We start from the raw sequence: 47160 nt of genomic DNA on the forward strand, positions 1-47160 counted from the left end.
TAGCGTGAGCAGACTGCTCCGCCCATTGTCAGATAATCCGAGCAGAAAATCGCTCCGTTTGCGAGCACACGCCGCTACGATTGCAAGCGCCTACATGTATCCATAATCGCTCCCGCGACCGGCACGATGCTGCCGCCAAATCGTTGATGGCCTGACGGAAATTCGAGGGAGAACATCGAATGCGTAGCCTGGTTGCTGTGTTCACGGTCGGGATATTCGCGATCGCGACCCCTGCCGGCGCGCAGGACATGCCCGGCGCAGTCGATCTGGGCGCGCAAGCGCGCACCCAGGTTCAGTCAGCGACTGCTCGTGGCTATGCCGAACGGGGCGGGGCGGCGACCGCGCGAGGTCCGAACGGGGTGCCACTGTCCGCTCGCGCGAAAAGCTATTGCGACAGCTATTCCGCACGGTTGCGCCAGTACGGCGCGAAGGATGGGCGAGTGATGAAGCTGGCAGCGGCCTGCCGGCAGGCAGGCTATCGCTATTGATCTCACCGCGCGATCGGCACCTGATCGATCCGCGTGGTCCAGGACGGGCTCTTGAAAGCACGCTTGGTGTCGTAGCTCTTCTGGCCAAAGCCCTCGGAGGCAAGCCGCATCGTGTTGCGGCCGAACCGCCCGTTGAGCCCGTCGATCGCGGCGAGCAGGGCAGGGGATCGCGGATCGGGCACCGCGAACAGGTCGGCCTGGTGCGCGGTCATCGGCTCCAGCCCCTCGAGCATGACGCCGCACTTGGTGTAGACGCCGCCAGTTTCGTACATGACATCCGCCATGCGGCCCGCCATACCGCCGATCACGCGCGGATCATTGGTCGCCGGCGACAGCCGCGCTATGCGCGAGGCGGACGGCGCGTTGGGCTTGAACCGGCTTCCGTGGGCAAAGGCGATCAGGCGGGTGGCAGCGAGATCCTGCGCGCGGATCTTCTCGGCCGCGCGGACCGCGCGGCGCACCATCGCCTCGCGCAGCGCCGCGACCTCGCGCACCGGCTCACCGAAGCAGCGGGTCACCGCGGTCGCCTTGGACGGGGGCGGCTCCGGCTCGAAATCGGTGCATTCGACGCCGTTCAGCTCGCGCACGAGCCGCTCCAGCACCACCGTCCCCACGTCGCGCGCGACCTCCGGGGGGAGGGCGGCAAGATCGGCCGTCGTCCTGACGCCGAGCGGTCGCAGCCGCTCGGTCATCGCTCGCGCGATGCCCCAGACCTCCTCGACCGGCCATTGCGCGAACAGGCGCCGCCGCAGCTCGATGTCGTGCAGGTCGACCACGCCCTTCCAGACCTTCTCCGACGCCTTAGCGAGGGCGTTGGCAACCTTGCTCAGCGTCCGGGTCGGGCCAAGCCCGATGCGGATCGGCAGGCCCGTCGCACGCTTGACGGCCGCGATCACGCGGTGCGCGGCCGCCACGTCGCCCAGGCCGTTCGGGAGCACCGGCAGGCGAAAGAACGATTCGTCGATCGAGTACACCTCGACCGTGCAACTGTGCTCGGCGAGGACCTGATTGAAGCGACGATTCATGTCGGCATACAATTCGTAGGAACTGCTGCGGTATTGGATGCCATGCTCGCGGACGATATCACGAATCTTGAACATCGGCGCACCCATCTTGATGTGCAGCGCCTTGGCCTTGATGTTACGTGGAATAGAAGAAGGACGGATCAGCCGTACCCTGCTATCGTAACAGCGCGGGGGTTAGACCATGCCAAAACCGATAGCGCAGGACGCGCAAGGCCAGGTCCAGGCCTGGATCATACTCCAGCGCGACTTGGAGAAGGCGCCCAACACCGTCGCAGCCTACGCCAGGGGCATCACGGACTTCACGAGCTTCTGCCGCGAGAGAGGAATCGACCCGCTCGACGTCAGCAAGAGTACAATCGCCGCATATCTAGGTGACCTTCGCGCCCGCCCCCCGGGGGGCGGGCGCGAAGGTCGGGCCGATGATGAGAGTTCCCCGTCCACCTCACCATCGAACGCCTCGCTGCGCCACCGCCTGACGATCGTCCGGCTCTTCTACGACCACCTTGTAGAGGAGGGGCTGCGGACGACGAACCCCGTGCCTCGGGGGCGCCGCGGCGTCGCGCGCCATCGCGGCGAGCGCGGTCTCGTGCCGGTTCATCGCCCGCTTCCCTGGATCCCGTCCGAGGCACAGTGGCGGGCAGTCCTCGACGCGGCGCGGACCGACCCCGTCCGCAACCGCCTCATGCTCGCGCTCGCCTACGACTGCGCGTTGCGCCGCGAGGAACTCTGCGCGCTGGAGGCGTCAGACATCGACCCAGCCCACCGTCTTGTGACGATTCGGGCCGAGACGACCAAGACCAAGGTCGGGCGCGTCGTCCCCTACTCCGCCGTCACCGGCGATCTGCTCGCCGCCTACCTGCGCGAGCGTCGGGCGCTCGGCCGCGCCAGGGGACGGCTGTTCCTGTCGACTTCGCCGCGCAACCGCGGCCGGCCGATCGGCAAGTGGACGTGGTCGAAGGTGGTGCGTGCCCTGGGCCACCGGGCCGATGCGCCAAGGCTCGGCACCCACACGATGCGGCACCTGTGCCTGACCGATCTCGCGCGGGTCGGCTGGGACATTCACGAGATCGCCCAGTTCGCCGGCCACCGGAGCGTGCAGTCCACCCTGCTCTACATCCATCTAAGCGCGCGGGATTTGTCGGCGAAGTTCGCGGCCACCGCCGCGGAACTGCACAAGGCGCGCCTCGCCGTCATCGCGGGGGTGGCCCGATGAGTATGCGCTCCGACGAACTGGCGCCGTCGAGTTCCGCATCCTGGAAGGTCGAGCCACCGACTGACCGGACGCCGGAACTGCTGGAGCATGAGCATCTCGCGTTGGACGTCCTTGCGGGGTTGTTCGCGCAGCGCCGCCGTCAGCGACCGAGGGCGGTGCGCGCCGACCTCGAACGGCTCCTGTCGCCGGTTGAAGCCGCCCTCGACCGCATGGGTTCGGCACCCGCCCCGCGCAACTCGGCCATCCGCGTCATGACACAGGAGCTGCTCGCAAGGCGGTGCCCATGGTGGGCGTGGTCGCAAGAGGATTGGCTGGATATTCTGTGCCCGACGGAGGGAGCCTTCCAGGCGCGCAACGGCTGCCATGGCAAATGCCGTCAATACGTCGTTGCCCTCGCTTATCGCTTGGGCGGCTTCGATCGCCTGGAGGAGATCGGCACGTTCTTCCAGTATCGACTGGCGCTGAAGGTGTTCGGCCGAGACGCGGTCGACGCCACGGGCCGACGCGTGCGCGAGGAGATGCGCTCCGTGGGCTTCTCCGCCGCTGTCCCGCGCGGCCTGATGCAGGCGCTCCACGCCGCCATGCTTTACCAGCGGTCGGACCGCCTGGAAGACGTCACCGTCGAGACCCTGCGGCGCGTGGCCGCCAGCGGGCCGGAGCACATGCGCACCGGCGCCGCAGCCCTCTCGCGCGCCCTAGCGCGTCTGGGGACGATCGAGGAGGGCTTCAGCCTTCATGGGGAGCAGCAGCGTCGTCCGCTCGGCGAGCGTAAGGCTACGGACGACGTGCCCCCGACGTGGTTGGACTGGTGCGACCGCTGGCGGGCCGCCGCGACCGTCGCCCCGTCCTCAATCATGAGCATCTACTACGGCCTTCTCAAATGCGGGCGCTGGTTGGGGGACCGGCATCCCGACATCCGCTCGCCCGCGCAGTGGGACCGCGGGCTTGCGCTGGAGTACGCCGCAGCCGTCATGAGGATGCGGATCGGGGACTGGGCAGGGCCCGTCGGGGCCGCAGCCGCTCGAACGGGCGAGCCGATGAAGCCCGGCGCGATCGCGTCGCACCTACGCTGTGTGCGCGCCTTCTTCAACGACCTGCAGGATTGGGAGTGGATTGCGCCGCGCTTCGCTCCGGCCCAGACGCTCGTACCGTCGCGGGCGGTTCGGGCGAAGATCGGGCCCGCGCCGCGGGTCATCGCCGACGATGTCTGGGCCAAGCTGATCTGGGCGGGACTGAACCTAACCAAGGACGATCTGCGGGACCGCACAAGACGTGAGGGCTGGGCCGATCAGCCGCCTCGCTATCCGCTCGCGCTCGTCCGGGCGCTGGGGATCCTGTGGCTGTTCGGCGGCCTGCGTCGCGACGAGATCCACCGCATGCGCGTCGGCGCGATCCGGTGGTCGCCCGCCCCGGAAGGGGAGGACGCATCACCGACATGCCTGCTCGACGTGCCGGTCAATAAGACCGGGCGTGCGTTCACCAAACCGGTCGATCCGATCGTCGGGACGATGATCGAGACATGGGAGGCCGAACGCCTGCCCCACCCCAGGCGCATCGATGTCAAAACCGGGGAGCGGGTCGACTGGCTCTTCGTCCACCGAGGGCGGCGGGTGGCGGCGGACTACATCAACCGCTCGCTCATCCCGATTCTGTGTGCCAAGGGCGGCGTGCCCAAGGCGGACGCCCGGGGTCGGATCACCAGCCACCGCGCCCGCGCCACGATTGCTACGCAGCTCTTCAATGCCAAGGAGCCGCTGTCTTTGTTCGAGCTGCAAGCCTGGCTCGGCCACGCCTCGCCGCAGGCGACGCAGCACTACGCAGCGGTGACGCCCACGAAGCTCGCACGCTCCTTCGACCGTGCGGGCTACTTCGAGCGCAACGTGCGCACGATCGAGGTTCTGGTGGACGGAGCGGCACGGCGGAGCCGCAGCGACGGGCCGGACGCTTCGTGGCAATACTACGACCTCGGGCACGGTTACTGCACCTACGACTTTTTCGACCAGTGCGCACACCGCATGGCGTGCGCCAGGTGCTCGTTCTACGAGCCGAAGGACTCCGCGCGCATGCAGGCGCTGGAGGCCGGCGGGAACCTCAAGCGGATGCTGCAGGAGATCCCGCTGACCGACACGGAACGCGAGGCCATCGAGGAGGGCGCGACGCTGATGGATGGGCTCGTCGCCGGCCTCGCGCAGGTACCGACGCCGGACGGCCGCACGCGCAAGGAGATCGAGGCGAAATGCTGCGACGCCACTAAAGGAAGCGACGGATAGCAACAGCGTTGCTGGCGCAAGCACTTCAGATCTTTCCTTACCGGCCTAGACCCGCGCCATGGAACGTTCCAGAAAGCGAAACTTAGCCCATCGGCAACTTCAATGCTTTCATACGGGGCGGTCCCGACAGCCTGCGGCCCATCGAACCCTAGACGAGCCCGACGAACACCTGGACACCCACATCAACGTGGTTGCTGACGAGAGTGGCGTCTGACATGAGGCACCTCGTCGGATGGCATAGCATGGGCAGGCGGTGCCGGCAACCGGTCACCGGTTCGGCACGGACGCGCCGGCATAGGGATCGTAGGCGGCTGTCGGCGCGGGTTGCGGTGCCGGCACGGGGACGGGCGGCAGCGCGTCGACCTGCGTTTCTGTGTAAGGCGCGGGTTGTCCATCGAACACCGCAAGGCGGTACAGGGCGCCAGCGATGACGGGCGCCCCGAACAGGATGAAGCATCCGAGCACGACCGTGGCGCCGCGGCGCAGGTCGACGCGGCCGGTCAACAGCAGATAGCCCAGCCCCGCGACCGCGATGATCGCGACCAGCGTCGCGGTGGTGCCGAGCAGAACACCCTCGATCCAGCGCGCGGCGAGCTCCAGCGAGGAGTTCTCACCACCGATGGATGAGCCTGACACCGTGCTCATTTCCACTGGCGCACCTCGGCGACGTAGCGCCGCCCGCCGCGACGCGCGAGCTGGACGTAGAGACCGATGGTGGCCCGGACATAGTCGCGGATATCCTGCCGGCCGAGGCGGGTGCCACCCTGGAGGATGAGGAGCGCGAGCTGCTCGACGGCGCCTTCGGTGCTGTCGGCATGGATGGTGGTCATCGAGCCGGGATGCCCGGTGTTGACCGCACGCAGAAAGGCATAGGCCTCGGGGCCGCGCAATTCGCCAAGGATGATGCGGTCGGGACGCATGCGCAGCGAGGCGGAAACGAGGTCGTCGGCGCTGACCTGGGCTTCGCCCAGCGCCCCGCGTACGGCGAGGAGCCGGACGGCATTGGCATGGCGGACCTGAAGCTCGGGGGTGTCCTCGATAGTGATGAGCCGCTCGTCGGAGGGGATCTCTCGAAGGAGCGCGCTGAGGAACGTGGTCTTGCCGGTCGAGGTGCCGCCCGAGACGAGGATGTTGCGACGTCCAAGTACTGCCTGACGCAGCGCGGCCGCGGTAGCGCCGCGCGCAAGGAAATCCGCGATCGTGTCGTCCTCGTCCGACCGGCTGCCGGCGTCGTCGACACTCGTGGTAGCGAACGCGCCGTTCGCCGCATAATCGTCAAGCGACAGGTCCGCGGCAAGGTGCCGCCGGATCGCCACCGCCCAGTGGCGCGCGCTCGCGGGCGGCGCTACGATCTGTACGCGCGCGCCGTCGGGGAGCGCGGCGGACAGGAGCGGATGTTCGCGGTTGATGCCCTGGTGCGACCAGGCGGCGATCTGGCGGGCGAGGCGCTCGAGGATGGGTTCGTCGATCGCGGGAAGGTCATGGCGCTCGATCCTGCCGCCCAATGTCTCGGCCCAGACCTCGCCGGGACGATTGATGTAGAGGTCGGTCACGTCGTCGCGCGACAGGAGCGGACCGAGCGGTGCCAGATAGCGGTGGAGATACCGCCAGCCATCGGGCTGGCTCATGGTTCGCGCGACGTGCTGAAATCGAGGTCGCGCGCGACGAACACGCTGACGCTGGTCCCGGGCCGCACGCTCAGCGTCGGGCGCACGACATTGGGCTGGACGAACCGGCCGGTCAGCGCCTGGCTGCCGCCCGGCAGTACGACCACCGAGCCGTTGCCCGCGCGCGAGGCGAGGTTGACGCCGACGTCGAGCGAGGATTGCAGGATCGCGCTGCCGAAGCGTTCCCAGAAGTGCGAGTTGACCTTTGCGCGCACCCCGCCGCGCCCGACCGTGTCCGCGGCTGGTGAGCCGATCTCGATCGTCATGCCGTCGGGCCGGATCAGGCGCGACCAGACGATGCCGGCGCGGTTCTGCCCCGGCGCGGTGTCCGCGCCATATTCGCCGACGAGGCGGCTGCCGCGCGGGATCAGTACCTGGCTACCGTCGAACCCCCGGATGTCGCGCTGGACGAGCGCGCGGGCGTAGCCGGGGCGGGTACTGTCGTAGCCGGTCTCGAGCACCGCCGGGATGAGCGTCCCTTGCGGGACCGTCGTCGCGCGATTGGCGAACATGCCTGCGCGCGCACGTTCGGTCGTGGTCCCCGACTGGCTGGGCAGTCCCAACGGATTGAAGCCCGGGCGGGGGCCCGCGCCCGGCTCCGTCGGCGTCGCGGCCTGCGTCGTATCGACGACCAGTGTCGGACCGCCGGCATTGCGCTGGACGGGCGCGGACGGTGCGATCTGAACCGGGGGTGGAACCGGCGGCGCGTAGGAGGGCTGCGGTTGCCGGGTCATGAGCGGGACTGGTGGGACAGGGCTTGGCCGGACCTGCGGCGCGGGCGCGGCGATCGGTGCAGGCACGGGTTCCGGGATCGGAGGCGGGAGATAGAGCGGCAGGGCCGCGACGGATACGGGAATGTCCGCTGCCTGCGGGCTGGTGGCGGGCGCGCTCAACGCCTGGCGGCGGGCATTGAGCGCCAGGAACAGGAGGATCCCGGCAAGGACGGCCGCCACAATGACGACGGCGAGCGGCACGCCGCGCGACGGCGTGGCGACGACCGGGCGGCTGTCGCGCGGCGCCGGTTGCGCGGTGTCGGGCGGGATCATCGCTCCTCGTCCGGCAAGGGCGGCAGGCGCCGCGCGCGCGCGGCCGCGCGGTCGATCCGGAACACCAGGCGCTCGGCGACGCTGTCGATGACGTAGATGCCGCCCTGCATGTTGCCGTTGGCCAGGGTCTCGCGGCCCGCGCCGTCGACGGTGTAGGCGGCGGGAAGCGGGGCGTCGGCTGCCCATTCGATATAGGTGTGGACGCCGTCATCGTGCATCGCGACGGGTCGCAACGATCGCTCGCCGCCCAGACGATAGCGGCGCTCCGTCGAGGGGGTGGGAGGCGGCGGTGCCGGCGTCGCCCCCGGCGCGGCATAGCGGAACCGGATCGTATAGGGCGGCGTGCCGCCCGCCGATGCCGTGAGGTCGAACGCATAGGAGCGGACATCGGTGAAGACGGTGAGGTTGGTCGCGGCGCCTGCCTGCACCGGCTTCACGAACAGACGGTTGCCGGCCTTGTTGGCGGTGACCTGCCAGTTCGCGCTGTCGCCCACCGCGGCGCTTTGCACGACCTCGTCGGGGGCGAGCTCGATCGTCACCTGATAGCCGGGTGCGCCCTCGACCAGCACGACCTGATCGGGTTGCCAGTCGACGACCTGGATCCGCGGATCGCCGGGTCCGGGGACGGGACGCACCTGCGCGCTCACCATGACCGGCAGGAGCAGGGCGACAAGGCCCGAAGCGCGCAATGCGATCACGGGGCGCTGCCCCCGCTGACCGGTCCGCCGACCGTCCTGTTGTCCGGCATGGATCCGGGCATCACCAAGGGGCGTCCGGCGGACACTCCGGGCGCGGAAGCGGGCGAGCCGGGCTGCGCAGCCGGTATGGCGGAGGACGGGGCCGGCAGCACTTCGGGGTTGCGGCGATAGCCCGTCACGCGGAACCCGAGCGGATTGATCATCCGATCGGCGACGCTCATGGCGTCGCCCGAGTAGGTGTAGCGCACGACCGCGACCCAGGAACCGAGCGGGCGCGCCGACCCGCCGGCATCCTGCCGGGTCGTATCGAAGCGGACCAGCGATGATCCCCTTCCCAAAGGCGAGACGCTCTTCACCTCGACGTCGATCACGCTCGAGCGGGGAAGCCGTGCGAGCGGCGAAGCCGGGTTCGAGGCCTGCATCGAGGTGAGGTAGTCGGCACGTGCCTGCCCGCCCGACCAGAGCGCGACCTTGCGATAGTCGCTCTGCACCGTCTGGTAGGCGAAGCCCTCGCGCGCGATCACATACTGGACGAGGAACGATTGGGTGAGCGCCGCATCGCTCGTCGTCAGCTGCGCGTCGACCGGCCTCAGCGCCTGCACGAATCCCGTCTGGCGGTCGACCATCAGCGTATAGGGCTCGACGGTCTTGAGCGGCGTCAGCGCGACGAGCGCGATCGCCTCGCACACCGCGACGAAACAGGCCGCTCCCGCCACGATCCACGCCACCTTGCGCGATCGGCGCAGCATATCGCCGCGGTCATGCGCCCAACTGTCGCCTTCGGCGAAATACATCTCGAGCGCGGATTTGTCCTTCTTCATGCCCGTCGATCCCGAACCCGGCTGCTCGCCGATATGCGCGTCGCGGTCCGCCGGCGAAAGCGCTGCCCGATCGGCGCGGCTCCGCTCGATAGGGACGCGGACGAGCCGGGGGCTGAAGACGCGGAGCGCTCCGCCATGCCCGCCGCGGCGGTCCGCACCGTCGATGCCGCCTCCTCGCGGCGCTGCATGACGGTGATCGCATCCGCCACGCCCGCCGCACGCGACCGGCTGCCCGGCGCCTGTGTTCCTTCGGCAAGAGCGGCCGGCAACATGGACGGAGAACGTGCGGGCAGGGAGGGTTCGCGCCCCGGAGCGCGGTTCTGCGACACGGCTCCATGCGGCAGGCGCAGTCCCGCCCCGACCCTTGCGGCGACGAAGAGAAGCCCGGCGAGCATTGCGGCGAACACGAGCGTGGCGGCGAGCAGCGTGGCGGGGACGCCGGTGATCGCCTCGTTCCCGGCGCGCCGGACGACGAGGTTGGCGAGCCACGGCTCGAGGAGCGCGAGCTCGACCGACAGCGCGATCGTGGCGACGAGCGCGCCCAGCGCGGCGCCGATCAGCGCGCGCAGCCAGCCTTCGAACAGGCCGCGCGTACCGGCGAAAAGGAGGAAGGCGATGAACAGGGGGCCGAGCGCGAGAAGGAAGCCGGCGGCCAGCCGCGCCAATCCGAAGCTGGCCGCGGCAGCGGCGATGAACACGATCCGCGACGCGCCGAGCGCGAACGTATCGAACCCCGCCCACAGCTGCGGCTCGACCGGCGAGAGGCCCCCGACGTTCGGATCGGTGACGGGCACGCCCACCCCGTAGATCGAGAGCGTCCGGAAACCCTGGTCGACGGCGTCGAGCCGCGCCGCCAGATCGCCCGTCGTCCCCGGCAGCCCGCTCGCCCCGCCGATCCCTGCGGCCAGTTCGCCGGGCGCGCGCAGCGCCACATCGTAGATGAGAACCTGGTAGGCGGGCCAGCTCGTCGCGAGCGCGAGCACGGTCCCGATCTTCACGAACGCGAGCACGCCCTCGCGCAGCGTCGGGGTGTCGCCGAGCAGCATGCGATAGCCCGTGAGCGCGATGAAGATCGTGAGCAGCGCGAGAAGCAGGACCGAAACGGGCGAGCCGGGCGTCGCAAGCGCGCCATATCCCTGCGCCCCGAGCGTTGCCGCCTGACAATCGAGATAGGCGAAGAGCCCGCTGGCGAAACGCTCGGACGCGGGCACGTATTGGCAGGCCATCACAGCCGCTCCATGAGGACCGGCATCCATGCCGCCGGATCATCGCCGGTTTCCACGCGCACCTCGTCGAGGAGGCGTACGGTCCGCTCGCGGCCGGAGAGGATGGTCAGCAGCTCATGGTCGCCGGCAAGGTTGAGCCGTGCGACGACGCTCTCGTTGCCGTGCTTGACGAGGAAGCAGCGCGCGGTGTCGGGGAGCGAGCGCACCAGCTCATATTCGTGGGCCGTCAGCCCGAACCCCTCGATATAGTCCGACGCCTGCGCCTTTGGGTTGGCCATGAAGATCTGCGTGGCGGCCTGCTCGATGATCGCGCTTGCAATCCGGCTTTCGAGCGCATCGGCCGCGCTCTGCGTCGCGAACCCGACGATACCGTTACGCTTGCGGATCGTCTTCTCCCAGTCCTTGATCCGGCGCACGAACACCTCGTCGTCGAGCGCCTTCCAGCCCTCGTCGACGACGATGATCGCGGGAGTGCCGTCGAGCCGCTCCTCCACCCGGTGAAAGAGGTACATCATCGCCGGCGTGCGCACCGCGGGATCGTCGAGGATCTGGGTCATGTCGAACCCGATCGCGCGAATGTCGAGGTCGGTCCTGTCCTCGGCCGCATCGAACAGCCAGGCGCGTTCGCCATCCCCCCACCACGGCCGCAGCCGTGACCACAGATCGCCCGCGACGGGCCGGCGGTCGCCGCGGAACAGCTCGACCAGATGCCGCAGGCGGCGCATGTCGGGCGCCTCCGCGTAGTTCGCCGCGATCGCGTCGCTGATCCGGCCCACCTCCTCTAGGTCCGCGCCGCCCGCCAGCTGCACGACCCAGTCGATGAGGAACTGGCGGTTGGCGGCCGTATCCGGAAGTCGGAGCGGGTTGAGCCCGGAAGAGACGCCGGGGCGCAGCACGTCATACCGCCCCCCGATCGCCCGGAGGAAGAGTTCGGCGCCGCGGTCCTTGTCGAAGAAGACGATCCGCGGGTCGAACCGGCGCGCCTGCGCAAGCAGGAAGTTGAGCACCACTGTCTTGCCCGAGCCCGAGGGGCCGATGACGGTGAAATTGCCGAGATCGCCCTGGTGGAAGTTGAAATGATAGGGACCGGCAGCCGTGGTCTCGAGCAGCGTCACCGCATCGCCCCAGTGGTTGCCGTGCGCGCTTCCCAGCGCGAAATTGTGACCGCTGGCGAGCCCGGCGTAATTGGCGGTGGAGACGAGCCCGCGTCGGGCGATATATTTGAAGTTCCCCGGAAACTGCGCCCAGAAGGCGGGCTCGAGCGCGATATCCTCGCGCGCCGCGATGACGCCGAGATCGGCGAGTGTGGCCTGTACTTCGGCGATGCCTGCATCGACCGCGTCGGGCGTGTCACCGCGTACCGCGATCGTCATGTGGTGCTCGCCGAACCCGGCGCGGCCCGCCGCGACCTCGTCCTTGGCAGTGCCGAGGCTGGCGCGCAGGCTCACCGCCTCGTCCTCGGCCGACCGCATACGCCGTAGCGCAAGGTTCATCCGACCGAGCGCCGCCTGCCGCTCGACGAAGCCGAACGACTGCGTGACAACAATCTCGAACGGCAGCCGCAGCAGCTCGTCGAACATCCCCGCGCTGGTATGGCCCGGGTAATCCTTGATCGACAGCATCCCGAGGAAGTCGCGGCCGCGCTGTCCGACCGGCGACAGCTCGATCGTCTCCTGCCCGAAGCTGATGCGGCGCGCCGGCAGATAAGCGCCGATATCCTGCGTCGGCAGCAGGACGGGATGCATCTCGCCGTTGACGAGCTGCGACAGGAACTCCAGCACCTCGGACGCCGGGCCTTCGCTCGTCTCGTAGATGCCGAGCAGCCGCGGCTCGTAGCTGCCGAGCGCCGCGAGCAGCGCCTCGCGCGCCGTGTCGAGCTGGCGCAGCTCCTGCGTATTGTCGTCCCTGTCGGGCCGGCTGAACAGGTCGCGGATGCCGTCGAGCAGGCCGACACGGCCCTGCAGCGGGCGGCGGACGAGCGTGAGGTAGAGATCGTTGACATACAGGCGGCGCTCGCCGAGCCGCGCCTGCCACGTGGCATCCAGCCGCTGCGAGAAATCGTCCGGGAAGTCGCCTTCGAGCGCCACGTCGACGCGTCGGCGGACGATATGATGGTAGAGCGCGAACCGCGAGGTCCCGATCGCGCGCAGCATCGCGTCGCGCAGCCGCTTGCGATAGTCGAGCTCGTCGCTGTCGGCGGTCTCGAACAGCAGCCCGCGCAGGTGGATCGTCTGAAAGAGAAGGCCGTCGCGGGTTTCGACGGTGTTGGCATCGACGTGGCGCGCGTAAGGAAGATGCCGCCCCGCCGGAGCCTCCCGGGCAACCACCTTCGGGTCGCGGGTCAGGGCCGGTAGGAGTTGCATCGCCAGATCGCGTGGTTGCGCACGCGCGGGCAGCGGCCGACCTTCGTCAGCCACAGATCGAAGAAGCGCGGCTCGCGCACGCACAGCACCACGCCGACGAGATGGATGACGAGCGCCGCGGCGATGACCCACGGGGTCCGGAAAATCAGGAACAGTTCGGTCGCGATGACCGCATTGGCGGTGAAATAGCTGTAGGTGACGCCGGCGAACATCTGCGGGCGCGTCAGCGCCACGAACAACTGGTCGCGCTCGATCTCGCTCACGGGCTGCCCAGCTGAGCGGTCGACTGGATGCCCGCAACGATGCTCGCCGCACCGAACAGGATGAAGCAGCCGATGATCACTGTGGCACCATAACGCCAGTTGATCCGACCCGTCAGCATCATCAACCCGACTACTGCCACGGCAATGACCGCGACGACGGTAGCGACAGTGCCGAGTAAAGTTCCTTGGAGCCAATTCACGGCACTGACTATGACGCCAGAACCGGCAGGATCTGCTCCGAAATCTTGAGCCTTCAGCATTGATGGGTAGCAAATACCCATAAGCCACAAGGCAGGGCAAATCCTTCTTGTCAACGCGACAAAGCTACGCACCTCGACCACCTTCTTTGCATTGCTTCATGCTTTAGAAGCATTTTTGTTCTTATAAACCAAGTAAGCCGATACTAAAAATGCATATATTATCCCGTTTGCTATCGCAACGTATTCCTCTCGCGAAAACAACCAGGAGCTTGGAACAAGAATCTTGTAGAATATCAGGCCGGCCTTTGAGGAAAGCATTATGAAAATAATAGAAGTGAAGAACGGCATCAGCCCACCGACTAACCCGGCGCAAGCCGCAATCTGAAGAATTTGAGCGCGCATTTTCACCGATCCCATCGGCAGGCATTTGAGGGCATGGGCATATTCTTAAAATATGTTCGGATCTGAGCGCCAGCCGGCCCCTGTCCCTTTGCGGCGTCGCAAAGGCGTTGATTGCAGATCTGCAGCATCCTTTTCTTTGTTAATGAAAAGTTCGAGAAAATAGACAATTTGTTATCTGTGTAGCATATGTCATGAGCCCGGCAAGCTCGATCTAGGGCGTCCTTAGGAATTCCAGACCCGCCTGCCCCGCAATAGTTGCCATATGTCCAGGGGCCGTGAACCGGTGTTGCGGCAGCAGCGGCGATCGGTGCTGCGATAGACAAGCCAGGATCGAGAATAGTACTCGGGCTTAGTCGCCGACCATTAACAATAATGTCCTGAGAATCGGAGGTGCCCAAGGAGCGGTTTGCCTGCTCATTCCTGACCATCTGCTGATCCTGGCGCAGCTTAATCTCGGCCTTGCTTGGGCCGCCGCCAAAGATGCCGCCGAAGAGGCTGTTCACCAGGCCTCCGACACCCCCAAGGATAACAGGCAGCGCCTGCGTAAAGGTAAATTTGGCTACGAGCGGTGCCGTTACGACAATATCAGCATACTCTCCCGTTGGGTCGGTTGCGTTGATCGGATCGTTGCCGACATAGGCGTACATGTTGAGCCCGTCGCCGTAGCCGATCGGATCGGCCTGCATGAAGCGGCCGAGCGTCGGCGAATAAGCGCGGGCCTTGTAGTGATACATGCCCATCGCGGGCAGCCAAGCCTGTCCGGTATACTGGAACCGACCCATGTTGGTAGACGCCGGGATGCCGAACTCGTCATAGCGGTTAATCCCGACCGCGTTGCCCGCGCCGTCGGTCACCGCGACGATGCTGCCGCGCTCGTCGCCGATCAACCAGCGGCGGTCGTTGATGCCGGAACCTTCATACCACAGGATCGGCTCATCGTCGTTGGGGCCAAAGACATAGCGACGCAGGATCGTCCCGCCGGTATTCTGCTCGGAGATGAGGTCGGCACCGTCATATTGCAGAACGATCTGCCCGTTCTCGTTCAGGAGCCGGCCGACCGGATCGTAATCGAGTGACGCGTTCGGGCCCGACACAAGCCGGTTCTCGGCGGTATAGCCGTAAGTGGAGCCCCCGGAGCTTGTCAGGTTTCCGCGGCCGTCGTAGCCGAAGCCGACGGCACCGGCCTGGGTGTACTGGTTCAGTCCGTTGACGCTGTACGCGCGGTCCACGCTTGTCGGGCTGACCCAGGTGTAGCTGTTGTTGGACGCCGTGCGGCTGCTGATCTGACCTGCCGCATTGTAGCCGAGCGTCACGGTGAGGTCCGCAGCCGTCCCGGCCAGATCGTTCGTCAGGCTGGTAAGCTGCGATCCCACATTGTAGCCATAGCTGGTCGTCGTGCCGTTACCGCGCGTGATCGACGTCCGTCTGCCGAGATTGTCGTAGGTGAAGCTTGCGAGGACGAACCCCCCGTTCTCGCGAATGGCGGAAAGTTCGCCGGTAACGAGATATTCATAGGTGACGAAGAAGCCGTCCGACCAGGTCAGCCGCGTCCGGCGCCCCGCGGCGTCATAGCTGTACGAGCGTCCGAGCACGCTCGTCGTCTCGCCGGTCCTGCGCCCCAAGGCATCGTAGCTGAGGTTGATGTTCTTGCCAGAGAGGTCGAAGGCGCGCGTCATGTTGCCTGAAGCGTCGTAGGAATAGCCACGGCTCGCGTCCGTCGAGATCGGCGGCACGCTGACGCCCGTGAGCCGGTTGCCGCTGTCGTAACTGTACGCAAGAGCATTATTGTCGCGCAGCCAGCGCTGGGTGACGTTGCCGCTCGCATCATATTGCAGGGTTTCGGCACTTCCTCCCGGATAGGTCGTCGTCCTGAGCCGGTCGAGGCCGTCATAACCGTAGGAGGTGACGTTGCCGTTGGCGTCCGTCACCGAGGCCGTCTGTCCGTTCGGCGTGTAAGCGGTACCCTCGGTCGCCGTTGTCCCCGTGCCATAACCCGCCGTTACCTGCGTTGTCCGGCCCACGGCGTCATAGCTGAACTTCGAGATACGATCCGGGCCGGAAGCGCCTTCGGCCTGCGCGGTGCATGCCGATGCCGGCAGCGTTCCCCACGCGGCGTTGTTGAGGCGCAAGGCCGAGCAATCGAGCCGCTGGCCGATATAGCTGTTCTGCGTGACGGAATACACGGTTCCCGACGCGCTCGTCGTCTCGGACAGCAACCGGTCGAGGCCGTCGAAGCGACGCTCGACCTGCTGCAGCGGGATAAAGCCGTTCCATCCGTTGTCGGACGGATCAGCGACCGTCCCCTGCTCGACCCTGGTCACGCGTCCGCGCACATCGAACGACGTGCGCGTCGCGCGCCGCGTCAGCGGCCCGGCGCCGTCGGGATCCGGCGTGATCCGCCCGACCTGCTGCCGAGCGCCATCGTAACGGAAGTAGCTCGTATCGTCGCTGCCCGGTAACGGCCCGTCGACCGAAACCGCGTTGCCGAACACGTCATATGTCGTCGAGACCGTTGACGCCAGGGTGCCGTCGCCCGCCTGCTCGGTCACCGTCGCGGGCAGACCGTTCACGTCATAGGCGATGGTCGTGACCCGCTCGCCGGCGGTGCCGGGGCAACTGGTGGCCGTCCGACAGGTCGCGGTGCGCACCAGGCGCTGGGCGCCGTTGACGGCGCCATAGCCGAAACTGGTGGTCGCCCTTATACCGTTGGCATCCGCGGGCGCGACGACAGACAGGACGTTCCCGGTCGTCGGATCGTAATTATAGTCGGTCTGGTTGCCGCGCGCATCGCGTGTCGATTGCGGCTTGTCGCAGGTTGCGGCGCTCGCGCAAGGAAACGATGCCGTGCTGACCGCGTCCGCGATCCCCGATCCCGACTTTGCGATCGCGCGCGTCTCGATGAGGTTGCCGCGCCCGTCATAGCTGTATTGGGTCGCGTTCCCCTCGGGCGCCGTCACCCGCGTGGTTCGTCCGAAACCGTCATACTGGAAACCCGTCGTCTGTCCCAGCGCATTGGCGGACGACAGCATCTTCTGGGTCGTGATGTTGAAGGTGTAGACCGATACGCCGCCATGAGGATCCGTGACCCTGGTGGTGCGGACATTTCCGCTGTCGGTATAGGTATAGGCGGTCGGCCCCGACGCATCGCTGACCGACGAGATGCGGCCGATCGAGTTATAGACGATCGTCACGTCCGCGGCGCTGCTGCCCGGATAGGTGATCGCGGTGATCCGGCCGTCCGCGTTGATCGCGTAACCGGTCGATCGTCCGGCCATGTCCGACACGGTCATCGTCCGCGCGCCGGTATAGGTCGACTGGCTGTAGCTCGAGGTGGCGAGGACGCCGGTACCCCGCGCGACGTTCGAGACCGAAACGCCGGTCCTCGTCAGCCATATTTTCGCGGACTGGGCGTCGGACGCCGAGTTCGCGGCATAGTTGAACGTGATCCGGTAGCCGCCGCTGCTCTGGACATAGGCCAGGCGGCTCATGTCCATCATCTCGGTGTGATTGAGGATCCAGTAGGTCCCGGTCTGGTAACTGAACGACAATGTCTCGCCGTTCGGTCGACGGACCTGTGTCGCCCGATAGCCGTCGCGGTAATCCGCGTCGGCGAACGTGGTGACCGTGCCGTCCTTCGACGTGTGAACGTAGGTATAATTCTGAAAGACGAGCGACGCTCCGTCGCCCTGATCGGGAGAATAGGTCGCTCCACTTTTGGTGAACGTCTCGGATGCACCGCCGACACTGACCGTGACCTTGTTGTTGCCCTCGACGAGGGTGACGTCATACTGGTCCCGCCACTGGTTGACGCCGACCCAGTGCCGTTTGTGCGTCAGTCCGCTCGACGCATCTCCGACCGACATGTCGGTGACCGAAAGGTTGAGTGCGCCAGTCGCCAGATCGACGCCGTAGCTGTCAGGAGAGGATTGTACCGGCGCGACCGGTGTGCCGCCCGATGCCTGCCCGAGCGCGGGCATGGCCATGCCGGAGCAAAGCGCGGTGCTGAGCCCCAGCATAACCCGCCGTGACACTCTTAAATCCCGCCGCCCCTGAACACCGAAATGCATCGTAAACCCCCGTTTGCAATACAAAGAGCATCATACGCTCCGCCATGACCGCATGCCGATCACGCTGTTACGGACACTGTTGGCCAGGTCTGGGCCGCGGGCCTGCGGGTCCCCTCACCCGGATCGTTGCGGTGCCGCTGGCGCTCTGTCCGCCGGTCGTGTTCTGGACCGTGTACGGGGCCGAAAACTGCTGCGTTTCGGCCGGTTCGCACATCCCAGGCGTCGGGATGACCGGCGCTGTATAATTCACCGACTGACCGTCTCCCGCCACGCTTGCGGTTCCACCGCCGGCGGACACGGAAAAGGCAGTGATGCGTGCCGGGGAGCTCGACGACGCCAGCGTCGAGAGACCGATCGAGTAGCTGCCCCCGGAATTGTAGTTCAGTGTCGGGTTGAGCGCGGTCGGCCCCGAGGCGGGCGGCGTCGGTGTCGGGGTAGGCGTCGACCCGGCGGTGAGTTTGTAGGATGTACGGTTACCGGCAGGATCATAGCGTATCGTGGTGGTTGTGGCGCCACTCGGTCCGCCGTTCGCCGATGTGACCACAAGGCGCCCGAGGGGGTCGTAAGCGTAGGTACTGGTTGTCTGGGCTGTGGCAGTTGCCCCAACCAACCCGAGCCAGGCCGCTCCGATTAGATACCGGCTTTTCATTACGTCCCCCCGGATTTGCTGCAAGGTTCTTTTTGCAGAGGCTATGCCTGTTCCCAACCGTTGTACAGCCGCGATTGGCGTGCCGGACCGTTACCGCGACAGGATCCGAGCATCGTCCAAAGCAGACGGTTCGTACGTCGACGGGGCAGCTTGGACCTCTCCCTCCGAGAGAAGGTCGCTTGGGGTTGGCAAAAAGCGGTAGACGGTGCCTCGCGAAATACCGAGTTCGCGCGCGATGTGCGCCGGCCGCATGCCGTCTGCCGCCAGTTTACGGACCGCCTCGGGATCGATGCGCGGCTTGCCGCCCTTGTAGACGCCCCTGGCCTTTGCTGCCGCGATGCCTTCGGCCTGCCGCTCCCGGCGCAGGTTCGTCTCGAACTCGGCGAAGACGCCGAGCATGTCGAGGAACGCCTTGCCCGCCGCGGTGCCGGTGTCGATCGGCTGCTCGGTCGACCTGAGCGCGACCCCCTTGCCTTTTAGTTCGTGGACGATGTCCTGCAGATCCTTCATCGACCGGGCCAAACGATCGATCCGCGTTACCACCAGCGTGTCGCCGTCGCGAAGGAAGTCGAGCAGGGTCTGCAACTCGGTCCGTGCGCTGCGATCGCTGCCCGACTTCTTCTCGGATCGTATCGTCTGGCACCCCGCGGCGCGCAACGCCGCTTCCTGGATACCGACGTCCTGGTCGGTCGTCGATACGCGGGCGTAACCGAAAAGCGCCATTGAAGCCTCATTCTGTTCGATCAGCTTCTAGACCGCGGCGCGCAGCTGTTCAATATGGCTGCGATCGACCCGAATGAGACACTTTTCGTGTCCAAGGGTGAGTGGACAATCACGGTCTACCCATTTGGACATATGGATTATGCCGGTTTTGTAGCTCTGTCATTCGGTCATCTTGTGTCCATCTGCCGTAAATGGCATTGTGGTTGGAAGTGATGGATGAAGGTAGCCGGACCGATGGCAACACGAACCATGGATATACGGGTGAGCGGCAATGGCCGCATGATTCTCCCCGCGTCGGTGCGCAAGGCCATGGGCCTGCATGGCGATGCGAAGGTCATCCTGACGCTGGAGGATGACCAGGTACGCCTGTCTCCGATCGGACATGGTGTCTCGCGCGCGCAGGCGCTCTATCGTGAACATGCCAGGCAGACGCGGACAACCGACGAATTCCTCAATGATCGCAAGGATGAGACTGCCGCTGACCTTGGCGAAACCGAGGGTGGCAATCGGGGAGGGTACGCGCCATGACGTCAGCCGTCCTCGATGCCTCCGCCGTCCTCGCGCTGGTTCGTGACGAACCCGGAGCCGACAAAGTCGCGGCACATATCGGGCATGCCGCGATCTCGGCGGTCAATCTTCAGGAGGTCGTCAAGGAGTTGCTGCTCAGCGGGCTGGACGATGCTACTTCCCGGGAACTTCTGGACGAACTTCGCCTCGACATCCGCGCCCACGACACCGATGCAGCTTACGCGGCCGCGGCGCTTCATGCCCAGACACGCCAATACGGCCGCGGCCTTGGTGATCGCTCCTGCCTTGCGCTGGCCATCCAGCTCGGCGTCCCCGCACTCACCGCCGACCGTGAGTGGAAGAAGGTCAAGGCCAACGGTTTGCGCGTCGAGCAGGTCCGATAGCGGCCGAAGCGCCGCTTCGGAACATCCACCGTCTACAGGCCGCATAAACACGCCTACTTGCAATTCCACATAATCCTCGGAGCGCGCGATGGCGCAGCCGTCCCCGTTACTCAGCACGATGAGCGGTTTATCGCGCAGCGACGGGTCGAATACCCTCTCCGACGAGCAATAGAAGTTGGAGACGTCAGCGATCGCCCACATGGCGGTCAGCCCTGCAGGTTGCGCACGGAGGCGCGGACGACGCCCCACACTTCGACACTCTCATCCGCGATCACCGCGTCGTAGCGCATCCGCGCGTTGCGGGCCTCGAGGACCGGCTTGCCGTCGCGCCAGACCAACTGGCGGATCACGAAGCCCCCGTCGACCACGGCGATGACGATGCGGCCGCTAACCGGCGTGGCGTCGCGATCGACCACCACCACGTCGTCATCATAGATTCCAGCGTCGATCATGGACTGTCCGCTGACCCGGAACACGAAGCTGGCGGCGCGGTCGAGGCGCAGCAGCGCCACGAGATCGATCGCGGTTTCCTCCCAGTCCTGGGCAGGCGAGGGGAAGCCAGCGCCGGCCGCGCTCACCACCCTCAGGCGAAACGCTGGCGGCAGATCGGCGATCGGCATCGGTTGGGACAGGGGAATCACACACGCGGACATGCGCGCATGATATGCTGGATAAGAACATGAAGGGAACGAGATTTTCCTTTTGTTCTCATTTCGCATGACTCATAGAGTCATGGATGCCGATCCGCCCCGAAAACCGCTGGCTGTACCCGATCGACTGGCCGCTGCTGTCGGACCAGATCCGGTTCGTGCGGGCAGGAGGGCGCTGCGAACGCTGCCGGCGACCGCATCTTCGGCACGTCGCGCATCTGGGCGATGGGCGCTGGTGGGATAGCGAAGCGCGATGCTGGCGATCGGGAGAGGGGCGACGGGTGAAGGTCGGCGACCTCTTCGCGCTCGACGTCGTGCGGATCACCTATGTCGTGCTGGCCTGCGCGCATCTGGATCATGATCCTGGCAATAGCGCGCCGCGCAATCTCGCCGCGCTATGCCAGCGATGTCACATGCTCCACGATGCCGAGGAGCATCGCTGGCAACGCTGGTGGAATGCGTTTCGGCTGCGCGCGCTGCAGGATCTTTACGAAGATCCGCGACACGCTCGCGCGCGAGAACGACGGCGCGGCTAACTCGCGACTGACTGGCAAGCCTTAGCTGCGAAAAAGCCACGTCAGTCTCTGCAAGAACGATGCCGGAAATCTGCTAAGCCATTGATTTAACATAAGATATATTATCGAACAAAACAGGAACGTGGCTTGTGCCGGCTTGGCAACAGCGGCTTAACCAGCGGCCGAACTCTTAACTTGGCTCAATAGTCGAGGTTGCGTTTTTCCATCTGTGCGGCCGCGAGGTCCGCGACCGGACCAGCGCCTTCGGCCAGCTCGTAGATCGCTATCACAGCCCTGTCGTCGAGACGCTCGACCATTGCCTGGACCGCTGACCAGTTAGCCACGTCGAGCGCGACCGTCGTGCTTTCGTTACCGGACACGGCGATCGGCCGCATCAGCCATCTTCGACCAGCGATCGGCCGAATGCAGCATACGGTCCCTAGCATGGGGCAGAACGAGCTGCTGGGCCTCGGCAAGGTCGGCCGCTGCCCTCGCGCGGTAGTCGGCTGCGGTATCGGCCATGAAGTCCCCTCAGTTTAGGCCAGCGTTCTAAAACCCTGGCCCGTTTATCACTTGCCGTTCATCCGATCGCGGACCGCCTTCGCCGGCGCGAACGTCAGCTTGCGTGACGCCGCGATCGTGATCGCCTCGCCCGTCGATGGGTTGCGCCCCTGACGCTCGGGGGTGTCCTTCAGCTTGAACTTGCCGAACCCGTTGAGGCTGACTTCCTCGCCGGTCGCGACGGCCGCGGTGATGTTCGCAAGGATCGCATCGATGACTTTCCTGGCGTCGGCCTTTGCGAGGCCATGGGTGTTGGAGATCTGCTCGGCCAGATCGGATGTAGTCGTCATGAACACGTCCCGGTGGTGAATGATTGTACCGGCCTAGCCCGGTTCATGCCGAACCGCCATCGGGAGTTGCCTCCTGCGCGCTCATCTCACCCTCGTAGGGGCGGACGAGCTTCAGGGCATCTTCATGGCTCCCGTCGAGCCATGTCGTAAAATCGCGGGGGTGGAGGATCGCCGGCATCGCCTTGGGATGCCAGGGCGCGACGGCGGGGTTGGGAGAGGTGGTGCAGAAGGCATAGGCATCGCCGCGCTCGGTCGGCCGCCACAGACCGGCGAAGAAGGCGATGGGCTGGTCAGGCAGCGAGAACCACATCTGGCGGGGTTTGCCGTCATCGCCCTTCCCGCCCTCGGGATGTGGTTCGGCGAAATGCGTGAACGGGACCAGGCAGCGGCGATCGGGACTGGCGATCGACGGCTTCCACATCGACGATGAGAGATTCCGCGCATTGGTGACGAACTTGTCCAGCTTGACCGCCGGGTCGCGCTTGCTCGCTACCTTGGTCGGGAAGCCCCATTCCATCGCGATCGGCTCAAGCGGGCGGTTACGCTCCCCTGCCCGCCTGACGACCAAGCCATAGCGCGCGGTCTTCTTGCCGGTCGGGAAGATCTCGCGCGGCACCGGGTAGGTCTCGTCCTCGGGATACGGCGGCTCGAACCCGACCGACCGCATCACCGCGGCCTGTTTGGCGCTCAGGCGATATCGGTTGCAGATCGGTCCACTCCTTTAATCTGTTTGGCTCAGAAGAACTCCCGGCCACCACGATACTCGCGCCAGGCATTATCCCATTTCGTGCCGACGTCGCCACTCACCGGCCGCGCCCCGAGGTCGTACCCGGCCATCACGTCGTCGATATGCGGTGCCGGCGTCGGGGTGTTGAAAGGCGCGATCCTACGCGCCTTCAGGTGCCAAACATAGGCGAGCTCGTGATCGGTTACCGGCGGGGCCTTGCCCCACGCCACGTCCTGAAACTGGCGCTGCGCCGCGCTCCTCGGCCGGCGCTCGCGCAGACGCAGCGCATCGTAGAACAGCAGATGCTCGCGCAGCAGCGCCTCGTAGCGTTCGATCGTGCGCGGGTTTTCGCCGCTCTGCTCCGTCATGCTTCACTCCGTCAGTGCGGGTGAAAATCCTCGTCAGACTCAATCCGATATGCTAGGCTTTGCAAGCCTAATTCTGACCAGCTCGGTCAGCTACGGATTAAGGAAGGAGCGGCCATGTTGAACCACGAAACTGGCCAAATGGACTGGGATCGGTATCCGATCGGTGGGTCCCCTCCCTCGCCTTCGTCCTATTACATCAATCCGCAGAACATGTATGATATGTCCACTCCTTACGGCCGAGAGCTGATGGATGAGGCTTATCCGTCAAACTCGGCTGTGGTTGAGGGTCACGGGAATTCGAAGTGGACCGCGATGGCAATTATTGCCGTAATCCTCATCGTTTTCTTTTTTCCTTTCCATTAGTTTCTCAACTGCCACCGCCTCGGATCGACCGGAGCGCCATCCCTCCATAATTCATAATGAAGGTGCGACCCGGTCGATTTCCCTGTGCTGCCAACGCGGCCAATCACAGCCCCGGCCTCGACCGTACTTCCTACCTGGAAGCCAGACCGGTCCTGCATATGGAAGTATTTGCTCTGTGAGCCGTCGCCGTGTTGCAGGACCACATAATTCCCGGCACCGTTGGCTTGGAAGTCGTTCCGAATGACCTGACCCGATGCAGGCGCGCGGATCTCCGTCCCGGCTGGCGCTGCAATATCCACCCCTCGGTGATGCCGTCCAGGCTCGCCCGTGACCGGATCGATCCGACCACCCATTCCCGAACTCAGCCGCCCCGAAATCGGCAGCATCGTTCGCTCACCGCGAGGGACTTCGTAAACATGGCTGGTGCCAGCACCTATGCCCAGATTGTCACGGACCCAGTTGCGCGCGCCCTCAACACCCGGAAGTGTCGTCGTGATCCACGCGTCATTGCGCTCTTGGACATGGTCAACTAGCTGACCCGCCGTCCCTCTCGCCTCGTCGACACCATTGCCGACCTCGAATGCGCCACGCGTGATGCGCGCTGACGCGTTCGGAATCGCGTCAGCGACGTTGCCGGCCAGGTCAAGGTCGCGCGAACTCTCGCGGATCGAAACATCTGGCCCTTGCGCCCTGACACCCGCTGCCCGCTGATTGCCCCATTGTTGTACCGCACCCGGCGTCGCCGATGCAGGGCCATGCAATTGCCCGGAAAGGCGCTCAGGCACGCTTACACCCAGTTCGTCGCGAACCAAAGCGACGCGGCGCTCCATGAACTCGCCCAGCAGGATATCGCGCACCTGTTCCTGTTGCGGCGTGCGCGGCATGACCATGCCCGGCGTCCACCCGAACTGCGACAGCGTGTCGTCGCCGAGAAGCCGCTCCTGGGCATACACGACAAACTCCTGGCTCTCGTTCCGGTTGAGGGACCAGCCCCGCGCCGAGGACTCCCTCACATCATTGCTGACCCGCTGGAACGTCTCTTCGGCTCGAGTTGCTTCCAACGACGCCGACCGCGACTCCCCGACGCTGACGCCGAGCTTCTGCGACAGCGACCGAACCTCGCTATCTCCGCTCGTGCTCGATTCACGCATGAATTCGTCGCGTGCTGCCCGGGCCTGCGTCGAATTCGTCTCCTTAGTAAGATAATCCGAGAGCTCAGAATACGCCTGTTCGCCCGAAATGCGTCTGTCCGTATTCTCGCTGGCGATTGATGCGATCTTGGCTGCCAAGCCTGCTTTTGTATCGACCTTCCACAACTTCGCCGCAATCGAAAGGCCTGCATCCGCACTTCCCGTCATTTGGGTCGCTCGTGCTATACTCTGACTGTCGGACTCACTAAGCCCAAAGCGACTGGTCAGCCCGGTGGAAAGGCTCCGAGATGCCTCCGTCATTCTGGTGATGCTGTTATTGAACCCCGACCCCGTCTCGGTCGAACTCCCCCGCCGATGCTCAGCGGCCGTCAACAGATCCGTCGCCGTCGTCGCTGTCGCGTTCCAGGATTGCGATGCCGCGCTGCGGAGCGACTGGGTGTGCGTCTGCCCGTCCGAGAGCGCGCGGCTCATGCTGCTGTCGAATCCGGCGGTCCGCGTCGGCGTGAACGCGAGGTTCGAGATGCCCTGGCGCGTATCGAACGCGTTGGTCCCGTCCGCGAAGCCGTATGTCACCCCGCCATCGGCATTGGTGAACGTGCCGACCGAATAGCCCGAATTGAACTTGGGCTGATCGTCGAACTTGTTCGCCTGGGTCATGCCAGACGTCAGGTTCTGGAACGAGGTGTTGCCATACGAATAGTTGCCGGTCGTGCGCTCGGTCGCCGCCTGCTCGGCCGCGCTGTGCGCCGGCTGCAGCATCGAGGTGGCGTGTCCCGCAATCGCCATCGCGCCGCGCGCCATGCCGCCGGCGATGAACGGCACGCTCATCATCAGGAAGCCCGCGAGCGTCGAGATCGATTCATTGACGCTCGCCATGCCGTCCGAGACCAGCAGCGTCGGCCCGATCGGCGCCGCCGCATGGTAGAGGCTCGCCGCCCTGCTCATCACGAACATGTGCAGGATGACGTAGAGCGGCCCCCAGGAGGCGAGGTAGAAGAACCCGGTCGCATAGCCCTTCAGCGTCTGCAGGCCGGTCCTGGGGAACAGGAACAGCGGGAAGAGCACCGGGAACATCGCGTAGAATACGACCGTCAGGACGATGCCGAGGAGCGGCACCCAGGTCATCGCCTGCGTCGCGATCGAGGTGTAGGTGTTCTTGGCCTGCGCGTCCGCGCGCTGCGACGCATAGGCGTCCCACCCCGCATCGGAGAAGCTCTCGCGCGCGGCCAGGAACGCGTCGATCATCGAGATCTGCTTGAGGTACGAATAGGCATCGGTCGAGGTGCCGTGCATCTGTGCCGCGACCACCGGCAGGTCATCGCGGATGCGCTGGGCCGCGATCGTGTCGGCGATGCCGGGATAGGCGTTCCTGGCGAACGGGATCAGATCCTTGTCGTAGGCGGTCTGCCACTGGGCATCCATGCGCGAATAGGCTTCGTTGCACGGGATGATCGAGTTTTCGGTGGTGCCGGGGCCTGTCGAGGTGATCCACCGCTGGCTGCGCGCCGGCGACCCCGGCCCGATCGATTCCCACAGATTGCTGGTCTTGGTGAGATCGTCCATCGCCTTGAACCCGAGCAGCACGTCATAGAAGGTGCATTGCTTCAGGTGTTCGTCGAGGTTCGCGCGGAACACGCTGTCCGTGATCTGGAAGGTGCGCGCCTTGTCCATCAGCCGCGCGCCGTAGATCATGCCGTTGTTGGTCAGCGCGAGCGCGTTGGGCATGACGAACACGGTCTCGGCCGAGCGCGTCATCCAGTCGCCGACCTGGCTCGTGAACGAGGCCATCACGCCAAGGCCCAGCGGCACGTTGTCGACCACCGAGGGCGCGAGCGCGGGGTTAATCCGGTCGGTCACCTTCACCGTGACGGTCGGGACCATCAGCATCATGTAGATGAGCGTCGACTGGAGGAACCAGTTGAACCACGCCCGCCAGTCGAGCGAGAAGGCGACGACGAACAGCGAGTAGATGAAGCCCATCACCATCACGACCTGGAGCATCGAGCGGTAGCCCCCGCCCCCGGTCCATGCCGCGACCGCGTTGAAGACGTTGACGATATATTCGCCCCCGCCGATCGTGAAGACTTCGAGCCCGCCCATCGCCGTCGCTCCCTTGCCGCCGTGTTACCGCAAGCCCTGCGCGCTGAGGCCGCGTCCGAACCGGAGCGAAGCCGACAACTGCGGGCTCATGGTGTTCTTGAGGGTGGATTCCATGAACTGGGTGTATTGGATCACCCGGTAGGTATTGGAGATCTGCCCGGCCATCTTCTCGCTGCGCCGCGACAGCTCGGTCTTCACGCTGTCGACCTGGGCGCGCCACGCCTTGAACTCGTCGGTCGAGACGAACTTTGCGCCCGCCTGCGCCTGCGAGATCGTGTCCAGCATCCGGTCGAGCATCGACATCAACATGTCGATCGCGACCATCTCGGCGAGGGTCGCGCGATCGCCGCCCGACAGGCCCATGTGCGCCGCCTCGTTGACGACGAGGATCTTGTAGAGCGGGATCGAGGTCATCCCGAGCAGCGCGATCTCGTCACCCGACAGCGCGGCGTTGGAGCGGATCTTGCCCGACATGCTGTCCATCGCCTTGAGGACGCGCGTACGCAGCGCCTCGTTGGTCGAGATGCTTAGCTTGGTGGGCGTGGGCTTCAGACACCCCTTGTCGTCGGTCGTGTCGCACTGCCACACGTCGGTCGGCGCCGAGGCGGTGCCGTCGAGCAGCGCCTGATAGGTGTCCCAGCTGGCCGGCGCGATGAACTGGAACGCGCCCATGCTGTCTTTCGCCTTCGTCGCGTCATAAATGATCGTGCCGACCATCGTCATGAGGAACTCGGCATATTCCCGGGACGGTTTGGTTGCGCTCTTGGCGTTCAGTGCATACCAGGTGTAATTCTTCGACTGGACCAGCTCGGCGTCGTCGCCGGCACGCGCGATCGTATCCTCACGCTCGCCCTTGTTGGTGCAGCCGTGGCGCGCCGCGGCCGCGTCGGAGAAGAAGCCCTTCGCCCCGCCGACCTGCTGGCAGATCGTCGAGGACGCCCCGTCCATCGCCGGCCACAGCGAGCCGACCGCCTGCTGCGCCGCCTCGCAGGAGGACATGTTGAACGCGTTCAGCTGCTGCACGCGCTGGCTCATGTCCTTCATCACCCCGCCGATCTGCGCGGAGATGCTGTCGATCGCGAGCTGGAAGGCGAAGCCGATCGCGTTGTTGGCGGTCGCCTTGAGCATCGCCACGATCTCGTCGGCGTTGATGAACGAGAATGACCCCGCGAACAGGTCGATGCCACCGCAGCCGCCGCGCGCGCTGGGGAGCGCGACGCTGACCGGGTTGATCGACTTCTGCGGAAAGCGGCTCCACAGCGAACCACCCGAGTAATAGCCCGCCGACTGCCCCTGGAAGGCGGTCGGGCCGGTCACGTTCGCGGCCGCGCCCGACTTGTTGAAATAGCTGTTCATCTCGCCCTGGACGTCGGCCATCGCCGGCGTCGCGACGAGACCGCCAAGCGCGAGGATCATGCTGGCCTGCGCGAGAACCGCGGCGCAGAAGCGGACGATCGAGCGGACCATCAGAAGTCACTCCCGGGCTTGACGCTGGTCAGTGTGAAGATGCGGTTCATCACCTCGTCGGCCGCCATCACGCCGTAGCCGATCGGCATCGGCTGCTTGGTGACGGTGTCGAATAGGACGAGCGCGGGCACCTGCTGGCCGCGCATGCCCATCGCCTTGTATTGCCCGGTGTCGACCGTGTAGTTCGGGAAGGCACGGGTCGGCCCGCCATCGAGCGAGATCGCCATGACGGTCAGGCCGAAGCGATCCGAGACGCTGCGCATGATCGGCCCGAAGGTCTCGCACGCGGCGCAGGCCGACGAGTAGAAATAGAACACGCCGTACCGCTGGGAGATCTGCGACAACACGCGCTCGCGATCGGCGTTGCGCGTGTCGAGCCAGGTTCGCTTGCCCAGCTGGCTGACGGGGCGCTGGAGCGTGTAGTCGAGGTCGGGGTTCTGCCACACCGTGCGCTGCCACATGTCGGCGAACGACGAGGCGCGATCGAGCTGCTCGCGCTGGAAGGCGATATAGTGGCTGATGTTCTCGGGCGTCGGCTCGAGGATCGCCCGCGCCTTCAACTCCTCCAGCTGTTTCGAGATCGCCGCAAGCTGCTCGGCCGACGACCGCGCGGGCTGCGCCGACCGCTGCTCGGCGGGCTTGGCTTTGGGCTTGTCGCAGTAGAACCAGGTGCCGAGCCGCCGTTCGCGGCAGTAGAAGTCGTCGCCGGTCTGCGCCGCGACGCGGTCGGCCGATCCGAGATCGTCCGCGCTGCCATAGCTATCCTGACCGCCATCGCGGCCGTCGTCACCGGCATCGCGGGTGGACGACACCGAATCCGGCAGCGGCGTCAGCTCCTGCGCCGTCGCCGGCGTCAGCACGGGCGATGCGACCGAGAGGATGAGAGCGAGGGTCAGGGCCTTGCGCATGTCAGTCGTCCTTCTTCTTCTGCTTTTCGCGATCTTCCTGTTCGCGGCGGGTGAGGTAGGATTTGAGCGTTCCGAGGAGCGACGGCTCCTTGAGCGACACGAGCTGCGCCATGTCGTCGGCGAGGATGCGGAACAGGTTGCCGTACACCCCGATGATGAGGTTGCGGGCGTGCCGGCGCGGGTAGAGCGTCTCGCCCCGGCGCAGGATGAGGTTGGCGCGGATCAGCCGCGCGATCGTCGGTTCGAGATCGGCGACGCAGAGCTTCGTATCGAACCAGCTGTCGAGCGTCGGGATGAGGAACCCGGCCGGGTGCGGTCCGGCGCGCAGGAGTGCGATCAGCACCGCGAATTCCGCGACCGAAAGGTCGGGAAACGGACGATGGTCCGACAGATGCGTCACGCCGGTCATTGGTTCTTCTTCGCCTCGTAATAGGCCTTGATCCGCTCCTGGATCTGGCGTGAGGTTTCGATCTCGTCGGGCAGCTTCGCGGCGTCGACGAACTCGGCATAGACCTCGGTGAAATCCATCACCGACAGATCGAGGCGCGAGAATTCGTCGAGCGTGAACCCCTTGCAGGTTTCCTTCTTGGCGCTGCCCCACGGCTTGTTGATCTGCGGGCGACCCTGTTCCTGCAGGATGCGCGACAGCTTGCTCTCGAAGCAGCAATAGGCCGTCTTCTTGGAGGTGCAGATGCCCAGCACCTTGTCCGAGCAATATTCGCCCAGCTTGTGGCACATCCCCATCCGGTCCTGCACGTCGAGCAGCTTCTCGTCGTTCGAGCACATGAACATCGTCAGGAACGGCGTCGCGAGCGCGGCGATCGCCACCGGCCCGCCCGCGATCGCGGCCGCGCCGGCAGCGGTCGTGATGAGGCCCGAGGCCTTGCCCGCGCAGCAGTTGACCAGTCCGAACACCGGCTTGTGGCAGGTCTGCCGCTTGCCCGAGAACAGCGTCAGCGTATCGGGATCGAACTCGGCATTGGCCTGGCCCAGCGCGTGCAGCCCGACCACGGCGTCCTTGAACTCGGTCGACGCCTCGCGCTCGACCGGTTCGCATTCGCCGTCGATGCAATAGACGTCATCACCGCAGATATATTGCTTGGGACCGGTCGAAGGCGGCGTCGGGACCGGGCATTTGTAGACCTTCGTCGTGACCTGGCACGGACCGGACTGCGGATCGTCGAGGCACTCGTCACGCAGGAAGGTGCATTTCCCGCCGTTCTCCAGATCGCTGCAATCGGACGCCTGGGTGATGCGCTGACAGGTGAACGGCCGCGACCACGCCCAGCACGATGCCGTGACCGACACACCGTCGATGATCCGCGTCTCAGGCCCCTCGGTGCAGACCTCCGGGCCGGTCGCGGTGCAGGCGGTGTCGGACACCAGCGCCGGACAGCTTCCCTCATTGCGCGTCAGCGTGACCTCGCGCGTGCCTTCCTTCCTGAGATACACCGTGCCGGTCGCGTAATTCTGGTGGGCCGGGATCTCGGCCTGGGGTATTTCGGCCGAGCAGGAATAGAGCTGCGCGGTGGTGCGCATTGAGGACAGGCTCTTGCACCAGCGACGATAGTCTTCGACGTTGTCGCCGCCCGCCCCCAATTCGATCTGCGCATCGCAGATATGCGGCGTCCCCGCCTCGACCCGGCACAGGCCGGCGCTGACCTTGGCCTGCATGACGCTGTTGCGCGCGAACCCCTGGCCCTCGTTCTGGTCGCGCACGCCGTAGTAGAAGTACCTGAGCGTATCGACGATTACCGGGTCCATCCTGCCGGTGCAGGTCGCAGGCGTTTCCTCGAGCTTCGCGCCCTTGTTGCAGGTCGCCTCGTAATAATCGGTGGTGCCGTTGGGAGGCAGCGGCTTGCAGCTACCGTCGGCGCCGCCCACCGACTGACCGGCGAGATAGCTGTTCGGGTCCTTCTCGACGTCCTGCGCGCGCGTGAGATCGCCGGCAGGTACGGTCACGACCTTGCGGCCCGGATCGGTGACGAGCTGCCACGCCTCGTTCGCGCCAGCGGCCGACCCGCCGGCCGCGATCAGCGCATCGGGATCATCGGCATAGGCTTCGCCGGGCTGCGTGCCGCTGCTGAAGCCCGGGATGGTCGAGGGCAGATCGGTAGAGGAGATGATGCCGCCCGAAGCCTGGCGTGCCGGGGTCGCCAGTGCCTTCGCCGCGGCGCGTGCCGCCGCCATGTCCCCTTTGGGATAGGTGTAGGTCGAACTGCTCGACTGCGCGCTCGGCTCGGCCGCGACAGCATTGCTCGACGCTGCGGGCTGAACCGTGCGGGCGGTGCTGGCGGTGGTCCGCGCGGGAGCCGCGCTCGGCTCGGCGACGCTGGTCACCGTCGTCCTGGCGACCGGCGCGGATGTGGGTGTGGGGGTCGGGGTGGGCTTGGGGGTCGTGTCGCTGAAGTAGGTGTAGTCGCCCAGGCCGTAGAAGTCGCCGACGCCCTGCTGGCCCTGCTGAGTGGACTGGGCCTGGGCGAGCGCCTGCGCTGCCAGGACCGGCGCGAGGAGACCGATCAGGAGGCGGCCCCCCCGCACGGCTCAGGGATTCCGGCCGAGATTGGCGAGGGCGGTCCGCGCGACCAGAGCGCCCGGTCCGTTCTCGCCCGCGAACGTCTCCAGCGCGTAGCGCACTGTGACGTTGCCTTCGATGCGGTCGAACGGAGGCGGCGTCGTCTTGCAGGTGAGGCCGTCGCACGGCGTGAAGTCGCTCGACGAGACCACCATCGTCGGGACCGCGGTAACGTCGAACGCGCGGAACAGGCGCGGGTCGATCCCGATCGAGGCGAACTGCTGGTCCTTCTCGACCACCTTGGAGAGCGCGGCGATGAACGCCTTGCCCGAATTGCCGGGGAAGCCCCGGAACACCACGACGCCGCCAGCGGCCGAGGTATCGGCGATGATCCGCTTCAGCGCCTGTTCGGGCATCGAGGTGGACACGAACACCATGAACTGCGGCGCGGTGCCTTGGGCCTCCTTGAGGTTGGCCGAGGCGGCCTGGATCATCTCGTCGAAGTCGACCGCGCCCGCCGGCCCCCTGGGCAGGTTCGCCTTGTCGATCGTGCGCATCTGTTCCAGCGCGACCGCCTGCACGGTCTGCGCATCCTTGCGGAACGCGTCGCCGCGGCGCTCGACCTCATTCACGAGCGCGGTCGCGTCCTGTTCGGACTTGGCCGATCGCGCGCGGATCGCGTCGAGATCGAGCCCCTCGACGGTCTGGGCGAGAACGGCGCAGCCGGTGCCGATCGAGGCGATGGCGAGCGCGGAAAGGAGGAACTTCTTCATGTCAGATCCTCACAGCATGCAGCAGTTGCGCTTGCGCCAGAGCAGGTAGCCGAAGTCCTCGCCCTTGACGGGGAAGGCCCGGCCCGCGTCGGGCGGGAGCGTCGTCGCGCCGATCGGCGAGCAGGCATATTTGCCGCTCACCGTGGGCGTCGGATTGGTCATCTGGATGCGGTATTGCGACTTCTTCAGGATCGGCATGACGTACTTGTTGCAGAGCGCCTTCGATCCCGCGGTGCCCCACGCCAGCCCCTGCCGGTGCATCTTGAACAGGAGCCGCTCGGCCGCGAGACGCGACGACTGGACCGGCGAATTGTGCGCCGCGATGTTGCCGTTCATCGGGAACATCGAGCCGTTGCAGCCCGAGCACCAGAACATCGGGTCGATCGGCAGCTTCGCGCTCGCCGCGACGCAGTCGGCCGCGCAGGCGGCGACCGCGATCGGATTGTTGAACAGTGCGACCTCGGGGTTGATGAGCGTGGTCAGCACGTCGTCGTTCCACAAGGGATCGATCTCGGTCATGTAGGCGACGTCGAACGACGCCTGTTCGAAACACAGGAAGTCGGTCAGGATCTCCATCCAGTAGAGCAAGGGATAGACGTAATAATGCGCCTGCCAGTTGGCGCTGGCCTGGGTCGCGCCGCCCTTGATGAGCGGGCCGGTATACTGCCCCTGCCCGATATCGAGCCCCGGATTGAGGCGAAGTCCGCCGAGATTCGGGAAGCACCACGGCTTGGTGGTCACATCGACGAGCCGCGCCGGTTCCCAGAAGCCGATCGAGATGCCGATGCGCGGGATCGGCGAACCGCACGCACAGACCGGCAGGCTTGGGTTCTTGGTATCGGGTCGGCTCCCCGGCCAGATGTGCGCGCCGCCCACCGACAGCGGGAACAGGCACGACCAGCAGACGTCGGTGATCGGGTTGACGAACTTGCCGGTGCAGTTGGCCGGGAGCGCGCTCGCCGGCGCCGGCAGCAGCGCGAACGCGGCGATCATGCCGAGCAGGGTGAGCAGGCGGCGGATCATGCGCCGGGCTCCTCGGAGAAAGCGATGACCAGGGGCACCATCCGGGCGCGGTCGCGTCCATCGAAGCTTATCGACTGATCGGCCAGCGCGCGCACCAGCGCACGGCGTTTGCCAACCGATATCGTCCGCCCGCTTTCGGCAAGGACGACATCGATTTCGTTTCCGATCGACGCGGCGGTCACCGGATCGGCACGGCCCCCGAGAAGCCTTCGTACGAGGGACTCGATCTCGCAATGCACGCGGGACAGGAACAGCAGCGCAGGGACGCTCGAGAGCAACGCCACGGTCGCGATCGATACGACCATCGACAAGGCGACGACGGGAAAGAACATCCAGGCCGGGAACAGCGCGAATATGGCGAGAACATATGTCCACCCGAAGCCGACTGCCGCGACACACAGAAGCGCGTAGCGCGCGATCAGGCTGATGCGCTCAGTCGTCATGCCCTGCCCTCCCCGTCCGGCTGCGCCGCGAGGCTTGCGTCAAGGAAAGCGTTATCGGCCCGGTTCTTGGCGATCACATACACCGGCACCAGCACGACCAGCGCCAGCACCAGTCCGGCAAGCGCGCCCCCTGCCCCGGCGCCGAGCACCGCGCGCAGCGGCTGCAACGCGCAGATGGCGATCGCCAGCCCGATCGCCGACCACAGGATCGCGAGCCGCATCGCCTTGAGGGCCGGCGTCTCGGGCGCGGCCATCGGCGTCCTGAGAATATCGAGCCACATCATGCGCCCGCTCCCGACATCTCGATCTCGCTGATCTTGAGCACCTGGCCCGCCGGTTCGACCACGGCGGGGACGCGCGCGATCCCGAAATGGCTGGTGAGCTTGCCCTGCTGGTCGAAGAAGAAGCGGCGCTTCTTCTCGCCCATGCGGTTGAACGGCGAGCCGGCGACGAAGATGATCTTGGCATTCTGCGCGGTCCACCGCTTCAGCGCCCAGTCGACCTGCGCATCGTCGCGGCCGTCGATGAACACGAGGTCGGTCTTCATCGCGACGAACGACAGCGGATTGACCCGCTGCCCGGCGCGCGCGACGAGCCGGCCCTTCTGGTCCTGGATGTCCTGATCGAGCACGATCGTCGGGTCGAACGTCCAGCTGCGGCTCTCGCGCACCGCGCCGATGCCGGCGACGGGGATCGGGTTGCGGACACGTTCCTCGGTTTTTTCACGCAGCGCCGTCTGCATGCGCTCGATGCCGCCATTGGCCTGCAGCGTCTTCAGCCGGGTATCGATCGTCGCCAGCAGATCCGGCTCGGCGATCGCCCAGGTCTGGCCCATCACGCCGTGATCCTTTGCGAGCGCGCCCTGCACGATCGGCCAGGACGACGAGGCGACCAGCGCCACGCCCAGGGTTCCGCCGAAAAGGCCCGCGCGCCGGATCACAGGATCGGCGTCCCGGTGCCGATGATCTGCTTCGCGCAGGCAAAGCCGATCTCGCCGTAGCGGCTGTCGAACCCGTCGGGGTGTGCGGTGCCGACATAATAGCAGCCCTCGGGAACGCGCCCGACCGGTCCCGGCGTCAGCACCTCGCCGAAGCGCGAGCGCGGCTTCATGTGCGCGACGCGGACGCCGTCGACATAGACCCATTTCCCGCGATGCTCGACCAGCGCCCCGGCCTCGCCGATCACGCGCTTGCCGAACGGTCCCGAATCCGGTCCGAAGTGGCGGCGCACCAGCTCGCCCTCGGGCGGCGCGAAGAACACATAGTCGCCCTTGGCGGGCACGCGGCCGCGCTGGATGAAGAACGCCCAGTTGGGGAGGCTCTCGCTCGCGTTTATCATGAAGGCGTGCGTCTCGCGCCACGCGGCGATCGAGTTGTAGCCGCCCCACACGATCCCGAGCAGCGCGACCGCGCTCCACTGGCGGACCCGCTTGACGATCAGCGCCTTGCGGGCCGCGCGGTCCCCGGCGACGTCAACCGCCGTGGGAGCCGCATGACCGACCCGCGCCAGCGCCTCAGTTGCCGCTGCCATCGACCCCTCCCGGCGCGGACTGGGTGACCGTCGCCTCGACCGGCGAGACCGGCGCAGGCCCGAACGGCGAAGCGGTCGGGACCGCCGCCCCTGGCGCGGCCGGCGCGACGTTCCCGGAGGCTTGGGGAAGCATCGCACCGACCGCGGGACCGGCCGGGGTGTTCGGCGCGGCCGCGGGGAGCGGCACGCGCGCGAAGACCGCGCGGCGGATCTGGTCGGTGATATCGGGGACGTTCTTCGAGAGGACCGCCTCGCCGACGAGGACGGTGGTGCCGCTCGCGCCGACCTTCTTCATCTCGTCGTCGAGCGCGGACATGAAGGCCTGGGTCTGCGCGGCCACCTGTTGGGGCTGGCCGTTACTGTGGCTCTGCGCCTGGACATATTCCGAGACGATGCCTTCGAGCCGGACGCTCGCCATCGGCACGGTCGCGGGCGGGGCAAGGAGATGCTTGGTCACCCACGCCCCCCAGAGCAGTACCGCGACCGCCAGCGCGACCGCGACATAGGCGATGACGGGCAGGCCCTGCGGCTTGCGGCGATCCACCTTGTCCGCGACCGGACGGCGCGGTGCCGCACCGGCAGCGTCATCACGGGGTGCCGGGGCCGGAGCGGACGGTTGCACCGCCGCGGACGCGACCTCGGGACGATCGAGAACATCAACCATGACGGGGGCCTTTCGTGGAAGTGATGATCGCGCCGAGCAGGCGCACGCGGGTCACGGCGACGATGCCGAACGCGACCAGCCACACGACGAACAGCTGGTCGCCGAACGCCGCGCGGCGTGCCTGGTCGGCCGCGACGAAGCGCGTGCCGAGGTTGGCGACCTGCGAGAAGAAGCCGAGCGCGGTGAAGTCGCCTAGCATCAGGAAGAACAGGATCGCGACGCCGAAGGTCGCGAGCAGCGTCATCGCCATCCAGCCCGACACCCGCAACAGGATGTAGCAGGCGTCGCCGATCGCGCGCGTGCCCGTGCGTTTCCAGTCGGTCGCGGTCGGCGTACGCCAGTCGCGCTCGTGCGTGAAGGCGTTCATTCCGCCGCCTCCACCCAGGGCTCGCCCGGAGGATTGTCGCGATATTCCTCGGGGAAGGCGACGCGTTCGATCGCCTCGTCCATCGAACAGCCGAGGTCGATCAGATGCTCGATATCGGCGAAGGTCTGCGGGCTGGAGGAATAGAGCGTCGCCGAATATTTATCGAGGACGAGCCGCCCGACCGCCATCGATTCCGGCCCCTTGATGAGGATGTCGGAATATTCCGCGCCGTTGCGCTTCAGCGAACGCAGCAGGCTTTCGGTGTAGGGGTCCATGTCGAAGCGGCCGTGCTTCTGGAAGTCCGAGATCGTGTCGGGCTTCTGCATCAGGATGACCGACCAGTCGGAGTTCTCCAGCGCCGCGAGGCTCCCTTCCGACTTGTAATAGTCGTTGAGGCTCTGCGTCGCGGTGATGAGCGAGGCGCCATATTTGCGGCAGGTTCGGCTGTAGGTCTCGACGAAATCGGCCATCGACCCACCGCGCAGCATCTGCCACGCCTCGTCGATCAGCAGCGCCTTGGGGATCTGGCGGTCCATGCGGCGCATGGTCTGCGACGACATGAACATGATCGCGGTCAGCACGACCGAGCGCAGTTCCTCGCGGCTCGACAGGTCCGAGAGTTCGAACACCGTTAGCGCGTTCGACATGTCCACCGACGCCTCACCGGTGAAGAAGCTGCCGTAGGTGCCCTTTCCCGAGAACGGGAACATCGCGATCGCGAGATCCGTCCCCTGCACAGAGCCGTCGGAGCCGAGCGCCTCGATCACGTCGTCGACGCACCCTCCCCTGCCCTTGGCCTCCCACACCTGGTTGACCGCACGATCGATCAGACCGCGCTCGGTGTCGTTGAGCTTGTCGATGTGACGGCCCATCTGCCCGATGATCGACTTGAGCATCGCCAGCGCGTCGACGAGATAATCCTCGTCCTGCGCCACCAGCGTCTCGTCGATCATCGAGAACGGATTGAGGCTGAACCCGTCGCGCAGGCGGAACTCGACGAAATTGCCGCCCAGGCTCTTGGCCATATGCTCGAACGAGCGGCCGTCATCGATCACGATGATCTTCGCGCCCACGCCGGCGAACGCCGCGCACAGCTCCTGCAGCGCCACCGACTTGCCCGAGCCGGACTTGCCGAACACCGCGACATTGTGGTTGCCCGCCTTGTTCTCGAACGGCGACCAGAAGAAAGGCTGGCCGCGCCGCCCGATGAACATCAGGTGCGGCAGATGCCCGCCGAGATACTCGCCCTGGATCGGCAGCATGTTCGCCGCGGTCGAGGTCAGCATCGTGCGCAGCCGCTTCATGCGCTTCAGGTCGCTGTCGAGCCCGTTGCCGAGCGTCATCGGCAGACACGACATGAACGCCATGATCTGGAGGAACCGCTCGTCGAGCAGGTCCCACCCGGCCGCCTTGTACATCGACTTGACGGTGCGCTCGTTAGCGTCCCCCTGCCCCTTCGGGCTGATGATGCCGACCGCATAATAGGCCTGCACCAGCTTCTTGCCGAGACGCAGCTCCTGGGTGACATGCTCCCATTCGCGGCTCTGGTCCTTCAGCTGCGGGAGCAGCCGCGCCGACTTCGAGTCCGCCAGGCTCGACGTACGCATGAACTTGTAACCGGCCTTAGACGAGGCGGCCTGTTCGTCCTGGTAGCACAGGCATAGCGACGTGAGAGTCGGGCACCCCGGGCGCAGCTTGTCGGAGAACATGTCGCCGATCAGCTTCTGCACGTCCCACGGCGCCCAGCGGTTCGGCAGGTTCCTGACCGAGAAGAAGCGATAGTCGAACGTGTCGGGCCGGATCTCCTGATACTGCGTCTCGCCCGACAGGTTCGTCACCGCGCGCAGCGGCTCGACCGATACCAGCAGGCGGTCGGCCTGGACGACGGTCTGGACGTCGCGCCGCACGCATTGGTCGGCGATCGGATCGAGTTCTGAATATTCCGAGACGTGGTCGGAGACGTCGAACGCCGGCGCGGTGATGTCGTCGATCAGCGCGATCAGATCGACCGGCTTCAGCCGGGTTGCCGGCATGTCGATCGACTGCAGCGTCGAGACGATGCTGTCGCGGACGCCGGTCAGCTCCTCCGGTGTCGCCTTCCCGCTACGGATCGAGACCGACAGGAAGATGCGATGGTTGCGGACGTGGAACGGTCCGTCCTTCGACATCGATACCCATGCGCCGTGACGCAGGAACGCCGACCGCCGCTCGGCGATCTTGCGATGGATGCCGCCCGCCTTGTAGCGCGGCAGCGCATATTGCGCGATCAGCGCGCCCACACGCGGGCTCTGGAATGCGAGCAGCTGGACCCGCGCGCTGGGCGGGACGCTCTCGGACAGCATCTGCGCGATGATCTCCCCGGTGCGCTCGTCCGCACCCATGAGCGGCGCGAGTTCCAGCGCGAACGCGATGCTGTCGGTCTGGTAGAACAGGTCGTGCCGCGCGTCGTAGCTGCGATACGGCAGCCACTGCGACAGCATCGGCGCGCCATGCGAGGGTGTTCCCTGGTCGGGTGCGCGCGTATCGCCGAGCAGGCGGGCTATGAAGCCGGTCTTCGCCATGACGATCAGTCCTCCACGCGCGGCGAGAAGGTCGCTGGGCGGTTACCCGGCGTGCTCGACGCGAGTTCGGGCGAAGCCGGCTTCTGCGTCGCGGCGATCGGCACACCCTTGCCAGCAGCCGCGTCGCGCGCCCTGGCCCGCGCGGCCGCGACCGCTGCCGCACTTGGTGCGCCGACCGCGCTCGCCGCACCTGCGGCCGCTGCCGGGGCGGCGACCTGCGCGACCTCGGCGGGCACCGGGGGAAGCGCGGCGATCGGCGCGCCGAGCTGCGAGAGGATCTCGGGGCTGACGTTGAGCGTCTGCGTCGCGGCAAGCGCCGAACCGTGGCCGTCGGTCGCCGCCAGCCACTGGCCGTTGTCGACCACCGCCTGCACGACCGCGGTCTCGTGGAAGCGCCCAGCCGCGTCGACATGCGAGGGGAACACGATCCGCAACACCTTCTGCGGCCCGACCCCCGCCGCCTGCGCCGGCACCGGCGTCGAGGCATAGGCGATCCGCTGCGTACCACCGCTGTTGCGCGCGGGTGCCTGGTACGGTCCTGCGGGATGATAGCCACTGTCGCCAGTGATCTCGGCCAGCGCCTTGTCATCGATGACGGTCGCCGGCGAGCAGCTGCCACCCTCGGGCGCGCCGCACGCGAACTTGCCCGAGATGTTGGTGCCCAGCGTCGTACAGCTGGCGAGCAGTCCCAGGCTCGCGGTCATCGCCAGCGCGGCGATACGCTTGGCGCGGGCGTGCGGGCGATAGTCGGAAACCGGGCAGGCCGGCAGGCGGATCACGGATCGGGTCACGACTTGGCTCCCTTCAACCATTCGACGAGCTGGGCCTTGGGCTTGAAGCCCTCGATCACCGCCCCGTCGGAGCGGACGATGACGGGCGTCCCGTTGATGCCGTGCGCCTTGGCGAACGCCTCGTTCTCATCGAGACCGCTGGTGTCGCACTTCGCGCCTGCCGGGACCGGGTTCTGCGCATAGGCCGCGCGGACCGCCGCATGACGATCGCGGGCGCACAGCACCTGCTCGGCGATCTCGCGGCTTCCCAGCACCGAGATCGGGCGCTCGATGACGCGCACGTTCATCGTCTCGAGCGCCTGACTGAGCGCGCGGCAGTAGCCGCAGTGGAAATCGGAGAAGACGGTGACCGTCTGCGTGCCCGAACCCCACACGATCGCACCCTTGCTCGACAGCCGCGTCACATCGAGCGTGCGGGCGACAGCGGGCTGGGTCGTGACGCGCGCACCCGCCCTCGCCGCGCCGGCCTCGGGCGCATCGGCCGTGGCATTGGCCTTTGCCGCGCCGCCCACCAGCATATCGGGATTGAGCGCGAGCAGCTTGGCGGCGGTCAGATCCTGCCGCGTCTCCATGTCATAGACGCGGCCGATGACGAGATAGCGCGCCGACTTGTCGACGTAGAACAAGTTCGCACCCGCCACGACCTCGCACAGCCCGTCGACCTTGGAGCAGTCGATCGCATCGACCTTGGTCTTGGGAAGCCGCTTCTGCAGCGCGACCTGGACCTGCGCGCCGATCGGCGCTTCGGCCGAGCCGGTCAGCAGCATCGCCGCCCCCGCCATCGCGCCGATCATGATAGTATTTGCCATGTGACCGCCTCCTTCCGGGCTCAGTTCTGGATGAAGACGCCTTCGAGGAAGACGATCTCGACATCGATGCCGGTCGGCATCTCGATGATGGGCTGGTACTGTTCGGCGCGCTCGATCAGGTATTTGGAAACTGTTCGACCGCTCTGGTCGGCGCCGCCGCCCAAAGCGCGCAAACCGACGTTGCCGATGCTCGGGGTGCGATTGATCCCTCCTTTGCCGTCTGTCTCGAAGGTTGCGAGTGGCTGGTTGAAGGCAGTGTTCAGCGCATTGCCTGCACCACCTACAAGCCCAGCAAAGAAAGCTTGCATCGCCAAGGAGCCCTCGCGACTGACGACACGGCCGCGCACGCCGGTCTTGCCGGCGAAGCTGATGAAGCCCTTCACGTCCGACACCGCGAACCGGCCATTGGCCTGCGGACAGGTCATCCGCTGCAGCTTCACATAGACCTTCTCGGAAGAGAGATCGCCGCGCGCCGCGCCGTTGATGACGCAGCCTTCGATCCGCGTCGTGAGCAGCTTGCCGTTCTGGTAGACCGAGCGCGCCGGGCCGGTGATGCGCAGGATCACCGGCAGCGGATCGGTCTGCGACTGCACCCCCGCCGAGGCGTCGACGCCGACGATGACCTTCGCCTTCGCGATCGAGTTGGGCGGCAGGTAATTGGGGCTGTCGGTGTAGCTGGTCGTGCCACCCGAGATCCGAGTCGCGGTGCCCGAGGGGCCGCCCTCGAACGACACCAGCTTGATCGAGCGCGACTGCGACACCGCAGCCGCTGCCGCCTCGCCCGCCGTCATCGGCGCGCCGGGAGTGCGGTAATTGGGCTGGCCGGGGCCATACATCTGCGTCGGAGCCGGCGCGGCCGGCGCGGCGTTACGCTGCGCGATCTGCTGGCGAAGCTGGTCGTTCTCCTGCTGATAGGCGCTCATGACCCGCTGGCCATCGCTCGCCATCGACTGCTTCTCGCCCTGGAGCGCGGCGATCTGCGCCTGCAACTGCTCCATCTGCGCGCGCTGGCCGTCGACGCCCTTCAGCTGATTGTTGATCGACTGCATCTGCGCTTCGGATGCGGCCTGCCATTCACGCTGCGACATGTTCCGGTTGACCATGTCGTCGGTGGTGATCTTCACCTCCTTCCCGTCGGTGCCGACCGGCTTCAGCTTGGCATCGTCGCCCATGACGTACCAGGAGCCCAGCACCAGCGCGACGGCGCCACCACAGCCGAGGTAGAGCAGCTGCTTCTTGCGGACGGCATCGTTGCCGGCCATCAGCTCGCTGTCCCCGCCCTCCTCCGGCTCGGTATCGAGCTGCTTGGCACGGTTACGCTGGAAGATGTCCTTGAGGCTCATGGCCGCACTCCGTTGGCGAGGCCCGAAGGCGTGACGATATAGGCGGTGGTGGCTTCACCGGGCTTGAGGTTGGGGTTGGCGACCGAGACCGCGATCGCGTTCGACGGTGCGATCGTTCCCTCGCCCAGCGCGACCGGAACCTTGCCCCGGTTCTCGATCCTGAGCGTGCGGCCTGCGAGGCTGGCGCCGCGATACTCGGCGACCATCTGGACCTTGAGCGAGCCAATCATCACCGGGTCGGTGACCGCGGGCCTGACCTCGAACCCTTCGAGCGGCGCGGACTGGAACATCGCCTGGACCAGCGTGGCGGACGCCTCCTGCGGCGATGCCGCGACGGCCGCGACCTGCGTTTCCGCGGCGCCACCGATATCCTTGTTCTCGACGAACACCTGCTGCGCGTCGTCGCCGGCGAGCCGGCACGAGAATTTGTACACATAACCCTTCGACGTCGTGCCGAAGAACGACACGTTCGGCCGCGAATAGGCTTCCGGGACCGACACATAGATGTCGCCCCGGGTCGGTTCATTGACCACGGTGAAATCGTCGGTATCGACCCCGGTGGTCAGCTTCGAGACGCTGGCGAAGCGATCGTCCTTGAGGCTGACGCGGGTCAGCCCCGACTTCGACATCGTGCAGGCGACCTCGCTGTTGTCCTTTGCCAGCACATGCTCGTCGGCGAAGGCCGGCGCGGCGAGGACCACGCCGCCCGCCACGATCATCCCCGCCCCGATCAGGCGCGATAGCGAACACAGGCGCGATGCGAAGGCGGTCCCGCCCCCGATCAGCCCGACTGCGACCCAGGCGGTCATGCGTCGTCTCCGATGGTTGCCGCGGCGTCCTTGTCGGCCTTGGTGACCATCCCGAAGCCCTTGAGCTGGAGGGTCAGGCCGCGATACGCCCAATAGAAGCGGAAGGTCTTCGGCTCGGCGGTGACCGACTTCGAGCCGACGACGGTGTGCAGCGTGCCGGTCACTTCCGAGGTCAGTTTCTCGGGATCGACCTTCATGCCGGCGAGCGTGAAATACTGGCTGATGCTCGATCCGCGCTGCTCGTTGAGGATCTTCATCAGGTCGCGCTTGAGCGAACCATGTGCTTCCGGCGTGGCGATCGCCAGGATCGAGTCCATCCAGTATTCGAGATTTTCGGGCGAGCGGTTGAGCGTCATCAGCGCGGTGTCGCGCGTGACCATCTCCAGATACTGCTCGCTGACCCCGCTCGACGAGAGCGTCAACGGGGAGCGGACGATCGGCTGCAGGACGATCTCCCGGTCACGGGTCGCGCCGACCAGGAACAGCAGCACCACGAGGCCCGCGAGGACCAGCGCGACGATGCCGAGCATGTTGCGCTGCTTGAGGACGCGCTGCGACTGCGCGAGACCGACAGAATAATCCATTTAGCCCACCATCACGCGAAGGTGGGAGGGCGGCGTCGCCTTCAGCCCGGTAAAACTCGACGGCAGGTGCCAGTAGGCCATGTGGAGAATCCACGACGTGGCCTTGCCGGCTTTGAGTTTCCGAAAACCCCACCAGCCGAGCAACGAGACCATCAGTCCGATCACGACGTGCTGCGACAGGATCCCCCAGATGAAGGGGATCGCCATCGCGAGGAACTCGTCCAGCGTCCAGAAGCCGATCAGCTCCGGGTCGTCGAGATGCGAAGGGATGGTGTACCGGTCCATAAGCTAAGCCGCCCTCCCAGCGGTTGATCCAGCCGACGCCTCAGATCGTCGCGGTGACGGTCGAGGTGACGATCGGGATACCCGTGCCCGCGCCGACACCGACGGCGACGGGAACGGCCACCTGGCCGAGGCTGAAGCGGCCCGACGCCAGCGCGACGATGCCGCCGGCCAGGCTCATGACGGTGATGATCTTGCCGCCCGAGCCCTCGAGGAAGTCCGTGAACTTCGTCAGCGCGGTATTGAACGTCGTATCGGCGCCGGCGAACGCCGCCGACGCGCCCAGGACCATCACCATCGCGATGATCGCCAGGCCGAGAAGGACGCCATTGATCTGGCCACCCTTCGGCATTGAAAGTGCAGACATGCTCTTTCCCCTTGAAAGACGAAGCGGATTGCTGCGTCACCCTTAAAAGGGAGGAAGAAACTGACTCCCGCAAGATGGAAAAAAATTACACTATTTGTCTCGCGCCAAGTACATCTTGGTCGCCCGGAACAACGCCCCGCCTACTGCGGATTCTAAGGCTGTATGACTTGGATCAGTGTAAAAAAATCACACTATTTGTTGATGCGCCTTGCCGGAGGAGATCCGGTTACGCATCGTACCGCATCTGGTCGGCTTTATGCGGCCGATGGCGACACCCGCCGCTTTGTCGTACGGTCCGATATGCCCCAGGCGCTTTATACCTTCAAAGTGGATCACTCGCTGTTCCGCCTCGCCGTGGATGCGATGCGCATTCATTCATTGGCCACATGCGGATTTGAGACTGTTTCCGCTACCTCTATGAAGGGGTTGGAGAATTTCGTCGTTTGCCGTGATCCTGCCCCCTTTGTTCACGAGGCGCGAGATGCCGACATCCCCGGTCCGATTCGGGTCACGTTACGCATTCAGATGCACCAGAATGACCTGTTTCAGCGCGCGCGTGCCCATGCTGGCGACGCATCCGGATCGCTTGCGCCAATTCGGCTCACCTTCATTATCGGGCTACTCGCCGCATTTCATGGAACATTTACGGAGAGGTCATGAATCGCGCTGCGTGGCGGTGGTTGACAACGTGAACGGATAGATGCGTATTAGACCCCTAACGGGGGTCGCAGTATGTACCACCAGTCTACAAAGGCTTCAGTCTGCGAAGATCGGCAACAACGTCTTCACGCGTTGTTCATGGCTGAGTGGCGTCTGAAGAAAGTGACAAATGCCGAAATGGCTCGCCGCCTCGGCAAGAGCCTTAGCCTCGTCAACAAAATCCGAGCCGGCCAAACGCCCTTCACAGGGCGACTGATCGACCAGTTTGTTGATATCCTGCAGATCGACCCTGTCCGCGCCTATATCGCCGTCGACATCCTTCACGAGCCGATGGTGTACTACAGCCCGAGGTTCGCGACCGCAGTTACCGAAAGCCTCGAGTATTTCTCGGCAATCCTTTCCGATCCCGACATCCCCGAGATAGTGACTGGCTCCGAACGCGGCATCGGTCGAACTGGGCTGACCGGCTGAAGTCGGTCGTCGACACTACCAGTCTCGAAATGTACCGCCCCGTCTTACCGTCACATCACCTTGCGCTAAGCGTCCGAGTGGCAGAATGACGCTTGCTTATGCCCAGCGACCCATCCGAGATCAAAAAAAGCACGCGGTCCATGCGCCTGAAAAAGGAGCGGGAAGACAATGCGGGGTACCGGCGGTCGACCGTGGCGCTGTCGCCCGTAGCATTAGCGATCGCAGAGCGACTTCAGGATCGTCTGGGCCTCGGCTCCAGGGAAGCTGTCATCAACGCGGTTTTCGAGCGCATCGACTCCGATCGATATCTCAAATACGAATTTCTAGGGCCAGAGGGCTTCCGTTCGCCACCATCGCTGGCCGAACCCGAGGCTTCAAACCACGAGACAGCGGACCACGGACATGCGGCAAAGGCCACCAGCTGACGAGTCGGGTCATGCCATTGTCGATTTTCTCGACGAGCATCGACTGCCGCACAGCCCCGAGAATTACGGCTTCGCTCACACCTATTTCGAAGGTGCTGACGAGGCCCATTTCATGGCCGTCGCCAATCTGATCGACGGCGGTTATCGCCTCCGACAGGAAGACGTGCGAGCGATTTCGGCACCAGCGGATCTCCATGGCACCGCGACGACGATCGGCGAGCTCTCAACAGAGGTCATGCACATCATCGGTGCAACTGCCCAGGAGGCAAATGCCTTCGTGAAGACCCTGACGCTGACCGCGGCCGAGCTGGTCTCCGCCGACGGAAGCATCCATAGCGCGGTCGCGCGCATGACCGCCCAGGCAGAGCGCGCCGAAGAGCGGTTGAAGCAGATGAGCCTTCAGACGGCCCTAGTCCGCGAGCGCCTACGCTCGCTGGGCGTCGATACTGACATCGATCCTGCTACCTCGCTCCTCAACCGCATCGCGATCGAGTCGGTGCTCACCGCTGCACTCGGGCGGGAAGGCCCTACCCTTCTTGCGCTGGTTGCGCTCGATCAAGTCACCTCGATCGGGGCGACTCATGGGATCGGCGTCGTCGAGCGGGTCCTGCGCGCGCTGGGCCAGACATTGCGGGATCATTGCATGCCGCACCGGGTCGGCCGCTGGGAGGCAAAGCGGATCGCCATCGTGTTCGACAACTGCGACCACGAAGCCGCCCGCGATATGCTGAACGCAGCCCGCAAGGCATTCTCGAGGCGAAAGCTGCAACGCGTCGAGAATGAGACGCCGATCGGCGAGGTGACATGCTCGGCGGGGCTCGTACTCGCCCCCAACGCTGTCTCAGAGGATCGGGCCTGTTGAAAAATACCGGACATGCCGGGGTGCTCCTTCGTTTCACTCCTACCGTGAGGAGCGCCGCTATGATGGGACCAGCCTGTCGCGGTGGGCGGGAAGGGGCGTCCCGTCGCACCATAGAAGCCTTGTTGCCCGCAAACCACCTGTTGCGTCGTATCGATCAATGTCTCGATACGGGCGAGCTGAGAGAAGCGCTGGCTGATCATTACAGCGCGCGAGGTCGGCCTTCGATCGACCCCGAACTCCTCATCCGCATGACCCTGATCGGCCGCATCTACGCGATCACGTCCGAGCGGCGTCTGTGCGAGGAGCTGCGCTACAATCTCGCCTATCGCTGGTTCTGCCGTCTCACGCCGGGGGACAAGGTTCCGCACCACTCGACCTTCAGCAAAAACCGGCACGGACGCTTTCGCGATGCCGGCGTCTTCCGGCAGCTGTTCGAGGCCACGGTTCGCCGCTGCATCGGAAAGGGCTTGGTCGGAGGCAAGGACGCCGCGATTGATGCCTCGTTCATCGAGGCTGATGCGTGCTGGCAGCGCAAGACCGTACCTGGCTATTTGCCCTACGTAGCGAACGCCGGTCGTCCTGTCCGGGAGTGGCTGGCCGATCAGGGTAGTATCAGCACAAAACCTGGCGGCTCGAAGGATTTCGAGGGTGTATTGTCAATCGGCGTCCAAAAAGGACCCCCTATCGGCGTCCAAAAGGGACCCCGTTTGTCGAGCGGTGTGACGGGTATGGCGGGCGTGCCGTTCGCG

The 47160-nt window shown here is 65.7% G+C and carries 50 protein-coding genes and 1 pseudogene; 11 read left to right on the forward strand and 40 right to left on the reverse strand.

Features of this window, described 5'->3' with window-relative positions; all coding sequences use genetic code 11:
- Positions 1–179: 179 nt before the first annotated feature.
- The gene (locus BMX36_RS19570) at positions 180–488 is read left to right on the forward strand and encodes a hypothetical protein (protein ID WP_010409222.1); all 309 of its coding nucleotides are present in this window, start codon (positions 180–182) and stop codon (positions 486–488) included.
- Between the two features lie 2 nt (positions 489–490).
- Here BMX36_RS19570 and BMX36_RS19575 read toward each other — a convergent pair whose 3' ends face one another.
- Positions 491–1657 carry a Y-family DNA polymerase gene (locus tag BMX36_RS19575; protein WP_093068142.1) on the reverse strand — a complete coding sequence of 389 codons (1167 nt, stop codon included), beginning with the start codon at positions 1655–1657 and terminating at the stop codon, positions 491–493.
- Positions 1658–1694: 37 nt separating this feature from the next.
- Between BMX36_RS19575 and BMX36_RS19580 the strand changes: the two genes are divergently transcribed.
- Positions 1695–2726 (forward strand): tyrosine-type recombinase/integrase, encoded by a 1032-nt coding sequence (locus BMX36_RS19580; RefSeq protein WP_093068145.1) that lies wholly within the window; start codon positions 1695–1697, stop codon positions 2724–2726.
- Complete coding sequence (locus tag BMX36_RS19585) at positions 2723–4996, forward strand: tyrosine-type recombinase/integrase (protein WP_218142215.1); 2274 nt, start codon at positions 2723–2725, stop codon at positions 4994–4996. The genes BMX36_RS19580 and BMX36_RS19585 overlap by 4 nt, the downstream gene beginning before the upstream one ends.
- Before the next feature lie 267 nt (positions 4997–5263).
- Here the strand turns inward: BMX36_RS19585 and BMX36_RS19590 are convergent, their stop codons facing one another.
- The 11 genes from BMX36_RS19590 to BMX36_RS19640 all read right to left on the reverse strand — a co-directional run bounded on the left by BMX36_RS19590 (position 5264) and on the right by BMX36_RS19640 (position 19121).
- Entirely contained in the window at positions 5264–5641 is a 378-nt protein-coding gene (locus BMX36_RS19590) for a TrbC/VirB2 family protein (protein ID WP_093068148.1), read from the reverse strand.
- On the reverse strand, positions 5638–6624 hold the full coding sequence (virB11, locus tag BMX36_RS19595; RefSeq protein ID WP_093068150.1) for a P-type DNA transfer ATPase VirB11: 987 nt from the start codon (positions 6622–6624) through the stop codon (positions 5638–5640). Before virB11 ends, BMX36_RS19590 begins: the two co-directional genes overlap by 4 nt.
- The gene (locus BMX36_RS22245) at positions 6621–7709 is read right to left on the reverse strand and encodes a TraB/TrbI/VirB10 family type IV secretion system protein (RefSeq protein ID WP_256210898.1); all 1089 of its coding nucleotides are present in this window, start codon (positions 7707–7709) and stop codon (positions 6621–6623) included. The genes virB11 and BMX36_RS22245 overlap by 4 nt, the downstream gene beginning before the upstream one ends.
- Positions 7706–8407: a TrbG/VirB9 family P-type conjugative transfer protein gene (locus BMX36_RS19605; protein ID WP_256210899.1), complete on the reverse strand. Its 702-nt coding sequence runs from the start codon at positions 8405–8407 to the stop codon at positions 7706–7708. Before BMX36_RS19605 ends, BMX36_RS22245 begins: the two co-directional genes overlap by 4 nt.
- A complete protein-coding gene (locus BMX36_RS19610) occupies positions 8404–9228 on the reverse strand; it encodes a VirB8 family type IV secretion system protein (protein ID WP_093068153.1) in 825 nt (274 codons plus the stop codon). The genes BMX36_RS19605 and BMX36_RS19610 overlap by 4 nt, the downstream gene beginning before the upstream one ends.
- Positions 9225–10454, reverse strand: a complete 1230-nt coding sequence (locus BMX36_RS19615) for a TrbL/VirB6 family protein (protein ID WP_177179224.1) — start codon at positions 10452–10454, stop codon at positions 9225–9227. Before BMX36_RS19615 ends, BMX36_RS19610 begins: the two co-directional genes overlap by 4 nt.
- Positions 10454–12817: a VirB4 family type IV secretion/conjugal transfer ATPase gene (locus BMX36_RS19620; protein WP_093068158.1), complete on the reverse strand. Its 2364-nt coding sequence runs from the start codon at positions 12815–12817 to the stop codon at positions 10454–10456. The genes BMX36_RS19615 and BMX36_RS19620 overlap by 1 nt, the downstream gene beginning before the upstream one ends.
- The gene (locus BMX36_RS19625; RefSeq protein ID WP_093068161.1) at positions 12796–13080 is read right to left on the reverse strand and encodes a VirB3 family type IV secretion system protein; all 285 of its coding nucleotides are present in this window, start codon (positions 13078–13080) and stop codon (positions 12796–12798) included. The genes BMX36_RS19620 and BMX36_RS19625 overlap by 22 nt, the downstream gene beginning before the upstream one ends.
- Positions 13077–13361, reverse strand: coding sequence for a TrbC/VirB2 family protein (locus BMX36_RS19630; RefSeq protein ID WP_093068164.1), 285 nt, complete (start codon positions 13359–13361; stop codon positions 13077–13079). Before BMX36_RS19630 ends, BMX36_RS19625 begins: the two co-directional genes overlap by 4 nt.
- A 323-nt stretch (positions 13362–13684) precedes the next feature.
- Positions 13685–17713, reverse strand: a complete 4029-nt coding sequence (locus tag BMX36_RS19635; RefSeq protein WP_177179225.1) for an RHS repeat-associated core domain-containing protein — start codon at positions 17711–17713, stop codon at positions 13685–13687.
- Between the two features lie 775 nt (positions 17714–18488).
- On the reverse strand, positions 18489–19121 hold the full coding sequence (locus BMX36_RS19640; protein WP_256210901.1) for a recombinase family protein: 633 nt from the start codon (positions 19119–19121) through the stop codon (positions 18489–18491).
- 234 nt (positions 19122–19355) lie between these two features.
- Between BMX36_RS19640 and BMX36_RS19645 the strand changes: the two genes are divergently transcribed.
- On the forward strand, positions 19356–19649 hold the full coding sequence (locus BMX36_RS19645; protein WP_143058623.1) for an AbrB/MazE/SpoVT family DNA-binding domain-containing protein: 294 nt from the start codon (positions 19356–19358) through the stop codon (positions 19647–19649).
- On the forward strand, positions 19646–20032 hold the full coding sequence (locus tag BMX36_RS19650; protein WP_093068179.1) for a type II toxin-antitoxin system VapC family toxin: 387 nt from the start codon (positions 19646–19648) through the stop codon (positions 20030–20032). Before BMX36_RS19645 ends, BMX36_RS19650 begins: the two co-directional genes overlap by 4 nt.
- 60 nt (positions 20033–20092) lie before the next feature.
- Here BMX36_RS19650 and BMX36_RS19655 read toward each other — a convergent pair.
- Positions 20093–20233, reverse strand: a pseudogene (locus BMX36_RS19655) (type VI secretion protein ImpB); the annotation flags it as partial.
- Between the two features lie 5 nt (positions 20234–20238).
- A complete protein-coding gene (locus BMX36_RS19660; RefSeq protein ID WP_010409225.1) occupies positions 20239–20685 on the reverse strand; it encodes a LexA family protein in 447 nt (148 codons plus the stop codon).
- An 83-nt stretch (positions 20686–20768) separates the two neighbouring features.
- Here BMX36_RS19660 and BMX36_RS19665 point away from each other — a divergent pair, with 83 nt between their 5' ends.
- Positions 20769–21218, forward strand: a complete 450-nt coding sequence (locus BMX36_RS19665) for a hypothetical protein (RefSeq protein WP_007406364.1) — start codon at positions 20769–20771, stop codon at positions 21216–21218.
- Between the two features lie 179 nt (positions 21219–21397).
- Here BMX36_RS19665 and BMX36_RS19670 read toward each other — a convergent pair whose 3' ends face one another.
- The 26 genes from BMX36_RS19670 to BMX36_RS19795 all read right to left on the reverse strand — a co-directional run bounded on the left by BMX36_RS19670 (position 21398) and on the right by BMX36_RS19795 (position 43924).
- Complete coding sequence (locus BMX36_RS19670; RefSeq protein ID WP_010409232.1) at positions 21398–21592, reverse strand: hypothetical protein; 195 nt, start codon at positions 21590–21592, stop codon at positions 21398–21400.
- Positions 21567–21719 carry a hypothetical protein gene (locus tag BMX36_RS21860; RefSeq protein ID WP_007406311.1) on the reverse strand — a complete coding sequence of 51 codons (153 nt, stop codon included), beginning with the start codon at positions 21717–21719 and terminating at the stop codon, positions 21567–21569. The genes BMX36_RS19670 and BMX36_RS21860 overlap by 26 nt, the downstream gene beginning before the upstream one ends.
- Positions 21720–21766: 47 nt before the next feature.
- The gene (locus BMX36_RS19675) at positions 21767–22048 is read right to left on the reverse strand and encodes an HU family DNA-binding protein (protein WP_066760143.1); all 282 of its coding nucleotides are present in this window, start codon (positions 22046–22048) and stop codon (positions 21767–21769) included.
- Positions 22049–22091: 43 nt separating this feature from the next.
- Positions 22092–22757 (reverse strand): SOS response-associated peptidase, encoded by a 666-nt coding sequence (locus BMX36_RS19680; protein WP_256210915.1) that lies wholly within the window; start codon positions 22755–22757, stop codon positions 22092–22094.
- Positions 22758–22783: 26 nt separating this feature from the next.
- Entirely contained in the window at positions 22784–23143 is a 360-nt protein-coding gene (locus BMX36_RS19685; RefSeq protein WP_066760148.1) for a hypothetical protein, read from the reverse strand.
- A gap of 359 nt (positions 23144–23502) precedes the next feature.
- A complete protein-coding gene (locus BMX36_RS19695) occupies positions 23503–26757 on the reverse strand; it encodes a conjugal transfer protein TraG N-terminal domain-containing protein (RefSeq protein ID WP_024310612.1) in 3255 nt (1084 codons plus the stop codon).
- 24 nt (positions 26758–26781) lie between these two features.
- Positions 26782–28224 (reverse strand): conjugal transfer protein TraH, encoded by a 1443-nt coding sequence (locus BMX36_RS19700; protein WP_037494469.1) that lies wholly within the window; start codon positions 28222–28224, stop codon positions 26782–26784.
- Entirely contained in the window at positions 28224–29132 is a 909-nt protein-coding gene (gene traF, locus BMX36_RS19705; protein WP_024310614.1) for a conjugal transfer protein TraF, read from the reverse strand. The genes BMX36_RS19700 and traF overlap by 1 nt, the downstream gene beginning before the upstream one ends.
- 1 nt (position 29133) lies before the next feature.
- Positions 29134–29541 carry a hypothetical protein gene (locus BMX36_RS19710; RefSeq protein ID WP_024310615.1) on the reverse strand — a complete coding sequence of 136 codons (408 nt, stop codon included), beginning with the start codon at positions 29539–29541 and terminating at the stop codon, positions 29134–29136.
- Positions 29538–31673 carry a conjugal transfer protein TraN gene (locus tag BMX36_RS19715; protein WP_066760150.1) on the reverse strand — a complete coding sequence of 712 codons (2136 nt, stop codon included), beginning with the start codon at positions 31671–31673 and terminating at the stop codon, positions 29538–29540. Before BMX36_RS19715 ends, BMX36_RS19710 begins: the two co-directional genes overlap by 4 nt.
- A 3-nt stretch (positions 31674–31676) precedes the next feature.
- The gene (gene trbC, locus BMX36_RS19720; RefSeq protein WP_024310617.1) at positions 31677–32420 is read right to left on the reverse strand and encodes a type-F conjugative transfer system pilin assembly protein TrbC; all 744 of its coding nucleotides are present in this window, start codon (positions 32418–32420) and stop codon (positions 31677–31679) included.
- 9 nt (positions 32421–32429) lie between these two features.
- Positions 32430–33443 carry a conjugal transfer pilus assembly protein TraU gene (traU, locus tag BMX36_RS19725; RefSeq protein WP_024310618.1) on the reverse strand — a complete coding sequence of 338 codons (1014 nt, stop codon included), beginning with the start codon at positions 33441–33443 and terminating at the stop codon, positions 32430–32432.
- A complete protein-coding gene (locus BMX36_RS19730) occupies positions 33440–33886 on the reverse strand; it encodes a hypothetical protein (protein ID WP_007406338.1) in 447 nt (148 codons plus the stop codon). Before BMX36_RS19730 ends, traU begins: the two co-directional genes overlap by 4 nt.
- Positions 33883–34170, reverse strand: a complete 288-nt coding sequence (locus BMX36_RS19735; protein ID WP_007406328.1) for a hypothetical protein — start codon at positions 34168–34170, stop codon at positions 33883–33885. The genes BMX36_RS19730 and BMX36_RS19735 overlap by 4 nt, the downstream gene beginning before the upstream one ends.
- On the reverse strand, positions 34167–34826 hold the full coding sequence (traW, locus tag BMX36_RS19740) for a type-F conjugative transfer system protein TraW (protein WP_024310619.1): 660 nt from the start codon (positions 34824–34826) through the stop codon (positions 34167–34169). Before traW ends, BMX36_RS19735 begins: the two co-directional genes overlap by 4 nt.
- Positions 34823–35416 carry a S26 family signal peptidase gene (locus tag BMX36_RS19745; protein ID WP_024310620.1) on the reverse strand — a complete coding sequence of 198 codons (594 nt, stop codon included), beginning with the start codon at positions 35414–35416 and terminating at the stop codon, positions 34823–34825. Before BMX36_RS19745 ends, traW begins: the two co-directional genes overlap by 4 nt.
- Positions 35400–36080: a TrbI F-type domain-containing protein gene (locus tag BMX36_RS19750; RefSeq protein WP_024310621.1), complete on the reverse strand. Its 681-nt coding sequence runs from the start codon at positions 36078–36080 to the stop codon at positions 35400–35402. The genes BMX36_RS19745 and BMX36_RS19750 overlap by 17 nt, the downstream gene beginning before the upstream one ends.
- Complete coding sequence (locus tag BMX36_RS19755) at positions 36073–36447, reverse strand: hypothetical protein (RefSeq protein WP_024310622.1); 375 nt, start codon at positions 36445–36447, stop codon at positions 36073–36075. The genes BMX36_RS19750 and BMX36_RS19755 overlap by 8 nt, the downstream gene beginning before the upstream one ends.
- Positions 36444–39008: a type IV secretion system protein TraC gene (traC, locus tag BMX36_RS19760; RefSeq protein ID WP_007406319.1), complete on the reverse strand. Its 2565-nt coding sequence runs from the start codon at positions 39006–39008 to the stop codon at positions 36444–36446. Before traC ends, BMX36_RS19755 begins: the two co-directional genes overlap by 4 nt.
- Positions 39009–39013: 5 nt before the next feature.
- Entirely contained in the window at positions 39014–39799 is a 786-nt protein-coding gene (locus BMX36_RS19765; RefSeq protein ID WP_024310623.1) for a conjugal transfer protein, read from the reverse strand.
- Complete coding sequence (locus BMX36_RS19770) at positions 39796–40608, reverse strand: DsbC family protein (RefSeq protein WP_029721168.1); 813 nt, start codon at positions 40606–40608, stop codon at positions 39796–39798. The genes BMX36_RS19765 and BMX36_RS19770 overlap by 4 nt, the downstream gene beginning before the upstream one ends.
- 20 nt (positions 40609–40628) lie before the next feature.
- Complete coding sequence (locus BMX36_RS19775; RefSeq protein ID WP_024310625.1) at positions 40629–41951, reverse strand: TraB/VirB10 family protein; 1323 nt, start codon at positions 41949–41951, stop codon at positions 40629–40631.
- Positions 41948–42760 carry a type-F conjugative transfer system secretin TraK gene (locus BMX36_RS19780; RefSeq protein WP_007406304.1) on the reverse strand — a complete coding sequence of 271 codons (813 nt, stop codon included), beginning with the start codon at positions 42758–42760 and terminating at the stop codon, positions 41948–41950. The genes BMX36_RS19775 and BMX36_RS19780 overlap by 4 nt, the downstream gene beginning before the upstream one ends.
- Complete coding sequence (locus tag BMX36_RS19785; RefSeq protein ID WP_007406332.1) at positions 42757–43344, reverse strand: type IV conjugative transfer system protein TraE; 588 nt, start codon at positions 43342–43344, stop codon at positions 42757–42759. The genes BMX36_RS19780 and BMX36_RS19785 overlap by 4 nt, the downstream gene beginning before the upstream one ends.
- The gene (gene traL, locus BMX36_RS19790) at positions 43345–43629 is read right to left on the reverse strand and encodes a type IV conjugative transfer system protein TraL (protein WP_007406330.1); all 285 of its coding nucleotides are present in this window, start codon (positions 43627–43629) and stop codon (positions 43345–43347) included.
- 40 nt (positions 43630–43669) lie between these two features.
- Positions 43670–43924 carry a hypothetical protein gene (locus BMX36_RS19795; RefSeq protein ID WP_371262956.1) on the reverse strand — a complete coding sequence of 85 codons (255 nt, stop codon included), beginning with the start codon at positions 43922–43924 and terminating at the stop codon, positions 43670–43672.
- A gap of 231 nt (positions 43925–44155) precedes the next feature.
- Between BMX36_RS19795 and BMX36_RS19800 the strand changes: the two genes are divergently transcribed.
- The 5 genes from BMX36_RS19800 to BMX36_RS19820 form a co-directional block, all read left to right on the forward strand.
- Positions 44156–44653 (forward strand): hypothetical protein, encoded by a 498-nt coding sequence (locus tag BMX36_RS19800; RefSeq protein ID WP_143058624.1) that lies wholly within the window; start codon positions 44156–44158, stop codon positions 44651–44653.
- A 138-nt stretch (positions 44654–44791) separates the two neighbouring features.
- Positions 44792–45124: a helix-turn-helix domain-containing protein gene (locus BMX36_RS19805; RefSeq protein WP_066782291.1), complete on the forward strand. Its 333-nt coding sequence runs from the start codon at positions 44792–44794 to the stop codon at positions 45122–45124.
- Between the two features lie 140 nt (positions 45125–45264).
- The gene (locus BMX36_RS21865; protein WP_066782290.1) at positions 45265–45549 is read left to right on the forward strand and encodes a hypothetical protein; all 285 of its coding nucleotides are present in this window, start codon (positions 45265–45267) and stop codon (positions 45547–45549) included.
- A complete protein-coding gene (locus BMX36_RS19815; RefSeq protein WP_066782289.1) occupies positions 45527–46411 on the forward strand; it encodes a GGDEF domain-containing protein in 885 nt (294 codons plus the stop codon). The genes BMX36_RS21865 and BMX36_RS19815 overlap by 23 nt, the downstream gene beginning before the upstream one ends.
- 59 nt (positions 46412–46470) lie before the next feature.
- On the forward strand, positions 46471–47160 hold a 690-nt coding region (locus BMX36_RS19820; RefSeq protein ID WP_256210913.1), incomplete at its 3' end, for a transposase.

Source organism: Sphingomonas sp. OV641 (genome assembly GCF_900109205.1).
Classification (GTDB): domain Bacteria; phylum Pseudomonadota; class Alphaproteobacteria; order Sphingomonadales; family Sphingomonadaceae; genus Sphingomonas.

Bases quoted from the DNA above. Each gene is read 5' to 3' on its own strand.
- BMX36_RS19570 (WP_010409222.1), top strand. From the start codon at position 180: ATGCGTAGCCTGGTTGCTGTGTTCACGGTCGGGATATTCGCGATCGCG.
- BMX36_RS19580 (WP_093068145.1), top strand. From the start codon at position 1,695: ATGCCAAAACCGATAGCGCAGGACGCGCAAGGCCAGGTCCAGGCCTGG.
- BMX36_RS19585 (WP_218142215.1), top strand. From the start codon at position 2,723: ATGAGTATGCGCTCCGACGAACTGGCGCCGTCGAGTTCCGCATCCTGG.
- BMX36_RS19590 (WP_093068148.1), bottom strand. From the start codon at position 5,641: ATGAGCACGGTGTCAGGCTCATCCATCGGTGGTGAGAACTCCTCGCTG.
- virB11 (WP_093068150.1), bottom strand. From the start codon at position 6,624: ATGAGCCAGCCCGATGGCTGGCGGTATCTCCACCGCTATCTGGCACCG.
- BMX36_RS22245 (WP_256210898.1), bottom strand. From the start codon at position 7,709: ATGATCCCGCCCGACACCGCGCAACCGGCGCCGCGCGACAGCCGCCCG.
- BMX36_RS19610 (WP_093068153.1), bottom strand. From the start codon at position 9,228: ATGAAGAAGGACAAATCCGCGCTCGAGATGTATTTCGCCGAAGGCGAC.
- BMX36_RS19615 (WP_177179224.1), bottom strand. From the start codon at position 10,454: ATGGCCTGCCAATACGTGCCCGCGTCCGAGCGTTTCGCCAGCGGGCTC.
- BMX36_RS19620 (WP_093068158.1), bottom strand. From the start codon at position 12,817: ATGCAACTCCTACCGGCCCTGACCCGCGACCCGAAGGTGGTTGCCCGG.
- BMX36_RS19630 (WP_093068164.1), bottom strand. From the start codon at position 13,361: ATGGGTATTTGCTACCCATCAATGCTGAAGGCTCAAGATTTCGGAGCA.
- BMX36_RS19640 (WP_256210901.1), bottom strand. From the start codon at position 19,121: ATGGCGCTTTTCGGTTACGCCCGCGTATCGACGACCGACCAGGACGTC.
- BMX36_RS19645 (WP_143058623.1), top strand. From the start codon at position 19,356: ATGGCAACACGAACCATGGATATACGGGTGAGCGGCAATGGCCGCATG.
- BMX36_RS19650 (WP_093068179.1), top strand. From the start codon at position 19,646: ATGACGTCAGCCGTCCTCGATGCCTCCGCCGTCCTCGCGCTGGTTCGT.
- BMX36_RS19660 (WP_010409225.1), bottom strand. From the start codon at position 20,685: ATGTCCGCGTGTGTGATTCCCCTGTCCCAACCGATGCCGATCGCCGAT.
- BMX36_RS19665 (WP_007406364.1), top strand. From the start codon at position 20,769: ATGCCGATCCGCCCCGAAAACCGCTGGCTGTACCCGATCGACTGGCCG.
- BMX36_RS19670 (WP_010409232.1), bottom strand. From the start codon at position 21,592: ATGCGGCCGATCGCCGTGTCCGGTAACGAAAGCACGACGGTCGCGCTC.
- BMX36_RS21860 (WP_007406311.1), bottom strand. From the start codon at position 21,719: ATGGCCGATACCGCAGCCGACTACCGCGCGAGGGCAGCGGCCGACCTT.
- BMX36_RS19675 (WP_066760143.1), bottom strand. From the start codon at position 22,048: ATGACGACTACATCCGATCTGGCCGAGCAGATCTCCAACACCCATGGC.
- BMX36_RS19685 (WP_066760148.1), bottom strand. From the start codon at position 23,143: ATGACGGAGCAGAGCGGCGAAAACCCGCGCACGATCGAACGCTACGAG.
- BMX36_RS19695 (WP_024310612.1), bottom strand. From the start codon at position 26,757: ATGGGCGGGCTCGAAGTCTTCACGATCGGCGGGGGCGAATATATCGTC.
- BMX36_RS19700 (WP_037494469.1), bottom strand. From the start codon at position 28,224: ATGGTCCGCTCGATCGTCCGCTTCTGCGCCGCGGTTCTCGCGCAGGCC.
- traF (WP_024310614.1), bottom strand. From the start codon at position 29,132: ATGCGCAAGGCCCTGACCCTCGCTCTCATCCTCTCGGTCGCATCGCCC.
- BMX36_RS19710 (WP_024310615.1), bottom strand. From the start codon at position 29,541: ATGACCGGCGTGACGCATCTGTCGGACCATCGTCCGTTTCCCGACCTT.
- trbC (WP_024310617.1), bottom strand. From the start codon at position 32,420: ATGAAGAAGTTCCTCCTTTCCGCGCTCGCCATCGCCTCGATCGGCACC.
- traU (WP_024310618.1), bottom strand. From the start codon at position 33,443: ATGATCCGCCGCCTGCTCACCCTGCTCGGCATGATCGCCGCGTTCGCG.
- BMX36_RS19730 (WP_007406338.1), bottom strand. From the start codon at position 33,886: ATGACGACTGAGCGCATCAGCCTGATCGCGCGCTACGCGCTTCTGTGT.
- BMX36_RS19735 (WP_007406328.1), bottom strand. From the start codon at position 34,170: ATGATGTGGCTCGATATTCTCAGGACGCCGATGGCCGCGCCCGAGACG.
- BMX36_RS19745 (WP_024310620.1), bottom strand. From the start codon at position 35,416: ATGGCAGCGGCAACTGAGGCGCTGGCGCGGGTCGGTCATGCGGCTCCC.
- BMX36_RS19750 (WP_024310621.1), bottom strand. From the start codon at position 36,080: ATGGTTGATGTTCTCGATCGTCCCGAGGTCGCGTCCGCGGCGGTGCAA.
- BMX36_RS19755 (WP_024310622.1), bottom strand. From the start codon at position 36,447: ATGAACGCCTTCACGCACGAGCGCGACTGGCGTACGCCGACCGCGACC.
- traC (WP_007406319.1), bottom strand. From the start codon at position 39,008: ATGGCGAAGACCGGCTTCATAGCCCGCCTGCTCGGCGATACGCGCGCA.
- BMX36_RS19770 (WP_029721168.1), bottom strand. From the start codon at position 40,608: ATGGCAAATACTATCATGATCGGCGCGATGGCGGGGGCGGCGATGCTG.
- BMX36_RS19775 (WP_024310625.1), bottom strand. From the start codon at position 41,951: ATGAGCCTCAAGGACATCTTCCAGCGTAACCGTGCCAAGCAGCTCGAT.
- BMX36_RS19780 (WP_007406304.1), bottom strand. From the start codon at position 42,760: ATGACCGCCTGGGTCGCAGTCGGGCTGATCGGGGGCGGGACCGCCTTC.
- BMX36_RS19785 (WP_007406332.1), bottom strand. From the start codon at position 43,344: ATGGATTATTCTGTCGGTCTCGCGCAGTCGCAGCGCGTCCTCAAGCAG.
- traL (WP_007406330.1), bottom strand. From the start codon at position 43,629: ATGGACCGGTACACCATCCCTTCGCATCTCGACGACCCGGAGCTGATC.
- BMX36_RS19795 (WP_371262956.1), bottom strand. From the start codon at position 43,924: ATGGTGATGGTCCTGGGCGCGTCGGCGGCGTTCGCCGGCGCCGATACG.
- BMX36_RS19800 (WP_143058624.1), top strand. From the start codon at position 44,156: ATGACTTGGATCAGTGTAAAAAAATCACACTATTTGTTGATGCGCCTT.
- BMX36_RS19805 (WP_066782291.1), top strand. From the start codon at position 44,792: ATGGCTGAGTGGCGTCTGAAGAAAGTGACAAATGCCGAAATGGCTCGC.
- BMX36_RS21865 (WP_066782290.1), top strand. From the start codon at position 45,265: ATGCGCCTGAAAAAGGAGCGGGAAGACAATGCGGGGTACCGGCGGTCG.
- BMX36_RS19815 (WP_066782289.1), top strand. From the start codon at position 45,527: ATGCGGCAAAGGCCACCAGCTGACGAGTCGGGTCATGCCATTGTCGAT.